46 protein-coding genes, 1 tRNA gene and 1 pseudogene (2 of these 48 running past the window's edge) are annotated in these 57,671 nt (G+C 48.1%); 23 read left to right on the top strand and 25 right to left on the bottom strand.

Annotated features, from left to right (window positions below):
* The 3 genes from AC6IB1_RS02280 to AC6IB1_RS02290 form a co-directional block, all read left to right on the top strand.
* Positions 1-111 carry the end of an efflux RND transporter periplasmic adaptor subunit gene (locus AC6IB1_RS02280; protein ID WP_497566176.1) on the top strand. It extends 981 nt beyond the left edge of the window, so the window shows 111 of its 1,092 coding nt (coding positions 982-1,092); its start codon lies beyond the left edge, outside the window; its stop codon occupies positions 109-111.
* Between the two features lie 6 nt (positions 112-117).
* Positions 118-3,204 carry an efflux RND transporter permease subunit gene (locus AC6IB1_RS02285; RefSeq protein ID WP_497566177.1) on the top strand — a complete coding sequence of 1,029 codons (3,087 nt, stop codon included), beginning with the start codon at positions 118-120 and terminating at the stop codon, positions 3,202-3,204.
* Positions 3,205-3,921: 717 nt separating this feature from the next.
* Positions 3,922-8,478: an SslE/AcfD family lipoprotein zinc metalloprotease gene (locus AC6IB1_RS02290; RefSeq protein ID WP_497566178.1), complete on the top strand. Its 4,557-nt coding sequence runs from the start codon at positions 3,922-3,924 to the stop codon at positions 8,476-8,478.
* 147 nt (positions 8,479-8,625) lie between these two features.
* Here the strand turns inward: AC6IB1_RS02290 and AC6IB1_RS02295 are convergent, their stop codons facing one another.
* Positions 8,626-9,636, bottom strand: coding sequence for a protein kinase domain-containing protein (locus AC6IB1_RS02295; protein WP_497566179.1), 1,011 nt, complete (start codon positions 9,634-9,636; stop codon positions 8,626-8,628).
* A gap of 281 nt (positions 9,637-9,917) precedes the next feature.
* Between AC6IB1_RS02295 and AC6IB1_RS02300 the strand changes: the two genes are divergently transcribed.
* Positions 9,918-11,366 carry an alpha/beta fold hydrolase gene (locus AC6IB1_RS02300; RefSeq protein ID WP_497566180.1) on the top strand — a complete coding sequence of 483 codons (1,449 nt, stop codon included), beginning with the start codon at positions 9,918-9,920 and terminating at the stop codon, positions 11,364-11,366.
* A gap of 320 nt (positions 11,367-11,686) precedes the next feature.
* Here the strand turns inward: AC6IB1_RS02300 and AC6IB1_RS02305 are convergent, their stop codons facing one another.
* Positions 11,687-12,718, bottom strand: coding sequence for an IS630 family transposase (locus tag AC6IB1_RS02305; protein ID WP_497566181.1), 1,032 nt, complete (start codon positions 12,716-12,718; stop codon positions 11,687-11,689).
* A gap of 420 nt (positions 12,719-13,138) precedes the next feature.
* On the opposite strand from AC6IB1_RS02305, the gene AC6IB1_RS02310 reads away from it, so the two are divergent.
* Positions 13,139-15,193, top strand: a complete 2,055-nt coding sequence (locus AC6IB1_RS02310; RefSeq protein WP_497566182.1) for a response regulator — start codon at positions 13,139-13,141, stop codon at positions 15,191-15,193.
* Positions 15,194-15,278: 85 nt separating this feature from the next.
* Here the strand turns inward: AC6IB1_RS02310 and cqsA are convergent, their stop codons facing one another.
* From cqsA to AC6IB1_RS02330, 4 genes are all read right to left on the bottom strand, one after another.
* Complete coding sequence (cqsA, locus tag AC6IB1_RS02315) at positions 15,279-16,472, bottom strand: alpha-hydroxyketone-type quorum-sensing autoinducer synthase (protein ID WP_497566183.1); 1,194 nt, start codon at positions 16,470-16,472, stop codon at positions 15,279-15,281.
* Positions 16,473-16,889: 417 nt separating this feature from the next.
* Positions 16,890-17,519 carry a class II aldolase/adducin family protein gene (locus tag AC6IB1_RS02320; RefSeq protein WP_497566184.1) on the bottom strand — a complete coding sequence of 210 codons (630 nt, stop codon included), beginning with the start codon at positions 17,517-17,519 and terminating at the stop codon, positions 16,890-16,892.
* Between the two features lie 466 nt (positions 17,520-17,985).
* Positions 17,986-18,615, bottom strand: a complete 630-nt coding sequence (locus AC6IB1_RS02325) for a LysE family transporter (protein ID WP_497566685.1) — start codon at positions 18,613-18,615, stop codon at positions 17,986-17,988.
* A 137-nt stretch (positions 18,616-18,752) separates the two neighbouring features.
* Entirely contained in the window at positions 18,753-19,286 is a 534-nt protein-coding gene (locus tag AC6IB1_RS02330) for an NUDIX domain-containing protein (RefSeq protein WP_497566185.1), read from the bottom strand.
* A 175-nt stretch (positions 19,287-19,461) separates the two neighbouring features.
* On the opposite strand from AC6IB1_RS02330, the gene efpL reads away from it, so the two are divergent.
* From efpL to AC6IB1_RS02350, 4 genes and pseudogenes are all read left to right on the top strand, one after another.
* Positions 19,462-20,037 carry an elongation factor P-like protein EfpL gene (efpL, locus tag AC6IB1_RS02335; RefSeq protein ID WP_497566186.1) on the top strand — a complete coding sequence of 192 codons (576 nt, stop codon included), beginning with the start codon at positions 19,462-19,464 and terminating at the stop codon, positions 20,035-20,037.
* Positions 20,038-20,185: 148 nt separating this feature from the next.
* On the top strand, positions 20,186-21,019 hold the full coding sequence (yegS, locus tag AC6IB1_RS02340; protein WP_497566187.1) for a lipid kinase YegS: 834 nt from the start codon (positions 20,186-20,188) through the stop codon (positions 21,017-21,019).
* Between the two features lie 258 nt (positions 21,020-21,277).
* Positions 21,278-21,706 (top strand): thioredoxin TrxC, encoded by a 429-nt coding sequence (gene trxC / locus AC6IB1_RS02345; RefSeq protein WP_497566188.1) that lies wholly within the window; start codon positions 21,278-21,280, stop codon positions 21,704-21,706.
* Positions 21,707-21,845: 139 nt separating this feature from the next.
* A pseudogene (locus AC6IB1_RS02350) lies at positions 21,846-22,415 on the top strand (lyase family protein); the annotation flags it as partial.
* 118 nt (positions 22,416-22,533) lie between these two features.
* On the opposite strand, the gene AC6IB1_RS02355 reads toward AC6IB1_RS02350, so the two are convergent.
* Positions 22,534-22,779 carry a hypothetical protein gene (locus tag AC6IB1_RS02355; RefSeq protein WP_497566189.1) on the bottom strand — a complete coding sequence of 82 codons (246 nt, stop codon included), beginning with the start codon at positions 22,777-22,779 and terminating at the stop codon, positions 22,534-22,536.
* Positions 22,780-22,952: 173 nt separating this feature from the next.
* Complete coding sequence (locus AC6IB1_RS02360; RefSeq protein WP_154124834.1) at positions 22,953-24,281, bottom strand: anaerobic C4-dicarboxylate transporter; 1,329 nt, start codon at positions 24,279-24,281, stop codon at positions 22,953-22,955.
* Positions 24,282-24,772: 491 nt separating this feature from the next.
* On the opposite strand from AC6IB1_RS02360, the gene AC6IB1_RS02365 reads away from it, so the two are divergent.
* Positions 24,773-25,804: an extracellular solute-binding protein gene (locus AC6IB1_RS02365; RefSeq protein WP_497566190.1), complete on the top strand. Its 1,032-nt coding sequence runs from the start codon at positions 24,773-24,775 to the stop codon at positions 25,802-25,804.
* A gap of 132 nt (positions 25,805-25,936) precedes the next feature.
* Here AC6IB1_RS02365 and pcp read toward each other — a convergent pair whose 3' ends face one another.
* From pcp to AC6IB1_RS02380, 3 genes are read right to left on the bottom strand one after another with little or no spacing between them, the layout of a single operon-like run.
* Positions 25,937-26,575, bottom strand: a complete 639-nt coding sequence (gene pcp / locus AC6IB1_RS02370) for a pyroglutamyl-peptidase I (protein WP_497566191.1) — start codon at positions 26,573-26,575, stop codon at positions 25,937-25,939.
* 8 nt (positions 26,576-26,583) lie between these two features.
* Complete coding sequence (locus tag AC6IB1_RS02375) at positions 26,584-27,489, bottom strand: DUF979 domain-containing protein (RefSeq protein ID WP_497566192.1); 906 nt, start codon at positions 27,487-27,489, stop codon at positions 26,584-26,586.
* A 5-nt stretch (positions 27,490-27,494) separates the two neighbouring features.
* The gene (locus AC6IB1_RS02380) at positions 27,495-28,205 is read right to left on the bottom strand and encodes a DUF969 domain-containing protein (protein ID WP_497566193.1); all 711 of its coding nucleotides are present in this window, start codon (positions 28,203-28,205) and stop codon (positions 27,495-27,497) included.
* Positions 28,206-28,439: 234 nt separating this feature from the next.
* Here AC6IB1_RS02380 and AC6IB1_RS02385 point away from each other — a divergent pair, with 234 nt between their 5' ends.
* Positions 28,440-28,943: a L,D-transpeptidase family protein gene (locus AC6IB1_RS02385; RefSeq protein WP_497566194.1), complete on the top strand. Its 504-nt coding sequence runs from the start codon at positions 28,440-28,442 to the stop codon at positions 28,941-28,943.
* Positions 28,944-29,052: 109 nt separating this feature from the next.
* Here AC6IB1_RS02385 and AC6IB1_RS02390 read toward each other — a convergent pair whose 3' ends face one another.
* Together AC6IB1_RS02390 and AC6IB1_RS02395 are read right to left on the bottom strand one after the other, a co-directional pair.
* Entirely contained in the window at positions 29,053-30,999 is a 1,947-nt protein-coding gene (locus AC6IB1_RS02390; RefSeq protein ID WP_497566195.1) for a monovalent cation:proton antiporter-2 (CPA2) family protein, read from the bottom strand.
* Complete coding sequence (locus AC6IB1_RS02395; RefSeq protein WP_497566196.1) at positions 30,999-31,625, bottom strand: NAD(P)H-dependent oxidoreductase; 627 nt, start codon at positions 31,623-31,625, stop codon at positions 30,999-31,001. The genes AC6IB1_RS02390 and AC6IB1_RS02395 overlap by 1 nt, the downstream gene beginning before the upstream one ends.
* 39 nt (positions 31,626-31,664) lie before the next feature.
* On the opposite strand from AC6IB1_RS02395, the gene AC6IB1_RS02400 reads away from it, so the two are divergent.
* From AC6IB1_RS02400 to rarD, 3 genes are all read left to right on the top strand, one after another.
* The gene (locus AC6IB1_RS02400) at positions 31,665-32,135 is read left to right on the top strand and encodes a DCC1-like thiol-disulfide oxidoreductase family protein (protein ID WP_497566197.1); all 471 of its coding nucleotides are present in this window, start codon (positions 31,665-31,667) and stop codon (positions 32,133-32,135) included.
* A 59-nt stretch (positions 32,136-32,194) separates the two neighbouring features.
* Positions 32,195-33,490 carry an alpha/beta fold hydrolase gene (locus AC6IB1_RS02405; protein ID WP_497566198.1) on the top strand — a complete coding sequence of 432 codons (1,296 nt, stop codon included), beginning with the start codon at positions 32,195-32,197 and terminating at the stop codon, positions 33,488-33,490.
* 355 nt (positions 33,491-33,845) lie between these two features.
* On the top strand, positions 33,846-34,745 hold the full coding sequence (rarD, locus tag AC6IB1_RS02410) for an EamA family transporter RarD (RefSeq protein WP_497566199.1): 900 nt from the start codon (positions 33,846-33,848) through the stop codon (positions 34,743-34,745).
* Between the two features lie 54 nt (positions 34,746-34,799).
* Here rarD and AC6IB1_RS02415 read toward each other — a convergent pair whose 3' ends face one another.
* The 6 genes from AC6IB1_RS02415 to zrgA all read right to left on the bottom strand — a co-directional run bounded on the left by AC6IB1_RS02415 (position 34,800) and on the right by zrgA (position 42,565).
* Positions 34,800-37,964, bottom strand: a complete 3,165-nt coding sequence (locus tag AC6IB1_RS02415) for an efflux RND transporter permease subunit (RefSeq protein WP_497566200.1) — start codon at positions 37,962-37,964, stop codon at positions 34,800-34,802.
* Between the two features lie 4 nt (positions 37,965-37,968).
* Positions 37,969-39,090, bottom strand: a complete 1,122-nt coding sequence (locus tag AC6IB1_RS02420) for an efflux RND transporter periplasmic adaptor subunit (RefSeq protein WP_497566201.1) — start codon at positions 39,088-39,090, stop codon at positions 37,969-37,971.
* Between the two features lie 302 nt (positions 39,091-39,392).
* Complete coding sequence (locus AC6IB1_RS02425) at positions 39,393-39,878, bottom strand: DUF3299 domain-containing protein (protein ID WP_497566686.1); 486 nt, start codon at positions 39,876-39,878, stop codon at positions 39,393-39,395.
* A 6-nt stretch (positions 39,879-39,884) separates the two neighbouring features.
* Complete coding sequence (locus AC6IB1_RS02430; RefSeq protein WP_497566202.1) at positions 39,885-41,141, bottom strand: ABC transporter permease; 1,257 nt, start codon at positions 41,139-41,141, stop codon at positions 39,885-39,887.
* Entirely contained in the window at positions 41,142-41,834 is a 693-nt protein-coding gene (locus AC6IB1_RS02435) for an ABC transporter ATP-binding protein (RefSeq protein WP_497566203.1), read from the bottom strand. It abuts the gene before it with no gap.
* 38 nt (positions 41,835-41,872) lie between these two features.
* Positions 41,873-42,565 carry a zinc uptake protein ZrgA gene (gene zrgA, locus AC6IB1_RS02440; RefSeq protein WP_497566204.1) on the bottom strand — a complete coding sequence of 231 codons (693 nt, stop codon included), beginning with the start codon at positions 42,563-42,565 and terminating at the stop codon, positions 41,873-41,875.
* A 119-nt stretch (positions 42,566-42,684) separates the two neighbouring features.
* Here zrgA and AC6IB1_RS02445 point away from each other — a divergent pair, with 119 nt between their 5' ends.
* A complete protein-coding gene (locus AC6IB1_RS02445) occupies positions 42,685-42,849 on the top strand; it encodes a hypothetical protein (RefSeq protein ID WP_497566205.1) in 165 nt (54 codons plus the stop codon).
* A gap of 110 nt (positions 42,850-42,959) precedes the next feature.
* On the opposite strand, the gene AC6IB1_RS02450 is transcribed toward AC6IB1_RS02445, so the two are convergent.
* From AC6IB1_RS02450 to AC6IB1_RS02460, 3 genes are read right to left on the bottom strand one after another with little or no spacing between them, the layout of a single operon-like run.
* On the bottom strand, positions 42,960-43,634 hold the full coding sequence (locus AC6IB1_RS02450; protein WP_497566206.1) for a response regulator: 675 nt from the start codon (positions 43,632-43,634) through the stop codon (positions 42,960-42,962).
* Between the two features lie 2 nt (positions 43,635-43,636).
* Positions 43,637-43,867 (bottom strand): GHKL domain-containing protein, encoded by a 231-nt coding sequence (locus tag AC6IB1_RS02455; protein ID WP_497566687.1) that lies wholly within the window; start codon positions 43,865-43,867, stop codon positions 43,637-43,639.
* A complete protein-coding gene (locus AC6IB1_RS02460; RefSeq protein ID WP_497566207.1) occupies positions 43,860-45,215 on the bottom strand; it encodes a Spo0B domain-containing protein in 1,356 nt (451 codons plus the stop codon). The genes AC6IB1_RS02455 and AC6IB1_RS02460 overlap by 8 nt, the downstream gene beginning before the upstream one ends.
* Before the next feature lie 274 nt (positions 45,216-45,489).
* On the opposite strand from AC6IB1_RS02460, the gene AC6IB1_RS02465 reads away from it, so the two are divergent.
* Positions 45,490-46,920: a DASS family sodium-coupled anion symporter gene (locus AC6IB1_RS02465; RefSeq protein WP_497566208.1), complete on the top strand. Its 1,431-nt coding sequence runs from the start codon at positions 45,490-45,492 to the stop codon at positions 46,918-46,920.
* Between the two features lie 166 nt (positions 46,921-47,086).
* Here the strand turns inward: AC6IB1_RS02465 and AC6IB1_RS02470 are convergent.
* Positions 47,087-47,162, bottom strand: a tRNA-Asn gene (locus AC6IB1_RS02470).
* A 447-nt stretch (positions 47,163-47,609) separates the two neighbouring features.
* On the opposite strand from AC6IB1_RS02470, the gene AC6IB1_RS02475 reads away from it, so the two are divergent.
* The 6 genes from AC6IB1_RS02475 to AC6IB1_RS02500 all read left to right on the top strand — a co-directional run bounded on the left by AC6IB1_RS02475 (position 47,610) and on the right by AC6IB1_RS02500 (position 54,714).
* Entirely contained in the window at positions 47,610-49,496 is a 1,887-nt protein-coding gene (locus AC6IB1_RS02475) for a metallophosphoesterase family protein (RefSeq protein ID WP_497566209.1), read from the top strand.
* Between the two features lie 80 nt (positions 49,497-49,576).
* On the top strand, positions 49,577-49,840 hold the full coding sequence (locus tag AC6IB1_RS02480; protein WP_497566210.1) for a DUF2960 family protein: 264 nt from the start codon (positions 49,577-49,579) through the stop codon (positions 49,838-49,840).
* Between the two features lie 271 nt (positions 49,841-50,111).
* On the top strand, positions 50,112-50,348 hold the full coding sequence (locus AC6IB1_RS02485) for an HP1242/YdcH family protein (RefSeq protein WP_497566211.1): 237 nt from the start codon (positions 50,112-50,114) through the stop codon (positions 50,346-50,348).
* A 222-nt stretch (positions 50,349-50,570) separates the two neighbouring features.
* Complete coding sequence (locus AC6IB1_RS02490) at positions 50,571-52,589, top strand: GGDEF domain-containing protein (RefSeq protein WP_497566212.1); 2,019 nt, start codon at positions 50,571-50,573, stop codon at positions 52,587-52,589.
* Positions 52,590-52,690: 101 nt separating this feature from the next.
* Positions 52,691-53,740 carry a PQQ-dependent sugar dehydrogenase gene (locus AC6IB1_RS02495; protein ID WP_503692956.1) on the top strand — a complete coding sequence of 350 codons (1,050 nt, stop codon included), beginning with the start codon at positions 52,691-52,693 and terminating at the stop codon, positions 53,738-53,740.
* 470 nt (positions 53,741-54,210) lie between these two features.
* Positions 54,211-54,714 (top strand): hypothetical protein, encoded by a 504-nt coding sequence (locus tag AC6IB1_RS02500; RefSeq protein WP_497566214.1) that lies wholly within the window; start codon positions 54,211-54,213, stop codon positions 54,712-54,714.
* 18 nt (positions 54,715-54,732) lie between these two features.
* Here AC6IB1_RS02500 and AC6IB1_RS02505 read toward each other — a convergent pair whose 3' ends face one another.
* Both AC6IB1_RS02505 and AC6IB1_RS02510 read right to left on the bottom strand, forming a co-directional pair.
* A complete protein-coding gene (locus AC6IB1_RS02505; protein WP_497566215.1) occupies positions 54,733-55,185 on the bottom strand; it encodes a YaiI/YqxD family protein in 453 nt (150 codons plus the stop codon).
* A gap of 61 nt (positions 55,186-55,246) precedes the next feature.
* Positions 55,247-55,537 carry a c-type cytochrome gene (locus AC6IB1_RS02510; protein ID WP_497566688.1) on the bottom strand — a complete coding sequence of 97 codons (291 nt, stop codon included), beginning with the start codon at positions 55,535-55,537 and terminating at the stop codon, positions 55,247-55,249.
* A 365-nt stretch (positions 55,538-55,902) separates the two neighbouring features.
* On the opposite strand from AC6IB1_RS02510, the gene AC6IB1_RS02515 reads away from it, so the two are divergent.
* On the top strand, positions 55,903-57,671 hold the 5' portion of the coding sequence (locus tag AC6IB1_RS02515; RefSeq protein WP_497566689.1) for an alkaline phosphatase PhoX. Its footprint extends 49 nt past the window's final position; only the first 1,769 of its 1,818 coding nucleotides appear in the window; its start codon is at positions 55,903-55,905; its stop codon lies beyond the right edge, outside the window.

Here is a 57,671-nt window from a genome sequence, read left to right on the forward strand (position 1 = left end):
GACGATAAAAAAGCCTATGTGTCAGGCGCCATTGCCGATGGGGATAACGTTATCATCGATGGTGTGCACCGCGTGGTCTCCGGCCAGCTTGTAGCCCTGTCTTCGGAGTAGCATTTCATGGAGCAGTTACTCACAAATACCCGACTTCTGGTGCTGTTTACTGTCCTGCTTCTGGTGTCGGGACTTTCCGCACTATCAACCCTACCCCGGGCCGAAGACCCAGCCCTGACAAACCGTTGGGGAACCATTACGACAGTTTACCCCGGTGCCAGCGCAGAACGTGTGGAAGCCCTGATCACTGAAAAGCTGGAAAACGCACTCCAGGCACTGGATGAGATCAAATTGATTGAATCCCAGTCCCGTCCGGGTATTTCCGTGATAACTGTCGAGCTGAATGATGAACTGACAAACACCGAGCCGGTCTGGTCGAAACTGAGAGACAAACTGGGAGACATCTCACCCCGTTTACCTTCCGGCGCCTTGCCCCCATCATTTGATAATGACCATTCGAACGCTTTTACCTACATTACCGCGCTGCAATGGCGCGGCAATACTGAGGCCGATCTCCTCATTCTGGGGCGTTACGCGGAAGAGCTCGCCAAGCGCTGGCGTAACCTTCCGGGTACGGAGTTTGTAGAAACCCACGGTGCACCCGATGAAGAAATCCTCGTCACACTGGATATCGCCTCTACCAGTGTACTCGGTCAATCTGCCCTCTCACTGTCCAATGCGATTTCCGGTGCGGATGCCAAAAGCGCCGCCGGAGAGTTACATAACGACAAAAACCGCTTCCAGTTAGAGGTTTCCGGTGACCTGGATTCAGTAGACCGTGTCAAGCGTGTGCCGGTGGCGATTGGTGACAATGGCTTTTTAGTCAGGCTGGAAGACATCGCCTCTGTCGAAAGATCACAGGCATTGCCACAAACACAGATCGCCTTGATTGACGGAAAACCTGTGGTGTTGGTGTCAGCCAGAATGCAGGACACATTCCGCGTCGATAACTGGACGGCCTCGGCAGATAGATTGCTGGATGCATTTCGCGCCGACTTACCGGAAAACATCACCGTTGTGCCAATCTTCCAACAAGCGGGCTATACCGACATCCGGCTCGCTGAGCTCGTGGACAGCCTGCTTCTTGGTTTTGGTCTGGTGTTGATTGTATTGTTTATTACGCTGGGCTTTCGATCAGCCGTTTTGGTGGCACTCTCGCTGCCTGTTGCGTCAGCCTTTACGTTGGCAATGATGAGTTTTACCGGCATACCGATAAACCAGATGTCTGTTACCGGGCTTATCGTGTCACTTGGGATCATGGTTGATAATGCTATCGTCATGGTCGACACCATCCAGCATTACCGCCAACAGGGAATAAAACGGCTGCAATCAGCGATAAACGCCATCAAACACCTTTGGCTACCTTTACTGGGCTCTACACTGACAACAATTCTGGCCTTCGCCCCTATTTTCCTGATGCCGGGTCCAGCGGGTGAGTTTGTCGGAGCCATCGCGATCACTGTCAGTTTCTCCTTGATCGGTTCATATATTGTCTCGCATTTTCTGGTGTCAGGTTTTGCGGCCAGGTGGCTACCTTCAGGAGAAGAGAACAAACACTGGTATCAGGCTGGCCTGACACTCCCCCGGGTAAGCGGCGCTTTCCGGGCATCTATCCGCTGGACAATCCGGCGATCCTGGCTTGCCATTCCCCTTATACTGGTGGTGCCCGTGTCCGGCTTCTGGGCTGCAAGTCAGTTAACCGAGCAGTTTTTCCCACCTTCTGACCGCGATATGTTTGAGGTACAGGTATATCTGGCACCACAAGCCAGCATTCAATCTACTCTGGCGACAACCCGTGACATTGAAGCGGTAATGGTTCAGCAAGAAGGTATTGAACAGGTTGGCTGGGTAATTGGGGAAAATTTCCCGTCTTTTTACTACAACATGATGGGGCGCCAGCGCGGTGCGCCAAACTTCGCTCAGGCCATGGTGAAAACCACGGATTTCCGCACCGCCAATGCCCTGATCCCAATATTGCAGGACACCCTGTCCAGACGCTTTCCCCACGCACAAATTCTGGTCAGGAAACTGGAACAGGGGCCACCGTTCAATGCACCACTGGAGGTACGTGTGTACGGGCCAAATCTCGACCGCCTTCGCGATATCAGTGAAAATATCCGGTTACTGATGGCCTCAACGCCCAATGTCATTAATACACGAGAGACCCTACAGCCCGGCACTCCGAAAATTTTGGTAGACGTGAACGAAGAAGCCAGCCAGTTAACCGGTATGTCGCTCAGTGATGTCGCCATGCTTCTGAACGCGTCCATGACGGGCATTGTCCAAGGCAGTGTGCTTGAGGAAACGGAGTCAATCCCAGTTCGCGTGCGGGTTGATGATGCATCCCGCACTAGCATCAATGAACTGAATAAACTTCGGCTGCCCCTTGCTGGCAGTGAGGAACAGGCAGATCTGCCAATTTCCGCGATTGCTGATCTGAGTATAGTGCCCAGTCGAGGCGCTATTCCGCACCGTAATGGCGAGCGTGTTAACGTGATTGAAGGCTATATCACTGCCGGCGTGTTGCCACAAACCGCGCTGGATGCGTTCACAACCAAACTCGACAAGGCTGGTTTGCAGCTGCCGCCGGGTTATCGTATCGAATTTGGTGGCGAATCTGCTGAGAGGAATGATTCGGTTAACCAGTTGCTGGCAAACCTAACTATCGTGATCACCTTGCTTATCGCCGTGGTAGTTGTGTCGTTCAATTCTTTCCGGCTGAGCGCAATTATCTTTCTGGTCGGCATGCAGGCGGCGGGATTAGGTTTGCTGTCCGTCTGGGTGTTCGGCTATCCCTTTGGGTTTACTGTGATTATCGGCCTGTTAGGTTTAGTAGGGCTGGCGATCAACGCTTCCATCGTTATCCTTGCTGAACTGAAAGCCAGCCCAGAAGCTAAAGCGGGCGATCAGGAAGCCATTATCAACGCAGTCAGCAGCTGTGGCCGCCACATTACCTCTACCACTATTACGACCATGGGCGGCTTCCTGCCGCTGATTCTGGCGGGAGGCGGATTCTGGCCACCATTTGCCATTGCGATTGCTGGCGGTACATTGCTGACAACCCTGCTTTCTTTCTACTTCGTCCCGGCAGCTTTCAAATTGGCCGTGACTATCTCGCCATTAGACAAACCAAACTCGCTGGAAACGGCATGAAAAATACAGCCACCGTTTTGCGGTGGCTGTATTTTTTCGATAACTCAAATCGTATCCGCAATAGCTAAAATGCAGAAAGAATAGGACTTGCCATTAAACCCATCAGCAGCAAGATTGGAAACATGATCTTAATAATGAACGGTATCCGCATTATCACATCCCTTTTTAATAGCTCATCCTAATCGGTAACGCATTAATGCACTCATCGCTCACCGGTTCTTCATCCAACAACAACGATTGTTAATTATAGACAAAAATCTTTAACAGAATATACAGCACCGCATTCTTTTCAAGACACTTGCTGTACTATCAATTAGTTAGATAAGAAAACCATCTACACTTTCATTCACTTCTGCATTGCTACCGTCAAAATCCCACCGTGTTAGAGAGTGATATGTGCACGTTAATTCAGCCCAAATACAATTACGACAAATTATTACCAAACATGATTAATTCTACCCACTTTTTTCTTTGGACAAAAACGGATAAATTCTTACCAAGAATCTGACTACATTTATTGGCAGACTCACTCTTGATTACAAGTCAAATAAAACCTTCGAAATTTAAACAAAGTCAATTGTTTATGATTTTTTTGAGATTAATGTCATTTTTTTCTCGCATTTATCCGCGTTTTTCTGTACAAAAAGGCCGCTTTTTACGAGTCACATTTTATTTAAAAGCTAAGTAATTAATGCCTTAAGGCTTGAGAGTACATGAATGGTTAGAAAGAAACTCCTTTCCGTTTTAATCGTTGCTGCTCTTTCTGGCTGCAACAACGAAGATGTAAATTTCGTATTTCCTGAAACAGGCACGCCCGAGATCCCTGGGGGAGGTAATGGGGGCAATCCCAATAACAAGATTCCTGGTGAATTCTCTCTTGATGGTAACCTCGTGTTTGGCCCCTCTGTAACATGTAATGGCGCACCCGCAAACCAATTCGAAGTTTTCGCTGAAGAAGCAATTACCTGTTATTACGAGAGCACTCTGCTCGCATCATTTGACAGCATACACAACGATGCATCTTTGCTCACCGGTGAAGAGACCAAACGTGAGCGTCTTACGCTGGCTAATGCTGTTGAGTTCCAAGATCAGCCAGATAAATTGCGTAACGCCACTGCGCTGCTTAAAGCAGTTGCACCCGCTCACGGCAATCAAATCGATATCCAGTTGTCGAGAACACAGGATAAACTGGCTTTCTCGGCCATGTATGAGAATGACTTGAGCCTGTCTAAGGAAGAATTCGACAAACTGCTGGAAGGCAAGCCTGCGGAAGAAAACCTGACGGATAAGCTGCCAAGTACACACGTTCCGGACATTAAGCCTGAGGTGACACCTGGCACATCAACAGATCTCAACGCCAAGTTCGTTGCCGCTAATGCGGAAGAGGCCTATCAATACAAACCGACTGAAACCATTTTGTCGAAAGCGGTCATTACTGATTCTGCCGGGATCCCTGTTAAAGGGTTGTCATATTTCAGCCGTGCCTCCCGCGGGAAAACCAATGAAAATGGTGAATTCGAATTTGTCTGGGGCGACACCATTTCTTTTGGTATCGACACTTTCGAACTCGGTAGCTTCCGGGGCAATAAAACTGCCTTTACCCTGACTGACCTTGGCGAGGAACAACGTGGCCGCAATGCAGAAGCGTTAGTCAAACGTTATGCAGAGAATGCGAACGGCCGCCTGACAATTACTGACAAAGTAGAGAATGTTTTTGCCCAGTACCCGAACGTGATCAATGAAGCCATTTCATTGTCACTGAGCGACAAAGACACCGAACTTTCTTTGGGTAACGGTACAACACAAACAGTTCCTGCTGAATTTGAAAACCAGTTTAAGAGTGGTATTGCCGCCCAAATCGATCAGGCAATTTGTGGCAACTCTTGTGGCAAAACCGATCAAACGCGTTTCTTCTCAGAACCGGTTGTACATACCGCATCGTCAGATACCTCAAACATTCAGGCTGACATCAATAAACTGTGGGGCATCAATGAGGCCGTGAGCCAAGGCTGGAAGCCGGTCGACAAATTCCACGTTTTCACTGACGCAACCAACTTCTACGGCAGTGTGGGTGAAGCACGTGGACAAGCGGCTGTGAATATCTCTAACCGCGCTTTCCCTGTGATGATGGCACGCAATGACCAGAATTACTGGATCCCATTTGGCCAGCCCAAAGCCTATGACGAACGCGGTCTGGCATATATCACAGAAGCCCCCTCTAAGGTGAAGCCGGAGCTGGCTGGGGCAAATACCGCGACCTTTGGCCTGCCTTTTGTCAGCATTGGTGAACTGGGTAAAGGAAAAGTGATGGTAATGGGCAATGCGCGTTACAACTCTATCCTTGTGTGCCCGGATAACTACTCCTGGAATGGCGGAACAACGGCATGTACTGATGGCAAAGATGGCAAAGACATGGAGAACTTTTTCCATAACGTGATTCGCTATCTGACCAATAAGGATGCAAACCAAGGCATCATTAGCCAGAAGATAAAAGTGGGTACCAACATTCCGCATGTGTACTTTTCCCGTGGTGGACAAGTACTCGGGCATCAGATGGAATATAAAATTCATGATGTCTTCAATGTTGAAACGCACCAGCTTTCTAGCTTCACGGGTGTCGATCCAAAAGAGTTCCCGCTGTTGATCCTGAACGGGTTTGAATACAACGGCTGGACGCATGACCCGTATTTGCCACCTCATACAGCAAACACATCACGTCCAAAACTGACACAAGACGATGTCAATGCCCTGATTGACTACGTCAACAAGGGTGGCAGTATTTTGGTCATGGAAACTGTTCGCAGAACCAATAACGCAGGTGAACTCGGCCGTCTGTTAGATGCCGCAGGCATTGCATTTGGCATGGGTGAATCCGTGGTGCCAAATGGAAACGGTCCAAATAACGGATATGCCGACAGAATACGTGCACAGCGCGAGTTTGGTTTCTATGTTATTGAACGCTACCCTGCCGTTGAAGGTGGTGAAGGAAAACAGCCCAAACCACCGTATAACATTGACAAAGACGGCAATGTAACGTGGGATTACATCGAACAAAATAAACCGGACGACAAGCCGAGCCTGGAAGTTGCTCAGTATACTGAGCTAAATGATAAAGGTGAGTCAGTGACTCATAAAGCGTATATCCGGGAAGAGGATTACTTCGTCCGTGACAAACACGGCAAGGTGGACTACGCCAACGGCTACCCTGTTGTTGATACGAAAGGCCTGCGTAAAGCCATTGATGATCTGCTTTCAAAATTTGAAGTTGATGGTAAACGCACTTATGAACTGTGTAAGCTGCCTGATTATCATTACGAAATTAACTGCCTTGAGTACCGTCCAGGTAATCTCATTCCATTAACAGGCGGAATGTATCGCCCTATCTACACCAAACTCGATCTGGGCAGTGAAGAAGCGAAAGCGATGATAAAAGCGGCCGACCTCGGTACCAATATCGAGCGCTTGTATCAACATGAACGCTATTTCCGCACTAAAGGTAAAGAAGGTGAGCGTCTAAGCAGCGTTGATTTAAACCGTATCTACAGCAATATGTCTGTGTGGCTGTGGAACGATCTGGATTATCGCTATGAAGAAGGCCTTGAAGACGAACTCGGCTTTAAGCGCTATACCGAGTTTATGAACTGTTACACCCAGAATAATGGTGCAGAGGGCACAACCTGCCCTGCAGAGTTGGGCACACAGCTTGTTAAGCTGAACATGGTCTACGGACCTGAGCAAGGTGACTATGCTGGGTACATGAACCCGAGCTATCCGCTCAACTATATGGAGAAGCCGCTGACCCGTCTGATGCTGGGCCGTTCATACTGGGATTACGATGTTAAAGTCGATATTCGTCAATTCCCGGGCGAGCCGATCGGCAACAAAAAAGGTGGCGCATCGATAACACTGGATATGACTAACAATACGGCCGCTTACTTTGCAGGCAACCGTCAGGCAACGGGCCAGTGGGCAGTCGCGCATCAACCTTTCACTGTGTCAGTCTCTGGAAACACCTCACCAGTAACGGTGACGGTTGGCTTGCATGACGACCTGACAGGCCGTGAAAAACATGAGCTGGCGCTAAAACGTCCTCCTCGCATGCAAAAGAGCTTTACTGTAGCTGCAAATGAACATAAAACATTCACCGTTCCATATGGTGGCCTGATTTACGTGCAGGGCGGCGGTAGCAATAACGTCAACATCACGTTCACAGGCACGGTTGATGCACCTTTGTACGACAGTAAAAAAGGGATGTGGATTAACGATGCCAGCTCTCCAGCCCCTATCGGTGATGTGGTATCCGGCGCCTTTATTTACTCGGCACCGAAAGCCAACCTGATGGCGTCAAACATCGAAGGCGGTATTCAGAAATTTGCACAGGATCTTGATACCTTCGCCAGTGATTTGAACGAGTTCTATGCGCGTGACGAAGGGAAAGAGGGGAAAGCTAACAAGGCATTTACGCACGCAGACAGACCGAATAACCGTCATGCCTTTGTTAACGATGTGGCAATCAGTATTGGTGCAGCCCACTCTGGCTATCCGGTGATGAATGGTTCATTCAACCCGAACAGTCAAAACATCCCAACCGTACCATTGAACGATTGGCTGATCTGGCACGAAGTGGGCCACAATGCTGCTGAAGCGCCATTCACTGTAGAAGGTGCAACAGAAGTCGCCAACAACCTTGTGGGACTTTACATGCAGCAAAAATACCTTGGCTACATGGCACGCGTAGAACATGATATTCGAATCGCGCCTGATTTTGTCAAAGCAGAGAACGGCCATGCCTGGGGTGCGGGCGGTGCAGGTGAACGTCTGGTGATGTTTGCACAGCTGAAAGAATGGGCAGACACAGAGTTTGATCTCTCTGACTGGTATTCAGAAAGCGAGATCCCAGCGTTCTATTCAGCATCTGATCGTCCAGATATGAACGGGTTTAACTTGTTTAAACTGATGCACCGCCTCACACGGAATGAATCTGAACAAGGTGTAAACCTGAAAGGTGATAACAAGTGTTACAACACAGGACTGGGTAAGAGCGATTCGCTGATGTTGTGTGCATCTTACGCTGCACAAACAGATTTGACAGAGTTCTTCCAAGCCTGGAACCCTGGTGTTGTTGCCAATATCTTGCCAGGTGTTGATACCCCACAATACGATGGCGGTGTTACTAAACAAGGTATTGATGCAGTGAAAGCACTGAAACTTCCGAAGCCGACACGCGATCCGCTGTCGATTGATTCAGTCACTCACCGCACAGAAACAAACTAACTTAACAGGGAGCCTATTGGCTCCCTTCACGTTGCCTGACTAACCCCGCTTCTTTATAGCGGGTTTTTCTTTTGTAAACCTTCGTATTTCGTGGCTATTTTCCTTGAGGTGCCATCAAAGCCTTTGCACCTCTTGTCTATGCCTTTATTATTGTTCGACGTTTCCAAAAGCTTGATAAATTAACTGACAGACCGCCTCTTTGGCCTCATCAAAGGCACTTACCTTGTCCGGGTTCATCATTAGCTCTCCTTTAAGTTGCATACCTATAGTGTTAAGAGAGGTTTCAATACTCACGTTAGTATTTCTACACGTTTTGATAATGCTGTGTAAAGGCTTATGTTTTTGTTTGATCGCCACAGCAGGCTGGTAGTTCATTGATGCCATAGATGGAACGAGTACATTTCGAGCAACCGTTTCTATAGGTGAGTTTCCTTTGCAACAAAATACATAATCAATATCCTTAAATCTGACTTTTTCGAATCTTTTACCTGCCTGCGCACGCCCAAAATCAATAATTTTCATTAACATAGTTTTTTGGTCTTTTTCTTGCAGGATCAGTATGTTTTCTTTGTGCAAATCATTATGCGACACTTTATTTACATAGAGTGTTTTTAAAATATCCACAAGCTGACGTGCTAATGACTGACATTGCTCCATGCTCACCCCTGATGATAAAACATCAGACAACATGCTCGTTTTTATACTGCTGTCATACACCGCAAATGTTGCATACTTACCTGACTGCATTAGACCTTCAGGGAGGCCTTCTTTTGTTTGTAGAGACACAATATTCTTCAAGTCAAGCTTATCTTCACAATAGAGTGCTAACCCTTCCTCTTTGATAAAATCCTGCTGCCCTGTTTTTGTTTTTGCACATAGTACACCGCTATCAAGGTTTTTATCTTTATTCACCCCTCCATCCATAAACCTCATGCTGTTTAAATCTTCATTGGAAAGCTGTATTTGTTTCCTGTGGTGTTCTATTTTTTGAGTTAATCTCCGGGTAGCGGTTAAGCTATAACCAGGCATGCTAACTCTTGGTTTCTCTCTGGTGTGTTTTATTTTTTTCAATTCCAATGAGGATGTCGCTACACAACTAGTTACACCCATATTTGTTGTAGTGTAACTGCCAACTGCTTTACTGTTGAATAATGGCATGTGCTCTCCGTTCACTTTTATCTTTTAATGTGATCTTAAACATAAATTAACCTAAATGTACCCAACTGACTGTTTACTTTCCTTAACTTTTCCTCCCAAAGATAAAAACTCAACACCCATTGTGCTTAACAATCCCACCTCTATCATTATTGACGGGAATTTTCACGCCTCTTCAAAAATCATAATTTATCATGGGAATTCAAATCATGTTTTTTCATGAATAAGATCCTTTAAAATCAATGTATTTTTAAGGTTCATTTAAACATCACCGAGTATAAAAAATGCCTTCATTAGCAACAGCAACGATTACAACACCAGTAGCGACAGCCGCATCTCTTTACAGTACTTTACCAATAATAACTCATAACACCCTACCAGTAACAAGTGTAAACTCAAAAAAGTCATCCAATCAAGAAACTATTAATAAGCTATTATGCTCAGAAGAAAGACAAAAAATTAAAGATGCCCTAGCCGCAGTACCTGAAAATGTTGATGCATCAAGCCCTGAATTGAAAAAATTATTGGAAGCCAGGAAGGAATATTCACAATGCTCATTCAAAGAAGCTGAGTCAACGGCAGACCCAAAGCTCAAGGCTAAGCTGTTACAAGAGGCTTTATTTAATAACAATGATGGCGGAAGGGAAAATGATTTTAAAATAAGAAATTTAATAAATCAAACATATACAAAGTATGAGAAAGAATTAACAAAAGCAGAAAAATTAGATCTAACTCTCGCCAGAAAGATAAATACCGAAGCAAGATACCAATCTAGAGTAGCTCGAGGTAAAGATGCTCAAGCACAAAAGCTATGGGATTCTGGCACTAGAGGGAAGGTTACCGTAGATGGTGTTGATACCGCCTATCACGTTGTGAAAGCAGCAAGCAGTAGGGGTGAGCATCATCCTCTTGTTGTTATCGCCCCAGGAAGAGGGGAGCCGATGGAAAATTACATGGAAATGGTTTCCGAATTGAATGCAGCCAATAGAGATGTAATCGTCGTCGGCTTTACTGGTAATGGCGATGTTGGTCATCCTGGGCATTTAGAAGATTTCTCAGACACCACAAAAGGATTAGCACAAATTATAGCACAAAGAAATGACATTACTGGTGTTCAGCATAAGTCTGTTTCTATTATTGCTCACTCAACCGGAGCAACGACGGCTACCCGGTATTGCGAGGGAGATCCAAAAGACCCTGCAGTTAAGCAAATGGTTTTGATAGCGCCTTTGTTTGAAATTAAAGCTTCATATACATCCCTCTTGGCTGCTAGAGTCGCTGATATAATTTTAGACACGGCCGAGTCTGTGACGAACACACTAATATCGCCATTTACTGATCGTCGAGTCAATTTGGACGCCATACATATTGCTAATAGAGACAGTTATTACGATGGCAATGATTACACACAATCATTACCTAGATACAATCAACTCGTAAAAGTAAGAGATAAGCATAAAACAATGCCACCTACTGTTAGCTGGGTTCATGAGGCGCAAAAGGCTACTCACCTTGCATTAAAAGATGCAGATAAATTAAAAGACGAAAATATAGACATCTTAGTCTTTATGGCAGGGAAAGATGGCGTGGTAAAAAATGAAAAAACCCGTGAATTTATAGAAAAATCTAACGCAAAAGGCATTATGATTGAAGGTGCTTTGCACTCTTTAGTGCAAGAAGCAGACTCTTATCGTGCTCCAATGATGCAAAAAATACTGAAATTCACCAGATAACATAAAGTTGTAAAAATTCTGGTGTGTTTAAGTAATAAACTTTAAATACAAATACTCAGTTCAATATAGATGCCTCATGAATTATGAGGCATCTTTCTGTGACAGAAAGCAATTGATCATTATTCAAATAACCACTATCACCACTCAACACAACCAACGGCATATTGCAATAAAAAGAGACTGAAAAGCATCATATTTTCATGCCGTCATAACCCGCAAGTACCCCTGTTTGCACGTTATTCTCCATCAGCCAGCAATCCTGTTCATGACCGATATGGGTAATAATAAGCGCTTTCGGTTGGAGGTTTTCATATACCCATTCAACTTGAAGATGCAGGATTGAGCACTTGAAAATTATCATTTATACGAGACGCTAAAGAGCCTGCGATTTGTGGAAGGATCACAGTGAAAAATCGGCCAATAGCCACTTCAAAATCCCGTTTACTTTTGAAATAGACATTGTTCCTTACCTGCTCGTTCATCACTTTCCAAAGCCGTTCTATCGGATTGAGGTTGGGACTGTAGGGCGGTAAATAGTGAAGCTCGATATTCAGCACAAAGGCGGCGTCTTTTACTAAGTCGCTTCGGTGATACCCTGCACCATCCAGAATGAGGTGGAGCTTATGCGTCAGTGGGTAGCTTTCTCTCAGCTTGCACAAAAACCTAACGATATTTTCGCTGTTGATGCTCTCGTAATTATCGATAACAGTGCGGCCAATCTCAGAGAGATTTAATGCACCCACTATGTTGAGGCGACTGCGGCTTCCCGTGGTTTCAATCGCTTTGTCCTGCCCAGTACGTATCCAGCCATGAGAGAGTTTGGTGGCCTGAGTGGGATGAACCGCATCCATGAACAGGATAGTTTCCTCTTTGCCGCAGCTGGACTTAAGTGCCTTGTAGGCTTCGACAAATTCTTGCTGTTTAGCCTCATCAAACCTGTGAGGGACACCTTTAGGCTTTTTATAGCTAAAACCGTGGTGATGCAGCCACTTGTTCATGCCAGCGACGGTATAGCAGACGCCGAATTGCGCCAGAACATAGGCAACAATCTGGTGAGTATGGTGATAGGTCACCTCTGTCAAGTGCTCGATGAGCGCCATCGTCTGTGAAGCCGATAAGCGACTGCTGGACCCACCATTTTCAGGTTTGAGTTTCTCGGACTGCGCGTAATCGTGAAGGTGACGGAGAACGGTGGTTTCATGAATACGCAAGGCTTGGGAAATCATGGCAGTACTCCAACCTTCAGAAGCAAGCAGTACCGCTTTAATGCGGTCACGCACTCGACCATCACGCGTTTTATCGTGCTGGTTTTCGAGTTCATGTTTTTGCTTGTAGGTCAGAGTCACTTTCATGGGGCGTAGCATGATCCTCATACCGATGAAAATCAAGCATCTTCAATGATCACGGGTATAAAGAGAGTATTAAGGTGTATCAATATGCTGATCTTCAGTCAGGGTTTTCAATTCTACCTCCCTGTTATCCCTCACATTTTCTCTGACGGAGAATAAAGGTCATCCTTGTACAAAGAATAAGACACCTTTGCAGCTCAGGTTTGTATAAAGTTTTCCTTCATGTTTCGGGAAGAAAACAGTGTCATCTCCCGCAACTTTACTATGAAAATAAGCGCATTTCATTTTCAACTCTTTGAATGAAATCCGCATATTCCAATTGAATCAAAAAGTAATAGACGCCAGTAACAATGCCATAGGAATAATTACATTTAATCAGGCTGGCTTTTTACGTTTGGACTAAGGCAGCAATTTATCAAAAGCATGGAAGCGGCATTTCGCAAAGTTTACCAGTACGCAAAGCCAAACCTGACTCTTATGGGTTGGATGGGGTTGATAGGCTTTCCGACGTACTATTTCATCTGGCGTGATCTCTACCCGCAGGCCTATGAAAATTTGCCATTGCGACTATTTTGTTGCCTGTTTTTCATCACAGTTCTGGTAAGAGATAAACTCAGCCCCCGCTTCCAGGAACATATGCACTGGTTTTACCAAATTGCCATCACCGTCGTCCTGCCCTTCTTCTTTTTCTATATGCTGCTGATGAACAGTTGGTCTACCGTTTGGTTGCTCTCTTTCATGGCGGCAATATTCCTGCATATTCTTCTGGTACACATTACCTGGGTGATGTTTGCCCAAACCATCATAGGTATTGCTGCAGCTACATTCTGCGCCTGGATAGCGAAGGGATACCAGCTGGAATTTTTACTCGACTGGACCTATATGCCAGTTTTCCTTTTCATTTATTTGTTCGGTAATTTGTTTTTTTTCCGAAACCAACAGGAACATGAAACCAAGGTGTCCATTGCCAAGGTATTTGGCGCGGGAATCGCCCACGAAATGCGTAACCCACTCAGCGGAGTGTATTCTTCTATCGACATTATTCGGTCAACGATCCCTGCTCCTAACAACAATGCACGGATGTACCAACTGCGCGAAGAGGATGTGATATTACTGAGGAAAATCAGTGACGATGCGATGAATATCATTCGGGCAGGCAACGAAACCATTGACTTACTGTTGACCTCAATTGATGAAAACCGTGTTTCGCGCTCCACCTTCAAAAAGCATTCAGCCCTGCATATCCTCAAACACGCTGTCGACAGCTTCGGGTACAAAAGCAAAGACGACAAATCTGCCATCACAATACAAAGCACCAAAACCTTTGAGTTTCTGGGGAGTGATACCCTGCTGAAATACGTCATCTATAACCTGTTCAAAAACGCGTTTTACCACCGCAAAAATGACAACTTCAACATTGACCTCCTCGTCGAGCCGGGAGAAAAGGAAAACTGCATTGTTGTTCGTGACAATGGTCAGGGAATTCCCAATGATATGCTTGATCAGATTTTTGAAGATTTTTACACCACGGGTAAAAACGGAAACTTTGGGTTAGGGTTGCCTTTTTGCCGCAAAGTCATGCACTCCTTCGGCGGGGAAATAAGCTGTCAGTCAAAGCTGGGGGAATGGACAGCTTTTACTCTCACTTTCCCGGCGTTGAACTCCTCTGTCGTGCAAAATATCAAGCACAACCTTATCCAACTTAAGTCGTTACTGATGATCAGCGATGACAATGATCTTATCCAATGTGCCATAAAAAACAGCAAAGTCATGGGGTTCAAACTACAGACCATCAGTGTGCTTCAAGCGTTGCAAAAGCATGAGCTTGATTTGGAATACGATGCAGTGGTGGTTGATTTAGAGAGCCTTAAGGCAAACGGTGATGTTCTGGGACACATTGAACCTCTACTCTCTTTCACAGAAGCGAAGGTGGTTTACCTGCATCATGGTCCGCCAACCCAGCACGCGTCCCACGCTGTTTATAACCCCATCTGGATAGAAGAGCTGGTGTGGCGGCTTAATACCCCTACTGTAATGGAAAAGCTGTTTTTTGACACAGTCGATCCCGTAGCACCTACCGTTCCAAAACAGAACAATACGATTGTCAAACAAACCATCATGGTTGTTGATGACAGCGAAACACTGCGCCAATTCACGTCTATTATTTTGGAAAAACAGGGATTTAACGTGGTCCAGTGCCCAGATGGAAATTGCGCCATTGAAACCTTAACCAACGGGGGGCAGAACATTGATTTGATCCTGATGGACATTGAGATGCCGGTGATGGATGGCCTTGAAACCTCCCGTCGCATCCGTCATTCCATTCAGGCTTATGCCGATATACCTATCATTGCCCATACCGGCGACAATTCAAAAACAACCCTTGAGAAGATTCTCTCATCAGGTATGACTGACTTTCTGGTTAAACCTTCCGATCAACAGCAACTGCGCGACAAAATCATCGCCTGGCTGTCGTAAAAAAGCCCTGCCAAGACAGTGCTTCATCCAGATACTCGTTCAATCGTTTATCCCTAAGTATCTTCAGGCTGTTTGGGTATATACCTTAATAGAAACGAAGATCAGGGTGGTTGTATGCTGCCTGACAAACAGTCAGTACATGATCCACCTCCCGGTAGCTCATATCTGCATTCAATGAGAAACGGATAATGGCCTTGTTCTTCGGCGTTGCCGGTGAACAAAATACCGCCCCAAACACCCCTTTGCTTTCCAGAAAGTCCCGGACATGTTCCGTATTCTGTTCATCACCACACTCCAGAGAGATGATTTGGGATTCACTGCGGATATTAAAGCCAATCTCTTTCAGCCCCGCACGCAAAACATCAGATATTTCAAAAAGTCGCCTTCGCTTGTCATCGCCTTTTTGGATCACATCAAGGGTTGCTTCAAGCCTTGCCACTTCCTGTGGCAGAACAGTGGAGCTGAAAATGGCCGGGAAAGAAACAAATGGTAACGCAGTCACCAAACTGTCCGGCCCCAACACCGCCCCCGCCCGGTAAGCAAATGCTTTGGCAAGGCTGGTAGTGACAAAATCTACCTGATCCCGTACTTCCATTTCGTTAATCAGACCCGAGCCGCCAGGACCATGAGTGCCCAAAGAGTGTGATTCATCAACCACCAGCGCACAATCCAGTGTCTTGGCCAATTCACAGATCGCAGGGAGCGGTGCAACAGTACCGATGGTGCTGTAAACCGAATCCACCAAAATGATGCCGGGACCATGTTTTTTGATTTGCCGCTTGAGATTAGAAACGTTGTTGTGCATGAAAGGGATAACTTGAGCTCCTGCTATCCGAGCGCCTTCCCATAATGACATATGGGCAAAGAAATCGATATAGACGTGGGTACCGGGCTCACAAATGGTTTGTAGCAAGCCAACATTGGCCGCCCAGCCAGACTGAGATAACACACACCCATCCATACCGATAAATTCAGCCAGGCGCTTTTCAAACTCCGGCTTATGCTCAGCATCTTGTAAGAATACCGCTGACATCACGACGTTTTCATTCGTCGTTTTAATTGCATTCAAATGTGCAGTTTGAATATCGTCATCAAAGCTAAGCGCGAGGTAATCATTACTCTGCATGATTACGGCTCCCTCTCTGGGTCGGCTGCTAACAGGCAGTGGCCGTCGGTTTTCATAAGGTTCTGTCATATCGCACAGAAACGAATTCAGGCGAGCCTCGACAAAAGAAGGGAGTTTTTTTTTAGATGTAGATGGAGTAAATGGGGTATCCATAAGCCTAGCCTCTTCTTGTTAAAGAAAAACGCCACCCGCGGCGCTGTTTTTATATGGCTAATTATGAGTGAGGCCTGCCCCAAGCTACTTTTTAAGTTTGCGAATTCATACCAATAATTTTTCAAATGGTTTGCATAAGAAAATATACAATAAAAAAATACAGTGTCATAAAAACGCTTCATTACCCCAATTATAAGGCTTCAAAATCACGCTTTTCTTGGAATAGCAACATCGGTCATCCCAGGCGTGAAGATGACAGAAATCGCAGAGGTAAACGAAGGAAAAGACTGGATTTGGCGGTTACTAGGGAAAAATAAAACAGAAGACTGTCTCGCGTGAACGAAAACACATCCCCGGGAAATTCACTATTAGCGTTGTCTGGCGTCTGTCAGCTAACACAAAAAAATGTGTGTTCACCTAATGTGCAAAAACCGCTTTTATTTCGGCGATTTCTTCATTGCTCAAGTATTGGAAGTTATCATTCGCAGCATTTAATCTCAGCGCCGCAGTTTCTTCCAGCTCTTCGACATTACGCAGAGCATCGTCCAGATCCTTTCCCATCACAACCAAACCAATATTGGCAATAAGAACGGCATGATGATTTTTCGCCTTTTCTGCCAAAAAACGCGATCCAGAAGATCTAAAAATAGGGATCTTCGGCAATATTGAGGTTCGCATGGATGCAATAGGAGCCAGTGCCGGAAGCACATTTTCTACATTCTGATGATCGTTTGTCACCAGTTTAGAGATGTTTTTTGGAGTAAGGGTAAAAATCGCTTTGTGTTTAGAATTGGCATTATATATGTCCAGATGATGCTCAAACTCCCAATCGGGTAATTCACCGGACAGTAACTCCCCTTGCAATGATACAACAGAAAAATGCTCTGGCCCCAGCTTTCCCATTCTCAGACCATTAGTAGTAATAAGCACTCTGCCATCTTCCATTTGTGCAGAGAGATTGCCGCATTCTCCGGTATCATGCCCATTTATAACGAGTTTACGACCATAATCAACGAGTTTATTTCGCAGATTGCCTTGCCCTAACATGCCACATCTCCAATAAAACTACTTTTCAATGAACACCTGCATTTTCAATTTATACCTATGAAATCAAATTATAGTAGATAAAACTATTTTATATTGATACTCACAGTATACATCCAAAAATCAGGGATCTTTATATTTCTTAATCAATAAAGGATCCTATTCACCCTCTAGAAAAGATCCCTTTCTTCTGTCAGATGGTTAAATATGACATCAGGTTTAATTATTTTTTATTTTTAACCACACTCTGATATTTTTTATCAATTTAAAGATCGCGCAACTAAAATTGTAGTATTAATGATGTTTTTTTTAGTAATGAGACATCTATCAACTTTTATCACCAATATATCGTTACAGAATGCCTAAGTATAAAACGGTAGTCTGTTCATACACGTAGAAAAAAGATCCTTCTACTCTGTCTGCGATCGCGCGCTACATGCGCAGGCTGTTTTTCTCCATTAACGCGGGGTTATCGGTTTATCGCTAAGTAAGCACCTGCACCTATCATAATGGACCCCGCCCCCCGGTTCATTCGCCGGATAGCCTTCTCAGTTTTCAGCAATTTTGCCGCCCGATCTGCACCAAGAGCAATAAGCATCGCACCGCTTATTAAAGCGACACCTGCCAATACATTCGCCAGTATCACATCACTCACGCTCAACACAGTGAGATCCATAAAGGTCGGCAAAAATGCGATATAGAAAAGGATCACCTTGGGATTAGAAGCTGATATCAGAAAACCCTGCACAAAATCAGCCATCAGACCAGCGGACTTTTTCACCGGTTTATCAGATTCTGACAATGTGGCAACCTGTGGCAAAGCCTTAAACATTTTATAGCCAAGGAAGACGAGATAAGCAGCACCGATATAACGAATCGCCGTAAAGAGGCCTGCATAATTCTCCGCTATTGTGGCAAGACCAAAGCATGCAAGCGTAAGGTAAATCAAATCACTCGCTACCATGCCGGCTGTAATAATGACACAGTCCCGCCATCCCGTTACCACGGCACGCGCAAGAATGGCAAAAACACCGGGGCCAGGCGTAATAACAAAAATAAATATAGCGATGGTAAACGTAATTGCACCTTCCAACGTCATGCTGCTTTCCCTTTCACGTAATTCATTGACACTTCCGACAGTAACAAAACGGCATTTATCTGTCATCTTAACGACAGAAATAAGTAAATTTTTCATCGTGTTATAACGCTTCCCGCGCTATTATGTGACGATGGCTATCAGAGCAGTTTTTTCAATTTTGCCAATCCGTAAGCAGCAATCGTAACATTGTCTTTAATCTCGCCATCAATGATCATGCGTTCAAACTCGGCAACCGGAAAAGCCTGGGAAATAAGATCTTCTTCTTCCGCGTCTAAATTTTTCCCGACCTCTTTCAGTCCACTGGCAAAATATACGTGACAGGTTTGGTTTAAAAAGCCGTAAGCAATGTATTGGGCGCCAACATAGACCATATTTTCAGCCGCCATGCCGGTTTCCTCCTGCAACTCCCCTTTCGCCAACGCTAAATGATCAGCATCGGGATTGGATTCCCAGGCGCCTTGCGGCAATTCCCAGCAGCGCTGCTGGACGGTATAGCGATACTGTTGCACCAAATGAATTAACTCATGATCAATGGCAATAATAATGGCGCAATCGGGTTTATCAACCACGCCATAAATACCTTCAACACCGCTGGGCCTTGCAATCTTGTCTTCACGCACGGTCATCCATTTGTTTTGGTAAACCACTTTGCTATCAAGCTGTTTGATCATGGTCTGTGCTGTTCCTTCTCAACTGGTGGGACTGTTCATCATGCCACCTTCATGCCCGCAAGCCCAAAGGTAGCATGTAATGTCTGTTATTCTGCACTAATGATACGTTCTCCTGCTTGCCAAAATCGGGATTCATGATATTTTTCTGCCCAGTTATCCAACGGGAATAGTAACGATGCCAAAGGCAAGCGAAATTAAAAAAAATGCCGTTATCGAACACAATGGTAAGGTACTGGCAGTAAAAGACATTTCCAAACTGACTCCAAGTGGTCGCGCAGGCAATAGCCTTTACCGTATGCGTCTTTATGATGTAGCGACCGGTGCCAAAGTCGATGAAAGCTTCAAAGCAGACGACATGATCACCCTGGCTGACTTCAGCCGCCATGCCGCTGACTTCTCCTATATCGATGGCAGCGAATACGTGTTTATGGATTGTGAAGATTACACACCCTACCACTTCAACAAAGATGACATTGAAGAAGAACGGCTGTTCATTACCGAAGAAACCAAAGGCATTCAGGTACTGACTGTCAGTGGAAAACCTGTTGCGCTCGAATTGCCTGCCGCAGTGGATCTGGTGATCACTGAAACGTCGCCTTCTATCAAAGGCGCATCAGCCAGTGCCCGAACCAAGCCTGCTACCCTGACTACCGGTTTGGTTGTGCAGGTACCTGAGTACGTTGCCCCAGGTGATAAAATCCGTGTGAATACCGCGGAACACAAGTTTATGAACCGTGTAGAAGCTAAATAAGAAAACGTCCTCCACATTCGTGCCCCCAACCTCTGGGGGCATTTTTATTTTCGTAAACCGAGTTAACGGTTTTTCAAGACATTAAAACACTGCGGAGCACGCCACACCGTATACTTCCAGACATGCCTTCATTATTCAGGGAAGAGCCATGACAATCCGTGTTTTGCTCAACGGTAAAAAAGCCGGGCTGGAACCTGTACGCAATGCCATCTTTGCCGCAAGAGAAAATGGCAACGTGGAAGTCCGCGTGACCTGGGAAACCGGTGATATTGAAAGATTGGTCAACGACGCTGTCCACGAAGGGTGTTCCCGGATTGTGGCGGCAGGGGGAGACGGAACAGTTAATGAATGCGCGTCCGCCTTGATGCAACACCCACCGGCATCGCGCCCGGAATTGGCCGTGGTGCCCCTCGGAACCGCCAACGATTTTGCTACAGCCTGCCAAATTCCCGTCGATTTAGAACACGCCTTAACACTCGCCCAACAAGGAACATCAGTGCCTATTGACTGTGTAAAGGCAGATGACCGGTACTTTATTAACGTTGCCAGTGGTGGCTTTGGTGCCAAAGTCACGGCTGAAACTCCCGCGCCCCTTAAGAACTTCTTAGGTGGCGGCGCCTACACCCTTTCCGGTATTGTCCAGGCGCTGGGTTTTGTCCCCTACAGCGGTACAACGCGACACCCTGGGCAGGAAACAGAAGGCGAAGTTATTATTGGTGCGGTCTGCAATGGCCGACAGGCAGGAGACGGGCAAATACTGGGGCCCAATGCCATGCTAAATAACGGTATGTTGGACTCGATTGTTTTAAGACGCTTTCCCCTTGAAGCCCTTGCACAGGTCATCGCAGAGTTAAAAGATGACACGCTGAATGGTGAGTATGTCCATCGTGTTCGCACCCCCTGGGTTGAATGGCAGTCAGAGGAAGAAATCCCCATCAATCTCGACGGCGAGCCTATTTCAACCAAGTACATCCGTTTTTAGGCCATCCCTGACGCCATTCGCCTGGTCTTGCCCCCAAGCTGTCCATTGATTGACTGATATCCAGGGCAGGTTATTCCCCGGCCCCACACAGCGAGCATCTCAGTTCATCACAATGGCTTCTATACGCTTTGTAAGGACGCTCCTTGGCAGTGGCACATAATAGAAAAAAGCAATCAAAACAATCGTTGAAACAAAATGGCATTCAGGGGTCAAAGTCATTAGTCTGAGCACAAAATAAGTTAAAGAAAAGGTTTTAAAATGAGTACATTAACCGTGCGTTGCCCACATTGTTACAAACTGAACCGTATTCCGGCAGAACGCGTGGACGACAACCCAAGCTGTGGTGTGTGCAAGTCAGCGTTGCTCCATGGCAAGCCTGTCGAGGGCACCGACGCAAACATAGATGCTCTGTTAACGTCCGGCAAACCCGTCGTGATCGACTTCTGGGCACCGTGGTGCGGGCCATGTCAGGGATTTGCGCCGGTATTTGAAACCACTGCCGCGCAAAAGGCTGACGAGGCGATTTTCGTGAAAGTAAACACCGAAGATCAACAGGCTCTGTCAGCCAAATACCGCATTCGCAGCATTCCGACCATCATGGTGTTCAAAGACGGCAAGATGGCACAACACATCAACGGGGCATTGCCGCCAAATGAATTCAACGACTGGCTGGCGCAAACACTCTAAGCCTCAATTGTCACCAAAGGGCGCGATGGCGTCCTTCTTTTTCCCTGTGTTTGTTTCCCCAAACAAACGCCCTCAATACATCAAGGGTTGCTATTAAAAAAATATTAATGATAATAATTATCATTATCTAAATACAGATGCGGGCCAGCTCAAAACCGCTGCGGTTGCTATGATGAAGATTGCCAACGACCTGCGCTGGATGAACACCGGCCCACTGGCAGGCCTGGGTGAAATTGAGCTTCAGGGGCTGCAACCCGGTTCATCCATCATGCCGGGCAAGGTGAACCCTGTTATTCCAGAAGCTGTCGCCATGGCCGCTGCACAAGTCATTGGTAACGATACTACCGTGACCGTGGCAGGCCAGTCTGGCAACTTCCAGCTGAACGTGATGCTGCCGGTGATTGCCCATAATGTGCTGGAAAGTATTGAGCTGCTCAGCAACAGTGCCCGTGCACTGGCAGACAAAGCCATCTTCACGTTCACGGTTCGCAAAGACAACCTGGATGTTGCACTGGCAAAGAACCCGATTCTGGTCACCGCCCTGAACCCGGTGATTGGTTATTTGAAAGCGGCAGAAATTGCCAAAAAAGCGTACAAAGAAGGCCGCGCAATCATTGACGTTGCCGAAGAAGCAACAGATTTAGACAGGGAAACACTCACGCGCTTGCTTGACCCCACCAAGCTGACTCAAGGTGGATTGGCCGAATAACGCCGTAAACGAAAACGTCATTTGCTGCGCTATTGAAACGGCTGTGCTATCAGAACACAAACGCCCGCAATATTGAGGGCGTTTGCTGTTGAAAAAGCAGGTATTTTCAGGTGAAAACTCAGTGCTTTCTTGGGCCGTTGCGAACCAGGTCTTTTCCGGTTTCAAACACCGCCTGGGTCACGTTGCGCGCAAGGATCAGCTGGTGCTTGTCATCCAGTACCGCCACAAACGGCTGGCCGGTTGCATTGTTGGTTGCCAGCGCCACGCCAGCCACCCCTGTCAGGCCTAACCCCCCATTTTCAACCGAGATAAGAAAGGCTTCCAGCTCTTCAAGGCTATCGATGATATCAATATCGTTATTCATCACGTCACAGTCAGTGTATTTGAAACAATGCGCGGAATTATTTCATCTGGGGTTTGGGTTGGCAATGTGGGGGGTCGCTTCCCAAGCACATTAAGCGTTTGGCAGCCCATCGAAGCGGTGGCCTAATAAAAACCGCCCATATAAGAGCGGTTTTAAACTGGAGGCTGTTTCAATTAGCCAATAATCATCTGCCCGAGCACATAACCGAGCAAACACGCCCCTATCACACCAATCAAACCAACCGACATAAATGAATGGTTGAAATACCATTTGCCGATTTTGGTGGTACCGGAAGTATCAAAGTTGACAGTAGCGATATCTGATGGGTAATTCGGGATAAAGAAGTAACCATACACCGCAGGCATAATACCGATAAGCAGCGCAGGGTCGAGGCCGAGTCCAAGACCGACAGGCAGCATCATACGCGCGGTTGCAGCCTGCGAGTTAACCACCACCGACACAATGAACAACGCCAGTGCGAACGTCCAGGGGTAGTTGGTGACCATTTCTACAATGCCAGACTTGAATTGTGGCATGGCGTATTTGAAGTAGGTATCAGACATCCAGGCGATACCGAAAATTGCAATTGCTGCCACCATGCCGGATTTAAATACCACGCCATTTGGCACGTTACGTGGGTCGGTTTTGGTTGCCAGCAAAATGACACCACCAAAACAGAGCATCATCATCTGGATAATCACGGACATGCTGATAGGTTTAGTGCCCTCCCCGATTGTCCGCACTTCCGGCACCATGGCGATAAACACAATGGTCAGAATCGAAAACAGGAAGATCAACACCGCATTGCGCGCAGAAGCCGGCAGTGTTTCATTCAGCGATGTCGCCGTTGTATTCAGGATGCGCTCGCGCCATTCTGGATCTTTCATGCGTGCCTGATATTCAGGATCGTCTTCCAGTTCCTTGCCGCGTTTCATCGAGTAAAGTGACATCAGCAGTGTACCGAACAAGGTCGCTGGCACCGTTACCATCAGGATCGACAGTAGAGTGATTTCTGCCTGAATGTTGGAAAGCTGTGCAAGGTAATAAACCACCGCCGCAGAAAGAGGGGATGCCGTGATCGCTATCTGGGAGGCAACCGAAGACGCTGCCATTGGACGCTCAGGGCGAATGCCGTTTTTCAGCGCCACGTCACCGATAATCGGCATGATGGAGTAAACTGCATGGCCTGTACCCAGCAGGAATGTCATGGTGTATGTCACGAATGGCGCAATCAGGGTCACCCGTTGCGGGCTTTTACGCAGCAGCCTTTCCGCGACTTGCAGCATGTATTTCAAACCACCGGCAGCTTCAAGAATAGAAGCACAGGTGACCACCGCCAGAATGATCAACATCACCGTGACTGGCGGTGATGTTGGCGGCATCTTAAAAATAAAGACCTCAACAACAAGACCAATACCCGATATGACACCAAGGCCAATACCTCCGTATCTCGATCCGAGATACAGCATTACAAGCAGGAACAGGAACTCCAAATACAACATGAAAATATCCTTAATTTAATGATTGTTATCGATATTTTCTGTTCATTACCCTGTTAAAACCGAAGAAAACTTCACACTCCTTTACGAATAAAATGCAAATGTTTGGTTATAAAACATAGGCCACATTTATCGCTCTTCAAGTAACACATCCTCTCCTCTTCAGTTAAAAAAATGCGCTTCAAAGGTAAACGTGCAGTTGCTTAAGCCAAACGGTTTATCGTCCCAGATCACGCCGCTGGTTGTTACTCACTTTGATACCCAAGCATTACACTCTTTGTCTTGTTCTTTCTACTGACCATGATTAACGCGCTGAATCTGTTGCCAGCACTAGGTTTCGGCGGTAATATCGCGCCAATTTTTTCGGGGATAGAGGTGCTCTCTTTACCGATGAGATTCTCTGAAGGAATTCAGATGTTAACGCAGAGCTACGCTATAGTTCTGGATTATCAATGCGCCCTGTAAAAAAGGGCCTTTGGAGGTGGAAACCAATAATGAAAAAATGGTCTGCTATTCTGGCCAGCGCTGCGTGTGCAGCAGCTATCTTTACCACACCGGCACATGCTGCTGATGATCAGCTCATCTTCGCAAACTGGGGGCCTTACATCTCAACTGAGTTGCTTGAGCAATTTACCCGCGAAACCGGCATCAAGGTGATCTACTCAACGTATGAGTCAAACGAAACCCTGTATGCAAAAATGAAAACCCACCCGGATGGGTATGATCTTGTGGTGCCTTCTACCTACTTTGTTGCGAAAATGCGCGATGAAGGTATGCTCCAGAAAATCGACCATTCTAAGCTCAACAATTTCACCGAGCTGGATAAAAACTACCTCGACAAGCCTTTTGATCCTAACAACGATTACTCAATCCCTCACGTGATTGCGATGACAGGTCTGGCTGTTAACACAGACATGTATAACCCAGATGACTTCGACAGTTGGGCAGACTTGTGGAACCCTGAGCTGAAAGGCCAAATCATGTTGATGGATGACACCCGAGAAGTGTTCCACATTGCACTGCGTAAACTGGGCTACTCCGGTAACTCTACCGACCCAAAACAGATTGATGAAGCCTATGAAGAGCTGAAAAAGCTGATGCCAAACGTGCTGGTATTTAACTCAGACAACCCGGCAAACCCGTATTTGTCTGGTGAAGTGGGATTGGGCATGTTGTGGAACGGCTCAGCGGCGGCAGCACAGCGTGAAGGCCTGCCTATCGAATTGGTATGGCCAAAAGAAGGCGGTATCTTCTGGGTAGACAGCCTGGCAATTCCGAAAAATGCGAAGAATATTGAAGCTGCCCATAAGATGATCGACTTCCTGCTGCGCCCAGAGATCGCGGCACGAATCAGTGCTGACACGGGTTACCTGACAGGGGTCGAAAAATCGAATGCCAAGTATAAAGACAACCCAACTCTGTTCCCGCCTCAGGAAGACCTCGATCGCGGTGAATGGCAAGACGCGGTTGGCGAACTCACCGAGAAGTACGAAAACTACTTCCTGCGCCTGAAAACCGGCGAATAATCCCCAAGGCCATCCGTTGTGATGGCCTTACTTTGCCCGACAGCAACAGCGGTTGCTTCTTCTCTCAGCAGCACAAAATAAAAAGAGCCGAAATGTCAGCTCTTAGCAATTAGGCGATTAACATCATTGGGATCAGCAGATTTGTCCCGCTCCCACCTTGATGTCCATTTTGTTTTCGATGGTCGCCTGCGCAGCAAGGCGTAGGCCTTCAACAATGGTATCAAGTGACATGGACGGTTGCTCAGTTCCGGCTGCCTGCTCCGGCAGTAAGGGAATATGGATAAAGCCATGCCCTATATCGGTGTCACAAAGATAGTGTTGAATACCATAAAACAGGTGATTACACACGAAAGTCCCTGCCGTGTTTGATACCTGGCAAGGAATGCCGTTTTCCTGCAACTTGCGGGTGATCGCCTTGATTGGCAAGGTGGAAAAATACGCAGCTGGGCCTTCTTCATCAATCGGTTCATCAACCGGTTGGTTGCCACCATTGTCTGGAATGCGGAAGTCGTCAACATTGATCGCGATACGCTCAGGGGTGATCGCGGTGCGGCCAGCCGCCTGTCCTACCGTGATAACATAGCTTGGTTGGTGTTTCTCAATCGCCTCACTGACTGCTTTTATCGCTTCATAACGGGTCACCGGCACTTCGCAAGTAACAATGACGCCACCTTCAAGCTCAACACCGTCCAGTTTCTTCACTGCTTCCAATGCAGGGTTGATTGAAGCGCCACCAAAGGGTTCAAACCCCGTAATCAGAACTTTTTTCATCGCTTTCCTCAGAATGCAAAGCTGTACATAACAACTATGTTAAATGTCAAGATGACCAATCCGGGGACCATCTGCATGAGAATGACGTGGTGCTTATTTTTCAGCTCAAGCAACGCAGCCGGGACAATATTGAAGTTGGCCGCCATGGGTGTCATCAACGTACCACAATAGCCGGAAAGCATTCCCAGCACGCCAATAATGGCAGCATTACCGCCATATTCCATGATCAGCAATGGAATACCAATACCAGTCGTGATAACCGCAAATGCGGCGAATGCATTCCCCATGACCATGGTAAACACCATCATACCGACACAGTAAGCAATCACGTTCACCAGCAGCATATTTTCCGGGATCATCATTTTTACGATTTGCGCAACAGTATCGCCTACGCCTGCCTGGTTAAACAGGTAGCCCAGTGCCGCTAAGAATTGTGAAAGAATCGCTGCCCAGCCAATCGAATCAATCAAACGGCGTCCTTCATTCAGACTATGCATGGGTTTGCTCTTGGTTATCAACAGCGCCACAATGATTGAAGCAACCGAAGCAATACCCAGCCCCACCAGCGCTCCCAGCGAAGTAAACTGGCTAATAGCTACTGTGAGTAAAGGAACAATAACAGCAGGAATGAAGAGTTTATTTTTCAGTACTGAGGCGGTTTTCTGGCGTTCCTCATCACTGGTGGTTTTGTAATTCCCGATCCCCATAAATCCGCCCGCCGCCAACGCAGTCAGAGCCAATACCATCAAACCGGTAACCCAGTGTGGGATCATCGCACCAAAGATAAAGGTGATACCATAAATCAGCCAGAAAAGGCCGCTACCAATACGCTTCGGGTTGTCTTTATCCAAAAAGCTTTGCAGTGAAAATGCCAGCAGGAGCAAGCCTGTCGTTTGATAAATATATTCAAGCATGGCCTTTACCCTTCACTCCCCTGTTCATCAGCTGTTGGCTTAGCATTAATACTATTTTTCAATAAGTTGGCTTCAACAACTTTGCTGAACACTGCAAACACCACGAAGGAGGCTATCGCTGTCGGTAGTGCCCACAACGCCATGGTTTCAAGTTGAACATCCAATTGGTTATCCGCCATCACACCTTTGATCAGCAAAATGCCGCCAGTACCAATAAACAACAATTGACTGAAGAAGTTGCCAACGTTTTCACTCGCGGCAGAAAGGGCCCGGATTGCCTGGCGTTTTTCTTCTGCCAGTTTCGGTGACACTTTTTCCGCCGCAGCTTCTGCCATCGGTGCGATCAGTGGACGGACCATTGAAGGGTGTCCGCCAATACTCAGTCCCATACCATTGGTCACTTTGCGCAGCAGCAGGTATGTCATCAGTATTTTGCTGACAGAGGCTTTTTTCATTGATCCGATAAGCCGTTCCGCACGCTGGCGCAATCCATAGCGTTCAAGAATGCCAATCATGGGAAGGATAAGGATGAAAAGAGACATATAGCGGTTTTGGGTGAATGACTGACCGAGAATGGAAAGTATCTCCATCACAGCAATGTCGGCGACAAGTCCGGTTGCTACACCGGCAACCAAAATAACCAGCAGGGTGTTTAGCTTCAGTGCCAACCCCACGGTAATAATAGCGATGCCAATTAGTGGCCAAAAATCAATCATGTTTACTCTCTACACGGTATGTTGTCATTTTTCTGCCGGGCTCCCAGCGTCAGCCCGAGTATACGAGAGCCCCAAAATCTCCTCCAATCAGAGATTTTTGTTCTTAAAACCAATAAATCGGTTTAAGTCAGAGCCAAGGTTATTTACAACCAGACGCCCATCAGTAGCGGTCAAACGCGACGTTTCCTGCGTTTTCACCAATAATGAAATAAATGCACCCGTTTTAGAGACACTATGACATCATGGATTAACACGCTCATTCTTACGTTGCTACTCTGCATTGGCTTTACTGCCAACGGATTAGCAACGGAACAGCACGTGGATTTGGTAAAAGTCGACAAATCTGCCCGTAAGATGTATCTGATTCAGGGTGATCGAATTGTAAGATGGTATCACATATCCCTCGGCGCAAACCCCAAAGGACACAAGCTGCGGGAAGGCGACCAACGCACACCTGAAGGCCGCTATTTACTCGATTTCATCAATGAAAAATCCCGCTTTTATCGTTCTATCCGCATCAACTACCCCAATGAAAACGACGTAAAACGCGCCCAGAAACTGGGGGTTAACCCTGGCGGCCAAATCATGATTCACGGTCAGAAAGACAACAACGATTCCCTCCCCGGCAGTGGGCGTAGCAAAGACTGGACGGACGGCTGTATCGCTATCGCCAACGAGGAGATGGATGAACTCCTCCGTCTGGTCAAACTGGGCACCCCGATTGATATTGAATGGTAATTTGCCGGTAAGCTCAAAAAAGCCAGACACCCGCAAACGCTGTCTGGCTTTTTGTTATTGATAGACACCGGTCACGCCGCATCGTCAGCAACGAAGGTAGCCTGTATTATCAAACGGGCTTGTCCTCTGTTTCAGTCCCACTCTCTTCCAGATCCTCCAGGTAATCCTTCGGTGGCGGTGTCCATTCACGGTCGGTCATACTGTGTCTGTCCATACGGTCTTTTTTCATCGCCTCACGAATGGTTTCTTCAAGCTGGATAAACAGGTGTTGGTAGTGAGTATCATACGATTGCGATTCATCGCCGCCCATCCATGTGTCATACAGTTTTTCCGAGCTTTCCTTTTCTATCCGGTTAAAGGTCGCTTTCTGCTGCTCAACTAAGAATGGATGGGTGCCAAGTGTTCTCAGCGCTTCCGCCCCCATTTCCAGCGCAGAATGGAAGGTTTCCTTAACAACAAAATCCGCCCCGGCATGGCGTAGCATGTAAGCATGGCCGCGATCGAACGCACGGGCCAGCACTTTGACATGCGGGTAGGTATGCTTCACATACTCGACAAGCTCGGTCGTGGTCTCCTGGTTATCCATCGACACCACCAGCATAGCAGCCTCTTCAATGCCCGCCGTATGGAGGTGCTCTGGGCGCGTCGCATCACCAAAGTAGCTTTTCACATTAATTTTTCGAAGGTTTTCGACCTGAGCCGCTTCATAGTCCAGCACCACGGTTTTAACACCATTGGCGGTCAATACCCGGTTCACTACTTGACCAAACCGACCTACACCGGCAATGATCACGCTACCCTGCTCATCAATTTCATCATATTCCCGGTTATTCTTGCTTTTGGCATAACGCGGCAGGATCACTTTGTCGTACAGGATAAACAGGCCCGGCGTCAGGAACATGGACAGGGCGACAACCAGAGACAGCAATTGAGCAGTGTCTATCGGCAATACGTGGTTTTGTGTGGAAAAGCTCAACAGCACAAAACCAAATTCCCCCGCCTGAGCAAGGCTTAATGCAAACAACCAGCGTGCAGTACCCTTAATGTGAAAAATCAACGACAGCACCAGGAGAATTGCTGCTTTCAGCAGCATCAATCCAACTGTAAGGCCGATGACGGCAAAGAAATTGTCGAACAGAATACCAACGTTGATACCCGCACCCACCGTGATAAAGAATAACCCCAGCAACAGCCCTTTGAACGGCTCAATATTGGACTCCAGTTCATGGCGAAATTCACTGTTGGCAAGAACGACCCCGGCGAGAAACGTACCAAGCGCGGGCGACAAGCCAATCAGGCTCATCAGTACCGCAATACCAATCACCAGCATCAGCGCCGTCGCAGTGAAAATTTCGCGCAGGCCGGAGCTGGCGACAAAACGGAACAATGGCCGGCTCAGGTAATGCCCCCCAATGACCAGCGTCGCGATGGCGGCAGTGATCACCAAGCCCAGCGCCCAGCCTGGCAAGCCAGCAACCAGACTCAGTTCCTCATGGTGTTCTGCGGCCACCGCTGCTGCGCTTTGTGCCTGTTCAACCAACTCTGGCAATGCCAGCAATGGGATAAAGGCCAGCATCGGGATCACCGCAATATCCTGAAAGAGCAACACAGAAAATGCGCTGCGCCCGCCTTCGGTTTTGGTCAGCCGCTTTTCATTGAACGTCTGGAGTACGATCGCGGTCGAAGAGAGCGCGAAAATCAGGCCTATCGCCAGCGCAACACTTCCGGGCTGGTTAAGGTGCAATGCAATCCCCATGACGGCAGCCGCTGTAAGGCCAACCTGCAACCCTCCCAGACCCAGCAATTTATTGCGCATCGCCCAGAGCATTTTCGGCTCCAGCTCAAGACCGACAAGAAACAGCATCATCACGACGCCAAATTCAGCAAAATGCTGGATTGTTGTGGTTTCATCCCCCACCAGACCGATCACCGGCCCAATCACCACCCCGGCAATCAGGTAACCCAGCACCGAGCCCAATCCAAGCCTTTTGGCGATGGGAACAGCCACAACCGCAGCAGCCAGGAAAATAAACGCCTTAAGAAATATGCCTGTCATCACGCACCTTCCTTCAGCACATGTACCATATTGCCTGCAGTGATTTTTTCACTGGCCGCCGCTTTGTTAAGATCAACAGTACCGTTAACAAAGGCATTGAGCAGCCGCTTATAGGCCGCAACGTGGCGCTCCACTTTGCCGTCTTCCGCAGCTGTGCGGGAGCCAAAGAGAGCAAAAGGCGCGAGATAACGCATTCCCGTCAGGTTTGCCATCTGTTCCAGTGGTGCCAGCAGCTCCCGGATTTTAAAGTGGTTAAACCCGTCCGCCTTGTAAGCCTCTTCCTTGCCGCCCGCCGTTATAGCGCACATAAATTTCTTTCCGCGGAGTGCAGTACCTTGCGACCCATAAGCAAACCCATATTCAAGAACCAAGTCTTGCCATTCTTTCAAAATGGACGGCGTGGAATACCAGTAAAGCGGAAACTGGAAAATCACCACGTCATGCCCAAGCAGACGCTGCTGTTCCAGATCGATATTGATGTGGTAGTCAGGGTATTCACCGTAAAGATCAACCGCCGTAACCCCTTCAACTGATTTTGCTACTTTGAATAATGGGACGTTCACTTCTGAACGCCGCTGGGAGGGATGCGCAAACAGCACCAGTACGTTGTTTTTATTATCTGCCATAGCTTTCCTTCGTGCCTTATCGAGAGGTGAACAAGGCTATTGTTACCCGATTCACTGACGCATCCAACGCGTCACATCTCGTTAATTACACCCGTTATTCTACCTGCTGAGCCTCTCTGTTTTATTCTCAATTTAGTCATTTCTCAACAGGAAGTCTTTCCCCTTCGTTTACGGCCTGACAGAAGCGCAAATGAAAACACTGGTAAACAACAGCTTTACCCCAAAGACCAGCATCACCGAGCCAAGCACTCTGAACGGTATTGTAACGATCCAGATGGAATTCAAGGCCGTATTGTCACACACAAAGCATGGTCGCTGGTTGGCAAGAAACGCTGGATTGGCTTGCTTCGTCTGCCGGTTATCCGATGGTTTACCGATCGCGCCTATCTGTGTTTTGCCAGAAACCGCTACAAAATTTCCTTCCTGTTCACTGGTCGTGCAAAATGTGAACCCTGCCAGCGTGGAGCCTGCGGTATCGCAGACAGCTCCTTAAACGGTGATAAGCATTGACGGTAAACGCTCTCACCTGACAGGCTTTTACAAATAAACGCACAACAAGGAATACCGCTATGCAAGCATCCTTTATCGACGGCAGTATCTTGTATCGTCAACATCGGTTCAAACTGCCCCTCAATTATGAAAACAGCGACAGCCCGCTGATTGATGTATTTGCCCGCGAAGTGGTTGATGTCGCCAACGCTGATGCAGATCTTCCCTGGCTGGTTTATTTTCAGGGTGGCCCCGGTTTTCCTTCACCACGGCCAGATGCAAGAAGCGGGTGGCTAAAGCGCGCCCTGCAAAACCACCGTATTTTGTTATTAGACCAGCGTGGTACAGGGCTGAGTTCGCCCCTGACACATCACACCCTGAGTCATTTAGATACCGAAAGTCAGGTGGCGATGATCAGCCAGTTCCGGGCCGATAACATTGTGCGCGATGCCGAGGCAATCCGCGAAGCATTGGGGGCAGAAAAATGGTCAATTCTCGGCCAGAGCTTTGGTGGGTTCTGTGCCTTGAGCTATCTCTCTTTCTATCCACAAAGCCTGCACCGCGTATACATCACAGGGGGTGTCCCCTCACTGACCCGGCATGCTGACGATGTTTACCGTGCAACCTATCAGCGTGTACTGGATAAGAACAAGGCGTTCTTTGCCCAGTTCCCCGCTGCACAGGCGCGTTGTGCTGAAATCGCAGACTACCTGACCAGCCACGATGTCAAATTGCCAAATGGGCAGACCTTTACCGTAGAGCAGTTCCAGCAAATCGGTATCAATCTGGGCCGAAGCGGCGCAAACTTGCCTATGTATTACCTGTTGGAAGAAGCGTTCACAGAAACCGCTCACGGGAAGGTATTGAGCGTCAGCTTCCTGCAGGCAATGCTGAATGAGCAAAGCTACCAGACCAACCCGATTTACGCCTTTCTCCATGAGCCGATTTACAACCAGGGAACGTCATCGAACTGGTCAGCACACCGGGTTCGCAATGAGGAATACCCTGAGTTTAACTACGCACCGGGAAAGCCTTTCCTCTTCACCGGTGAAATGGTGTATCCGTGGATGTTCGACCAGATGCAAAACCTGTTGCCGCTCAAGCAAGCCGCAGAGGCACTGGCAACCAAGTCAGACTGGCCAATGCTTTATGATTTGGACACGCTGGCAAAAAACACCGTGCCTGTTGCCTGCGCCGTTTACGCCGATGACATGTATGTGGAAATGGATTACTCCCGCGAAACGCTCAGGAAAATTCCAAACAGCCGCGCATGGATCACCAATGAGTATGAACACAATGGCCTGCGCGCTGACGGTGAACGGATACTGGATACCCTGATGGATATGGCTGAGCAGATCGCAAACCTGCCAGGTTAAGCAGGCAACACCAAGAGGGGGCTCACAAATGCGCCCTCTCGAAGAGACCAGAAAAGCATCATTTTAGAAACCCATGCAGAAATATTAAACAAACCTCTCATTTTCCAATAAAAAAGTGCAATACAGCGATTGAAATCACAACAAAGCCTTAATTTAAAATGTTAAGCAATTACACCCAATACGATGCTAACACTGGACCTAAACCCAACTGCCCCCCTGACATTCACCCTTTCAATACTTTCATCAAAGGACACTCTCAAACGTTTCATTCTTTCACCTTTGTCACTTTACAAATCCCTTTTCCGCTATACAATCACGCATCCCCTGATTATTTTTCACCCAAGGTATTCTCCCTATGAATCCAACACGTTTTGGTAACGTGATGGCGGCTGTGGCTTTCCTGCTATGGGGCGCAATGCCGCTCTATTACCAGTTTCTACCCAATGCGGCCATGGATGAGCTGTTGGCGCTGCGCATTCTTGCGTCACTGCCGTTTTTACTTCTGGTGCTGCAGGTTCGCAAAGCCACGTCGCCAAACTGGTCAGCGCTGGTTGCCGATAAACGTTCATTTTTCTTTGCCGGACTTGCATCCGTGATGATGTGTATTTCATGGAGTGCATTTACCTGGGCAATGACCAATGATCGCGTGTTGGACGCAAGTCTTGGTTATTTTATTAACCCTCTTCTGGTCATTGCTCTGGGTGTGGTGGCGTTTAATGAAAAGCTGACCCTTGGACAAAAAGCGGCGGTATTGTTTGGTGCCCTAGGCCTCAGTTACCAAATCTGTCAATACGGGGAACTGCCTGTTGCTGCCCTGCTAATGGCGGTGTTTTTTGCGCTCTATGGCTGGTGCAAACGCCATGTGAAGTATGATGCAATCTCAAGCCTTTTAGTCGAAACCATTGCGCTGCTGCCGGTTGCAGCGATTTACATGGCTTACAAGATAGGAACAGGCACCAGTGTTGCTGTGTCAGGTGACATGTCTACCCTGTTGTTATATCTCGGTGCTGCCCCTGTCACTTTGCTGCCACTGTTTTTTTTCTCAGAGGCGGTGAAGTATGCGCAGATGTCGATGATTGGGTTTATGCAATACATTGAGCCATCGCTACAATTTGTGCTCGCTATCGCAGTTTTCGGTGAGGCTTTTGATGAGGTGAAAACCGTCAGTTTTGGTTTGATTTGGCTGGGACTGGCTATCAGCATTATCGAAAGTCTGGTGAAGGTAAAACCCAAGCCGGACTTGCCTCAGCATTGATTAACTGTCTGAATAAAAAAGAAAAGGCACCTTCGATGAGGCGCCTTTTTGTCCTTATGGGTGTGGCAATCGGTCTTCCAAATCTACCAGCTTGGTTGAACCACCGTGATGCTTCTCTCGTAATCTCTGGATAACGGCAAAGAAGCCCGGGATCAGGAAGGTACCAGCCAGCAGCACACAGAGTAACCCCCCAGTCAGTGAAATCCCCAGTGAGTTCTGGCTGATATGACCAGCCCCAGCTGCAAAGATCAGCGGCATGATACCCAAAATGAATGACCAGGATGTCATGTTCACCGCACGGAAACGCAGCTTACCGCCCATCACTGCAGCCTTATCAATCGGCAGCTCATTCTGTTCACGCTCGTTCTTACCGAACTCCACAATCAGGATGGCGTTTTTCGCCGCCAGTGCAATCAGCAGAACCAGACCAATCTGCGCATACAGGTTGAGCGGTGTGCCTGTCATGGCTAACGCAAGGAAAGAACCCAGCGTGGCCACAGGTACTACCAGAATGATCGCCAGTGGAATACTCCAGCTTTCATACTGCGCCACCATAAACAGGTAGATAAAGATCAGCGCCAGGGCAAACGCGTAGATAGCAAGGTTGCCCGCTTGCTTTTCCTGATATGCCATACCTGTCCACTCATACTGATAACCTTGTGGCAATACTTCCGCCGCGACACGTTCCATCGCGGCAATCGCGTCACCAGATGAATAACCCGGTGCAGGTGAACCCTGGATAACCGCAGCGCGGTACATGTTGTAACGCCATGCCACGTCCGGTTCAAACACCTGTTCAATATCAATCAGGGTGCTCAGCGGGATCATCTGACCAGTGTTCGAACGCACGTGGAAACGGCCCATCGAGCCCAGATCATTTCGGTAATCACCATCTGCCTGAATGGTCACACGGTAGTTCTTACCAAACAGGCTGAAGTCATTCACGTACATGCCGGCAAGGTTACCCTGTAAGGTGGTGAAGATTTCAGACAGTGGGATACCCAGCTGTTTGGCTTTTTCACGATCAATGTCGATATAGAAATGCGGTACGTTCGCACGGAATGTACTGAAGGTGCGTGCGATTTCCGGCTGCTCATTGGCTTTTTGCATCAGCTGTTGCATCACCATCGCCAACTCGCCACGGCTGCGGCCAAGGGTATCTTCCAGTACAAATTCAAAACCGGATGAAGGCCCCATCCCCGGAACAGCTGGCGGTCCCATCGCAAACACAACCGCTTCAGGCAATTCTACGGCTGCTTTTGCATTAATACGGTTGATGATGTCAAACGAAGAGTGGTCCCCATCCAGTGCCTGTCGGGTTTCCCAATCCTTCAATTTCACAAACATAGACGCACCGTTTGATGCCGCAGCACCAGTCAGGAAGGCGTAACCATTCGCCACTGTCGCACCATCAACACCTGGCTCAGCAGTGACCATTTCACCGAGCTTGCGCGTCACTTCTTCGGTACGGGACAGGGAAGCAGCATCAGGAAGCTGGATGTTAATCAGCATCACGCCTTTATCTTCCTGAGGCACGAAACCGGTTGAGGTGGTTTTGGCAAAGTAACCCGCCGCACCCACTGCCACGATAAACAACACACCCAGTACGGCGGTTTTGCGCACCAGGAAGCCTGCTACGGCACCGTATTTAGTAGTAATTTTTTCAAGGCCGTTGTTAAACGCCTTAAACCAGCGGGCATGGTTGTCGCCGCCCTGACGAAGCACCAGTGAACACATCGCCGGTGACAGGGTCAGTGCGTTAATCGACGAGATCAGTACCGAGATACAGATAGTCAGTGCGAACTGACGGTACATGATGCCAGTAATACCCGGCAGCATAGCAACCGGCAAGAATACCGCCAACAGTACCAGTGTTGAGGTAATAATTGGACCTGTCACCTCTTTCATCGCCAGCAAGGTTGCCTGACGCGGTGTGAGGGACGGGTCTTTTGCCATATTGGTATCAACGTTTTCGATAACCAGAATGGCGTCATCCACCACGATACCGATAGCGAGGATCAAACCGAACAGGGTCACAGTGTTGATGGTAAAGCCCGACGCCAACATCACGGCGAACGTACCAATCAGGGAAACCGGGATCGCCACTACCGGGATCAACGTGGCACGGAAGCTGCCAAGGAACAGGTACGTCACCGCGATAACCAGCAGCACCGCTTCAACCAGTGTTTTCACTACGCCTTTGATCGACTCGGAGACGAACAGGGTGGTGTCATAGCTGGCTTCATAGCTCATGCCTTCCGGGAAGTTCTGCGCAAGCTGTTCCAGACGCTCCATCACCAGACCGCCACTTTCCAGCGCATTGGCGTCAGATTGCAGGTTCAGGATCACGATAGAGGCTGGCCGGTCACGGAACTTACCGTTACCGGTATAGAATTTCTTGCCCAAAGAGACGTCAGCAATGTCTTTCAGGTACACCATTGAGCCGTCTGGGTTGGCGCGGACAACCACATTTTCAAACTCTTCCACCGAGCTCAGGCGGCCTTTGGTGACAAGCTTGAAGGTCATCTCCTGCGCATTGTTAAACGGTGGTGCACCAATATCACCGGCAGCAACCTGTACGTTCTGCTCTGCAAGCACAGAGCGCACATCTGAGGTAGTGATGCCAAGGTTAGCCATCTTCTCAGGGTTCAGCCAAACACGCATGGCATATTCGCCACCGCCAATCACGTTAACTTCACTGATCCCCTTGACCCGTGCAATCTGGTCTTTGATGTTCAGGTTGATGTAGTTAACCAGAAACTGGTCGTCGTACTTGCCTTCCGGTGAATAAAAGTTCAGCACCATCAAAAGGTCAGGCGAGCGTTTTTTCACCGTCACCCCCACCTGACGCACTTCCGGCGGCAGTTTGGATTCAATCTGTGCTACGCGGTTTTGCACGTTAACCTGCGCCATGTCAGGGTCGGTGCCGATATCAAACGTCACGTTCAGGTTGTAGGAACCATCGTTGGCACTTTTGGAAGACATGTAGATCATGTTTTCCACACCATTGACCGAGGTTTCTATCGGGTCGGCGACAGCCTGTTCCACCACCTCTGCACTGGCACCGGAATAAACCGCTGTCACACTCACTGATGGTGGGCTGATACGCGGATATTCAGCCACTGGCAGGTTCAGCAGCGCAATCGCACCCGCCAGTGTCAAGATGATGGAGATAACCAGCGCAAACTTGGGGCGCTGTATAAAAAAGCGACTAAGCATCCGGTTACGCCCCTTGGCCTTCCAGGCGAACAGTCATGCCATTACGCACGCGTTGCAAGCCTTTGGTCAGCACTTTCTCACCTTCGTTTAACCCTGTCAGCACAATCACGCCCTGATCGACTTGCGGACCCAGTTCGATGTTGCGACGTTCAACGACATTGCCGTCTTTCAGCACCATCACAAAATCCCCTTCCAGATCGGTTTGCACCGACAAACGCGGGATCACCAGTGTCGGTTTGGCGTTTTTGTCTTTCACAATCACTTCCACGTACTGGCCGGGCAACAAACGGTGTTCCGGGTTAGGGAATTGTGCACGCAGGGCAATGGTGCCGGTTTGGGTGTCGATACGGTTACCGAGGTAATCAAGCTGACCTTTGTATTCGTAGTCAAAGCCTTTTCCAAGTTTCAACCACACTTCCACATTGTCACTGCGGCCTTTGCCCTGCCCAGACATACGATCGGCACCGGATTGCAATCGCTGTTTCTCACTCATGGAGAACGAAGCCTGCATTGGGTCCAGACTGACGATGGTCGTCAGCACACCAGTTGATGGTGAAACCAGATCACCGATACTCGCGCGACTTTCACTGATCCGGCCAGAAAATGGCGCCCGGATAATGGTGTGGGAAAGATCGGTTTCTGCTGCCTGTAACTGCGCTTCGGCAGATTTGAGTGCCGCTTCTGCCTGCAATTTCACTGCTGTCAGGCGGTCGAATTCAGATTGGCTGATACCGCCACGGGGAAGCAGGTCTTCGCCACGCTTGTAGTCGAGGTTTGCATTGGTAACACCGGCTTTCGCCTGAGCAACTGACGCTTTCGCACTGGCGACTTTGGCTTCATAAAGGGAGGGATCGATTTGATACAGAAGCTGACCGGTATTGACCATCTCCCCCTCTTTAAAATAGCGTGATTGAAGATAACCGGATACCTGTGGAACAATGCCGACATCTTCTATCGCTTCTGTTCGCCCCACAAAGCTCTGTTGAGGCTGGTAATCAATCAACTCTGCAGTTTCAACTGCAACAATGGGGGCAAACGCTTGCTTCTGTTGAGTTTCCTGGCCTCCACATCCGGCCAGAAGCGCAGCACCTATCAGCGCTGGAAGCCATAACTTCCGTTTGATCATGTATTTCTCCTTCCCTCAACCACATCGTGTCGGGCAAAAGTGATAAGTAAATGCAAAATAGACATAGCCTGACGGTATTTATTGTAGAGCGAGGATCAAAAACCGCTGTTTAAAAGACTGGAAAATCACCTCTTTCTTATTGCCGCTTTCCGGCCATGCCGCATCAAGTATGCCAGTGATTCCTGACTGAAAGCTGTACCGGGCGACAGAACGTCGACCAAAAACAGCAAAGGATAGGGATATATCCCCAAACAACTTGAGGATTCAGGTCGCTTGGGGATAAAACATCGCCGTATTCTCAGTTACTGGTCGTCGTAAGGCTCAATGATTGATCCTTCAAGCAAATACCCCGCTTGGGCAATGTCTCGGGAAACCGTTTCGGTTTTCAGCCTGCCCACCACATACACCACGTCCCACAACTCTTGCACCGGCGCACCTTTTTCAAATTTCACATACACAATTTGGTTTGGCGGCGGTGGCGGCACATGGATACATGCCCCAAAGAAAGGCACCAGTAAAAACTCAGTGACAGTGTCGGCATCACCTTCAAGGGGGATCACAAAGCCGGGGATTTTCACCAGGCTGTTATTGAGTTCAGGCCGGATTTTTCCTACCAAACTTTGCTGGGCGGCAATGTCGCCGCTATGGTCCACCAGCGGCATACCACGATCATTGAACTGATTGCGTTCAGATTCCGGGATCAAATCCAGCCAGTCCAGCGTCAATGCCTCCTGAGCAGACGCAAACAACGGCAGGCACGCGGTCAATATCAGTAACCATTTTTTCATCATTATTTATATCCGTATTGTCATGCCATCCGACAGGGATTGGCGATACGCTCGAAGCGCTGGCAACACACCAACCAGAAATCCGGCTATCAGGACAATGCCTAACAGTCTCCATTCATGTTGACTTAAAAGCGCAGCGGAAAGCTGCAAGCCATACTGACTCTGGACAAAAGGGGCTGCCACTTGAATCAGAATTAGAAGTGCTGCAACCCCTGCAATGATACCCAGCAAGGTCAGAAACAGCGCCTCACTGATCAGCAAAATGAAGATATGGGCAGGCCTTGCCCCCATACCCCGCAAAATTGCCATTTCCCGCCTGCGCTCATTCAGTCCTGTCAGCAAGCTGGAGAGCATACCCATTAACCCGGCAACCACCACAAACCCTGACACCACCAGCAACGCCTGTTCTGCCACTGACATCATTCCCCACAGTTCATGCAGTGCAATACCCGGCATAATTGCCGTCAGCGGTTCCTGTTTATACTCATTAATGGTGCGTTGCAGGGCGAATGTCTGGATGCGGCTTTTCAGTCCGACCAATAATGCCGTAATTTGTCCGGGATGAAGCGTATCAGGATCGATATCTTCTGCTCTCACCCCTTCTCCCATTCTGGCACCGCTCTCCCACCCAATATGGATAGCTTCTATCGCTGGCAGCGAAACATGGACGCTGCGGTCAACCGGTGTCCCGGTCGGTGCCAGGATCCCAGTCACCTTGAAGGGCAGATTGTCGTGTCGGGCAAAGCTTTTGTCGGCAAGCCCGTGGGCAATCACGATTTCGTCGCCCAGTCTGTAATTCAGCTTTTTAGCAACCTCAGAGCCAATGACAGTATCAAACAGCCCATCAAAAAGTACGCCTTGCGAAAACGCCAATGCCTGCTTTTGACCATACCGGTAATATTTAAAATAATCTGTTGTGGTCCCCACCACACGAAACCCCCGGTGAGAATCACCAAGGGAAAGGGGAATTGACCAGGCGACCGATGAATGTTTTTTTACATCCTCGACACTTTTCCAGTCAATATTATTGGTCGCATTGCCTATCCGGAATACAGAGTAGAGCAGCAGGTTTACCTGACCAGAGCGCGCACCCACAATCAGGTCCGTCCCGGAGATGGTGTTGGCAAAACTTTCCTTGGCCTGTGTGCGGACCCGTTCAACACCTAGCAGCAAAGCAACGGACACCGCGACGGTAAACATGGTGAGTAGCGCTGTGGTTTTCCGGTTTTTCAGGCTTTGCAGTGCTAATCGGAGAATGGCCATCTATTCTCCCTCCGTTTGGGATGCTGCACGGTTCAGGGCCGGCAACAGTACCGAGCGATCGAAATGGGATTCCAATGCACTGTCATGGCTGACAAAAAGCAAGCTGGAGCCAGCATTGTCACACTCATTCATCAGCAGGGAGATAAAGGTATTTCGTGTATCGGCATCCAGCGCAGACGTGGGTTCGTCGGCAAGCAGTAATGCTGGCTTGCCAATCAGAGCTCTGGCAGCGGCAACGCGCTGCTGTTGCCCAATGCTGAGTTCTGTCACCGGTTTGGAAAGGCAGGTTTTAGGCAGTGCCAGCGCATCCAGCAACCGTTCCGCTTCTTGTTGAAGATTCGCGCCTGCGCGGGCTTTTCTTCGTTTGGAAAAGCGGCACGGCAAGGTAATGTTATCGAGAACAGACAGGTAAGGAAGCAGGTTGAACTGCTGGAAAATGTAACCAAGGTTATCGGCACGGAAGGTATCCCGCACCGCCCCTTTTAACACGGTCAAATCCGTATCCAGAATACGTAATGTGCCTTCATCCGCCGTATTAATTCCCGCAACCAACCCAAGCAGGGTAGATTTACCACAGCCACTTGCCCCTTTCAGGAAAACGCGCTCTTTGGCTGCCAGCGTAAACTGCGGAATATCAATCTGCCACGATGCCTGACCCGGCCACCGGAAACGAAGGTTTTCAATGTGCAACATAGTTAAACAACCAAAAGGCCCCTTTCGGAGCCTGTGAATCAGAAACGGAACGTGTTAGAAGCCGGTACAAGTTTGCCAGCCGCAACACCTTTGTCGGTGATTGCCTGCACGCCGATTTTTTCGGTGTTACCGAATACCTCAAACCAGTTTGTTGAGACAGTTTTGAGGCTGCCAGGAGATTGGCAGTGGAAGGTGTATTGCGCTGAAAACTCGCCGTGAACCATGTTCTTATCGTGATCATCATGGTCGTGGTCATGATGATCACTGTGCGATTTGTGGTCGTTATGATCATCATAGCTATCGTGATGGGCATGCTCGTCATGGTGTTCATGATCATCATGATCGTGATGCTCCTCCTCATGCTCATGATGATCATGGTCGTGGTGATCACCATTCCCTTTGCCAAGCGTGTTGCTGACGGTATGTGATTCCAGCTTGCACTCTGCCTCTGCATTAATCGCGAACAACGCACCTGGCTTGGCAAGCGTCGCCATCGCTTTCTCAATGGCTGATTTCTGCGCTGCATTTTCCGGCGCGTGTTCAAATCCCACCACATCACTGCCGGGCGCGGTGATTTCAGCCAACAGCTCATCACCATCCTGTGCAATGTGCCATTCAACCACACCGTGTTGATGGGCATCGTGCTGGCGATGTTCATCATGATCGGCTGACGCTGTCGATGCCATACCCAAAGCAATTGCACTCAGTGCAAAGATGTTTTTATTTATCATACATTCTCCAAAATCTAATTTGTTATAAGGTCGCCAATGGTGAAGCGTTCATTGGGTGGAGAGCGTGCTTTTTGGGGGACAACAATGGCCGAAAGGAAAGGAAGAATAGTGTGGATAGGATGGGTAAACCCGATAGGCTGCGGGACAACACTCAAGGCTCGGGTTTCGACACCAGTGACACCCAACGCACACTGCATGCATTGGTGGTCAATGTTAACCGAATGGTGATGCTCGCCCTTGTGATGCGCAAACGCAACCCCCTGCCAGCCCAGCAAAACGACTAACAACAACGATAATAACGTGCGGTATGGCAGGAGCATAACCCATCAAATGTCTAAGCAATAATGTTATAATATAACATTACAGAGTTGGAAATTTGAATGATTTGCAAAGATTATTTTCCCACAAATCCGGGGCGGCGATATACCCGGGTAGGTCGCCCCACTTTGCCGTGTTCGAGGAAAGCTATCAGGTCACCTTCTTCAACAGCCCTGTCCAAATAGCGTCTGGCGGTGCTTTTACTGATACTGAATGCCTCGGCAATCGCACTGGCGGTTAATTCAATATGGGCATGGGGAAACTGATCGACGATTTGTTTTAACGTGTAAGGGTCAATATTATCCCGCTTTTTAATGATGGTGCCACCGCTGAACAAGACATCCAGCGTGCGCTGGTCAAAGGCTTTCTCATTCACCAATTGCTGCTTAATGGCACAGAATTTATCCAAACTCTCCGTCAGCCTTTTGTAATCCAATGGCTTGATTAAATAGTCAAACGCACCATACCGCAGCGCTTTCTGGACAGTGTCTGAGTCATTGGCGGCAGTTATCAGCACACATTCAGGCCGCCCAAGCGATGGCTGGAGATCAGGCAATAAATCGACCCCCACGCCATCGGGTAAGTAGTTGTCTATGATAAGCAAATCAAAATTGGCGACTGAAAGGAGTTCTCTGGCACTCGCCAAGTCATGGACAACACTGACCGCACTGAAACGGCCATCTTTGCGGACAAAATGTTCATGCAACGCAGCAATGTCCTGGTCATCTTCAATGATAAGCACTTTTAACACGGTTATTCCTTTGGAAAATAAAGAGTGAAAGCGGTTTCATTGTCATCGCTATCCATTTCGATATGTCCTGAGGCCGACTCAACAATCGACTGGACAAGATGCAACCCGATCCCATGATCTTTATAGTCAGGTTTGCTGGTGTACCCCATCTGGCAGAGAACATCCAAACTGACCTGAATCCTGGGACCATTGTTATAAAACGCGAGGACGTGTTCATGGCGGGTTTCATACATTGCCACCCGGATCATCCCCCCCTTTAAGGCCTTCAAGAGCTTCTATACTGTTGGAAAACAGGTTTCCAACCAACGCACTGAGCTGCTCTTCATCCATATTGGCGGGAAGCGCATGCCATCCATCCAGCTCAGTGAGATCAACACTGATACCTTTCTCCGAGGCTTTACCCATATTCGCTAACAGCAAGCCTGAGATCATGGGGAGCGACTGAAGTTGCCTCACGCTGTCCATCTGCCCCTGGTTGGTCTGGGACTGGGCAAGCACCAGATCAAGTGCCTGCTGATAATGTCCTAATTGTAGTAACCCTCCCAGCGTAGAGAGCTTGTTTTGGTATTCATGGCGCGTCACGCGCAACGACTCCAGATAATGGCTGACCTGGCTGATTTTGTTCGACAGGATCTGTATTTCATCCTGTGCGCGTAAACTGAATACCGCGCCACCTAGCATGTCGTTTGCGGAAGGCAAAGTAACACGTGTCATCACCAGATTACGGCCATTGATTCTGACCAGTTTGTCGATGAAATCCTCACCTTTCAGTGAAAAAATGCCGGGATCATCTGTTAACTGTGAAACAGCAAAAGGCGTAGGCATTCCCATCTGGTCGCCCAAAAGCGTACGGGCGGAGTCATTGATCAAATAAAGCTGCCCATGATGGTTAACGGCCATAAGCCCTTCATGTGCGGCTTCTAGCACGCCTTGGCTCGTGCTCAATGTTTGGGTAAGCTGCCAGGGCTCCAGGTGCTGCATTTTCTGGCCAATGTATTCGGAAAAGCGCCAGGCAATAAGCCCTGATAACACTGCCGCACTCAACGCAAAAGCGAGCAAAGGTGAAATGTTTTCTTCGTTCAGGACAGCAATGGTGTTGATGAGGTACCCCACTTTTATCATCCCCACAATCTCGCCGTTGTCGATGATTGGGGAAATAAAACGCACTGACGGCCCGAGCGATCCCACACCATAAGAAAGATAAGCATCGCCTTCAGTCAGGGCCCTTTCAATATCCCCACCCACAACCGGCAGGCCGATACGCTCAGGGACAGGGTGCGCCAGTCGCAAGCCTTTTTCGTTGCTGACCGTAATAAAGTCAGCATCTGTCACCTTTTGTAAACCTGCGACTATAGCCATTACATCGTCAGCGCTTTCCCTGCGAACTGCGTCAACAAGGCTTGGCAGTTGCGCCAGTTGACGGGCCTGCACTTCCGCCCGGAGTGAAATCTGTTCGTCAAGTAAATGGTTGATACGGTGTGAGCAGATGGCCCACCAGCCTGCTGCCGAAAACAGAAAGACACCGCAAAGCAAAATAGTCAGGTGTTTCGTAAAGGAACGGGGGAAAAAGCGCGCGGCCATTGCCGGAACTCCTTGGTTTCAAACCAGTTATAGCATACGGGATTTACTGTCTTTTTGTCAGCGCGTCTCCTGCTGATATTGAGCACGATCCCCTTTTTGATATTTATGAATTTAATGGTTTCTACGCGCCTTATTTCACCCCTCTTTCATCCCCAGCGTGTCGGCGCTTTCAACTTTGTAACAGCATGAAACATGGTTCTTTTCAGATTGATTTAGGACAGTTTTTTTGGGTGGGTTCCCACTTACGTTGAAGGCAAATCAAAAGGAGGTTTGTATGATGTCTTCAACCAATATGAGATTGCTGATACTTGCCATCATAGGCAGTGTATTGTGGTTCTTCCCTGTGCCCGACGGATTAACGGTTCAGGCCTGGCAAATGATGACCATCTTTGTCGTTACCGTGATTAGCCTGATCATTGCACCACTGCCGTTAGGTGCCATGGCGCTGATGGGGCTCACAGCTGCTACCTTGCTCGGCGTGCTCCCCATCCGCACCGCATTGACAGGCTTTTCCCACCCCACGATTTGGATGATTGCCGCCGCTTTCTTCATTTCAAGGGGGTTTATCAGCACCGGGTTTGGTCGCCGGGTTGGTTACTGGTTTATCACCAAACTAGGTAACAGCTCTTTGGGGCTGGCCTATGGTCTGGTTTTAACCGATCTGTTGTTTGCCCCTGCGACGCCAAGTACTACCGCGCGATGTGGCGGTATCATTTCTCCTCTATTCCGTTCTGTTGCCAATGCTTACGACTCTGATCCTGAAAAAGGAACCGAGAACAAAATCGGCGCGTTCCTCGTGCAATGTATCTTCCAGTGCAATGCCATTACCTGTGCTATGTTCCTGACCTCAATGGCTGGTAACCCACTGGCGGCGAACTTTGCAAAAGAACAGGGCGTAGAAATCACCTGGGCTGGCTGGGCAGCGGCAGCGGCAGCGGCAGCGGCAGCGGCAGCGATTGTCCCAGGCATTATCTGTCTGGTACTCATCCCGCTGGTCATGTATCTGGTATTCCCACCAGAGCTGAAAAAGACGCCGGAAATACGTGCGATTGCCCGTCAAAAACTGGCTGATATGGGTGCAATGACACGTGATGAATGGATGGTCTGTGTCACCTTTGTCGGCATGATCAGCCTGTGGGTATTAGGGCCAACATTAGGTATCCATTCCACCGTTACTGCGCTGCTCGGGCTGGTCTTCCTGCTGCTTACCCGCACTATCACGTGGGATGCAGTATTGAACGAAAAAGAAGCCTGGCACACCATCACTTGGTTCGCAGTATTGGTGATGATGGCAGCCCAGCTTAACAAACTTGGATTCATCGGCTGGTTTGGCGATGCCATCGGTTCTTCACTGTCGGGCTTTGGTTGGGTAACCACCCTTGCGATTCTGCTGCTGGTTTATTACTACAGCCATTACCTGATGGCGAGCGCCATGGCGCATATCAGTGCCATGTACTCCGCGTTCCTTGCCATCGCCATTGCAGCAGGTGCACCACCAATGCTGGCAGCCATCGTTCTGGGTATTTTCAGTAACTTGTATATGTCTACGACCCATTACTCATCTGGCCCCGCGCCTATCCTGTTTGGTGCCGGCTTCCACTCCCTGCAAAACTGGTGGAAAATTGGTTTCGTATTCTCACTGGTCGTTCTCCCAGTCTTCTTCTTTATCGGAGGAGCATGGTGGAAACTGCTCGGCCTTTGGTAACAACGTCATAGATATAGTGTTACGTTTGTCCGCAGTCCGCGGGCATTTTTCGTTGAGTACATGGAAACGAGCCTGCAAGGCATTGAGGAAGAAAGAGGAAACAGGTTTTTGTCTTATCTTAGATGTAGAAACGAAAAAGCCCCGTCATTCGACAGGGCTTTAAATTTGGCTCCCCCTGCTGGACTTGAACCAGCGACATACGGATTAACAGTCCGCCGTTCTACCGACTGAACTAAGGGGGAATAGACAGTGTTCCTGATAACGAGAGTGATATTAGGCAAACCGCCTAAGGCATGCAAGTACTATTTTGCGTGAAACACTAAAATTGATGTCAAGTGGCTAATTGGCAACCTATTCGCTGTTTACCCCACCTATTTACTCCGTTTCCACTCCATTTACTGTTAAAGATATGTTTTCCATCCAGTCCATTTCGTCCCATTCTACTCTGGTCTAGCACTACTCTGGCCTAGCAGCCTGTATACGCGTTACGGCCCAAAACGATGACGATACAGACAATCGCACTCTCCGATATGAGCCGTAAGTTGCGGAGGAGGGGATCAAACAAACGTGAATCCTTTGCAAGACTTTACGTTTGCCCTGCTACAAAAACAGGCTAAGACCACGTACAGTTAGGGAAATAGGATGAAATTGAGTTGCCCGTGGCGTTACCCGTTTTTCTAGCAGGACCAATGCTCAGACGCACTACCCAAGATGAAATCTGTTTGTGGGCGGTAACATCTGCCCCTTTGCAGGCAGAGTTTCAACTCTACCGTAGTGATCATAGCCCCCCCATTTTTGTTGACAGGTTCCAACAACACAAGCAGGTAAGGCTTGGGGAACATTGCTATGTCATAATGGCCCAGTTTCGCAGCGATAGCGCGTTTGAGACAGATGTGCCGCTACGCTACGACATTGCCGACAATGGCACTTCACTGCTCGATGAGCTGGAAGGTTTTCTGTACCCAGGCGAAACCCGCGTCAGTTTCATCATTCCTTCAACAGCGGGACACATTGCTCATGGCTCATGCCGTCACCCTCATCACCACGGTGAAGATGCATTAGCTGCGCTCGATAAACACTATAGTCAGATACCCGTCGAAGGGCGTGCCAACTTGCTGATCATGAGTGGCGACCAGATCTATGCTGATGATGTCTGCGGCCCTATGATGTATGCCATCCGTCAGGCCATCACCTTACTGGGAATGGACGACCAGACCTTCGAAGCTGCCAGTATTTCGCAGTGCAGTGAACTCGAACCAGGGACAACCCCGATTTACGGCCGCACTGACCTGTTGCCCCACAGCACCATCAACCACGGATGGATAAAGCGTCTTTGCAAGGCCAGACCGGAGCCGGTTTTCAGCTCACGCACCACGGACAATCACCTCGTCAGCTTCAATGAGTTTATTGCCATGTATCTGTTGGTGTGGTCGCCCACACTCTGGCAACAGGTGTCGCTGCCGGAAACCCTGCCGACACTTTCTGCGCCCCAACAGCAGCGATGGCAACAAGAGCGGGCCGAACTTGTCCGTTTTTGTGCAGGGCTTACCAATATCCGCAGGCTGTTTGCCCATATCCCGGTTTACATGATCTTCGACGACCATGACGTGACAGACGACTTCAACCTGACCGTTGGCTGGGAACGGGCGGTGAATAATGAACCGTTTGCACAGGGCATTATTACTAACGCCATGATGGGGTACTTCTTTTGTCAAGGCTGGGGGAACGATCCCGATGCCTTTACCGATGATTTCTGGACACCCTTAGAACAATTCCTGAGTATCCGTGATCCGGCATCGCTGGACAAAATGACCCAGGTTATCCATCACTTTGAGCACTGGCATTACACCATTCCAACTACCCCAAAAGTGGTGGTGATTGACACCCGCACGCGACGTTGGCGCTCAGAGTCCAGCTATAATAAACCCTCAGGGCTGATGGACTGGGAATCGCTGATGGACTTTCAGCATGATGTGTTCAACAGTGATGCGGTGGTCGTGGTTTCTCCCGCGCCTATGTTTGGGGTGAAGTTTATCGAGACCATCCAACGTATCGTCACGTTTCTCGGCTATCCACTCTCTACAGACTCAGAAAACTGGATGGCACACCCAGGTTCTGCCAACGCACTGCTCAATATCTTTAGGCACCCCAAAACACCAAAAAACTTCGTGATCCTCTCAGGCGATGTACACTACTCCTTTGCGTATGATATCCGTATGCGCTTTCGTAAAAGCAGCCCACGGATCTGGCAAATCACGTGCAGCGGTTTTCGCAACCAGTTCCCCGAACCTTTTCTCTCTATATTTGAATGGCTGGATCGAAAACTGTTCTGGCCTGAATCACCACTGAACTTTTTTACCCGACGCAAACGCATGCGTATTGAAAGAAGAAGACCTGATAATGGCGCGAAAAGCCTGTTGGTGAATCAATGTGCTATCGGAGAAGTCAAGTTAAACAGTGATGGTTCTCCGGATTACATTGGCCTGCTCACTGGCAATGGAAAACGTATCGCTTTTCATCCTTGCGAAGACGTCGAAAACAACGAGGAATTTGCCAACGTTGATGTATCCCGATAACAGGCAATACACTCTGGTGATTGACTTACGACAGGCGGTAATAAATACTCCGCCCCCTTTTCTTTCGAATGAGTACTGATATGTCACGCCAACTTCAATACATCTACAAAGGCGAAACCAAGGTGGTGACGTTTTCTTACCAAAAACATCGTTCACCTCATGAAGCCGCCGCAGAAGCAGAAGGTATTGACCTGACTGACTTTCTGAACATGGAGCGCCAGCTGGAAAGGGTGGCAGATGGCAAAGCCGTGAAAAACCATCGAGACAGTTATTTCAACAAATTAGGGTTTGGAAAGATCACTCTACTGAAGAAAGAAGCGGCATCCATCAAAAACAAGCGCTAAATCTTTTACTCATCCGCTCAGGCGCGCGAAAGCGCCTTGGGCGCTTTCAGCATAATGTGAAAGAATCTTTACCTGCCCTGTACCATTCCTAAGACTCAGAAATAACTGTTGTTCTGAAACTAGAATCCCTCTTCTTCAATTTCTATTCTCAACGTGTGGTGTGACATTGTTGTCACCTGTCCCCACGCGCACTGACGATAAGTCCAGCTAGGGCTTTTACGGAGAATTGACGGCGATTCTGTGACTCGCAGGTCCCACTACAGGAGGTTATATGCACGGTGAAAACCACGCACTCATGTTCGAGTTCCCTGAATACAAAGACAAAATCCACGAAATGAAAATGGCGGATAAAGCCTTCTGCCAACTCGTCGACGAATACCACCACCTTGACCACAAAATCCGCGGTCTGGAGATGGCAAAAATCCCCACTGATGATGACAACTTCCGAAACTTAAAACTGCGTCGTGTGCAGCTCAAGGATGAAATCTACCAGCAGATCAGCACCTAAGCCGCATCCCCAAAAACGCCTGAGCCATTAGTCGTCATCATGATTTGCACTGTTGGTAACATCAGTGCACGTTTTGGGTTACTCTTTCAGCATCAAAATATCCCATCATTGTCTACACTTAATCATAAACTCATACACTCTGCTTAGAAATGGAGCAGTTTTCCTATACGCCTGATTATTAGATAAATACGTTATCTAACGTTGGACATGGAAGCATCATCAATGCAAAAAACGCTTAAAAACCTTCTGTTCTTTTTAATAATTTTTGCGGGTACTGCGCAGGCAAATATAGAGAAAACAGAGTCGTTTGAAAAAACTTTATATGGTGTCCAATCCGTGCTGTACTCCGTGCCTACCAAAGCCCGTGCATTACTCAGTGAGCTTGAAAAAGTCGAGCTAAAACAAAACCAACCTCTGCCTCTGCTGATAAAGTATTACCTCCAAAAATCAACGGTTGACCTTATTTTGAACGATCCTGACAGCGCCATCTTGGCAGCCAATACTGGGATCACACTGGCCAAAAACGATCCTCTTCTCAAAGCGGATCTTTATCTGATGCAGTTAAGACTCAGTCAGGCACGAATACTGAAGGGCGAAGAAACACTTGTTCTCGAGCAACTTGATAACTTGCTATCAGAATCTCATGCCCTGAATGACCCCTCAATTACCGCAGAAATTCTGTTGGTCAAAAGTGAAGCTTACAAAGCGAAAAACGAATACGATATATCTATGGCTGCACTGATGAGCTCACTGGAAGCGGCCAAAACCACTGACAATAAACTGCTAATAGAACGGATTACCTCAAGTCTTGGAGGGATCTTAGTTAAGCTAAACGGGTTTGATAAAGCTTCTCTTTTACTGGAACAGTCTTACCATTTTTTCCATGAAAGAAAAATGTCGTTCAACCAACTGCTAGTTAAACTCGACATGGCAGAACTTGAAAAAAAACAAGGCAATAACAAGCAGGCTTTGCTGGAATATAAACAAGCCTTGCAGATAGCCCAAGTGCTGGGAGACGGTTTATACCGCTTTCGTATCAATCTGCAAATCGCCGATCTGCTACTCCAAGCAGGTGACACTAATAGCATGGTCCGTTACTTGAAGGCCACAGACAATCTTCGTGAACGGGAAACCGTCCGCTATTACATCAGTAAATATAACTACCTTAAAGCAAAAGAGAAAATTCTGACTGGAAACTATCAAGAAGCACTCGATTTTGTTATCCCACTGCTCACCAAACAGGCGGAGTGGCCCCGTCTCTTCCGAACTGAAATTGCGCTGTACCAAGTTGTTTCCAACGCTTATTTCGGTCTCGGGAATTATAAAGATGCGTATCTGACCCTGCTGGATTACCAAACGCGTTTGAATATTTTCAGCAGTGATGAACAAGTCGATAACCTTGAACGCCAACAATTGCTCTTTAACCTTGAAAAGCTCAAAGCAGATAATCAAAACCTCAGTTGGGACAATGTGTTGCAGACATTGGAACTAAAAAGTAATCAACAAAAAATGGCGTACCTGAATGGGCTAGTTGTCGCAGGGATCCTTGCTACTGCCCTAGCCATATTGGCGGCATACTGGATTAACCGCCGCCGGGTGCGCTGGGGGCAAATTGCCAACACGGACAGTTTGACCGGTCTATATAATCGTCGTTACCTAGGTACCCAGTTTGAGAAACTGCAACGCGATATGGTCAGCCACCATGCCCCTCTCAGCTGCCTATTAATTGATATTGATCATTTTAAAAAAGTGAATGATACCTATGGCCATCCAGTTGGAGATAAAGTATTGGCTGGTGTGGCACAGTTATTCACAAATAATCTGCGCCGAAATGACATCTGTTCACGAGTTGGTGGTGAAGAATTCATGATACTGCTCCCTCACACTCAACTCGATCAAGCCAGAATGATCGCAGAAGATTTACGAACACGAATAAGTGCACTGCCATTTTATACGGAGCAAGATAGCCAGCTTCATATCACCGCGAGCTTTGGCGTCATGGCCGTGACGGCTAACCTGTCATTGTCGGATATTTACAGTGAAATCGATAAATTACTCTATCTTGCCAAACTAAATGGCCGGAACAGAGTCGAAAGCCGAGGAAAAACTGACACAGACACAGACGACGGCATCACACAAGAAACCGTGCAAGCAGCTTCCCTATCAGCTAGATTCCAGCAGTTCACACGTGGTATGAGACATCTCAAGTTCAGGATCATACAACATTTCTCTTTACCCTGAATTAGGAACCGGACGCAACAATGAAGATGAAAACAACGTTAGCAGCACTTACTGCAAGTTTTCTTATTGTATTATGGTTCCCGGCCATCGCCAGGGAGGCAATGACCTCAGAAAAACACACCTTCACGGTTGAAACCGTGACTTCCGGCTTGAATCATCCGTGGTCACTCGTGTTTTTGCCGGATGGCGATATATTGGTCTCCGAGCGAAATGGCGCTTTGAAGCGCATTGGTACCAATGGAGACAAAACGGCGGTACAAGGGTTACCGGAAGGACTGGTCTACCGGGGACAAGGTGGCTTGCTGGGACTCGCACTTTCACCGGACTTTGTACAGTCCAAGCGGATTTATCTCGCATTTGCCGAAGAAGGGCCATTCGGAAAGTCTGGCACCGCCGTGGCCTCCGCCACCCTCTCTGGGAACCAACTATCCGATATCACGACGATTTTCTCTCAAACTCCTAAGCTGGCCGGTGGCCGGCACTATGGCGGAAGACTGCTCACGACAGATAAACACCTTTACATTGCATTAGGTGATCGGGGAAACCGCGATAAAGCCCAACAAAACGACGTCCATGTGGGCACATTGGTGAGGCTGAACCTTGATGGCTCTGTCCCCAACGAGAATCCCTTTACCAACGACAAAAAGGCGTTGCCGGAAATCTACACTTACGGACACCGCAATATTCAGGGCATGACACTGGATAACGATGGCCAAACCCTCTGGACCCATGAACATGGCCCCCAAGGTGGGGATGAACTCAATATAGTGACAGCAGGTGCCAACTACGGCTGGCCGACCATCACATACGGTGTGAATTATGGTATCGGCAGCCAGATAGGCATCGGAACCGAGCTGGCTGGCATGGAACAGCCTGTCCACTACTGGGTGCCTTCTATCGCACCATCTGGTATGGAAATGATTTCCGGACAACCGTTCCGCCATTGGCAGGGAGACATTTTGTTGGGGTCACTGAAATTTGGCCTGCTTGTCCGGCTTGATATGGAAAACGGGAAAGTCATCGCGGAAGAACGCCTGCTGGACAGCCAATATGGCCGTATCAGAGACGTGGCCGAGTCACCCGATGGTGAAATCTTTCTGCTTACCGATTCTTCCAACGGCGAGTTACTAAAACTGACTATTGAAAAGTAACCATATTTTTATCTAATTCAGGAAAGAGAACACAAACTGTAACGAAATCCTCACAAGCATGAATTTACGTTTTCGATGAAAATTAAGTGTAAATTTAGAAATGGTTCGCCAAGAAATTTATGCAATAAAATTCATTACAACGGTTAGGTGATACGTAGCCCAAGCTACAATAAAGCTGTTTTATCTCATAGACAGTCAGAATCGGCGACGCTATATTCACTGGATACAAACAAAAACAAAGTCATCTTTGCTTGCTGAAAAAAACCAACCCCGCTCTGCGGGGTTTTGGTTTTCTCCCTACAGCGAAAACGCTTATGATCTTTCCCATTTCTGCTGACACGGTATCCAACTCATCTCAGAGCACGACTTCGGCCTAAATTGATTCCGTTTTAGGTATTGAGGGAGTATGCTTCGATGTAAATCAAGCCGTTGCCAGCACCTGCCGCTGAGACAGATACAAGGAAACCACTTTGAGCAATCAACTCATCAGTATCGATTTGTTTTTTGTTATTGAAAGACTTTTACCGGGTAAACGCAGCATCGAGCTTTTCCGAAGCAACAAAAAGCACCTTCCTATCACAACCTTGCTACTTGAGCATTGTGACTCTGCATCAGCGCTGCAATTGGCACTGTATAAATACTGTAAAAACTATGCGGCCTTCTCACAGGGGCAGCCGTTGTCGGACGAGTACGCTATTGATGGAAAGGATGAACACATTGAGCCGGCTACTACTGTCATTGCCGCGTTTATCCGTGGCGCTTACTGGTGGGTTGAGCACTATCATGAAATCTATCGCAACGACTGGAGCGAAGACCAAAAATCACGCTGGCTCCGGGACTTTAAACTTCTGGTTCAGGCGATTATCGGCATCGGCAATGTCAACAAGGCGGAGTGGCTGCTAAACAATCACGGTGCCATCAAAGCACTGACCTACAATAGCCACATTACGCCTTTCCTTCAGCACTACGATTAAACCAAATCCGTCGCTTAATCAGCGTTTGGCACGTTGTAAGAACTTGTCCAGTTCATTGGCAAATTTTTGTCTGTCCTGTTGATTGAGCGCTGCTGGTCCACCAGTTTGAACACCACTCGAACGCAAGGTATCCATAAAATCCCGCATATTCAGGCGCTGCCGGATATTCTCTGGCGTATATAACTCGCCACGGGGATTGAGGGCAACTGCCGCTTTCTCAATCACTTCTGAGGCCAGGGGAATATCAGCGGTGACGACCAAATCGCCTTTTCCAACGCGTTTAACGATTTCGTTGTCCGCAACGTCAAACCCTTTCTCGACCTGCAAGCTTCGAATAAAACGGGATGGCGGCGTTCGAAGAGGCTGGTTTGCCACCAGGACACATTCGGTTTGGGTACGATCAGCAGCACGATACAGCACTTCTTTGATTACGGTTGGGCAAGCATCGGCATCTACCCAGATAGTTGGCATATTTCTTTCCTGATTTTCATTTTCCTGAACAATATCAACGAGGTCAGTCCACCGCAAATACTTACTCTGGCTTGCCCGGTTTTTGGCTGGCATAAAAAGCCGCAATGTCTTTCATATCCTGATCACTCAAAACACTCATTTGTTGCCGCATCATCTTGCCCATCGCCCCGGCACGTTCACCGAGCTGGTATGCTTGCATTGCGTTGTAAAGATAACCCGCATTTTGCCCGTTGATATGGGGATAATCCGTTTTTGGCGTATAACCTGTTTCACCATGACAGAATTGGCACGTGTATGCTTTCTGCTGTCCCAAAACCGGATCGCCTTCCACCGCCAAAGACGCCGCAGACATTAAACTTAAACTCGCTATGACCAGATGTTTCCGCATCAATATATTCCTAAACAATATGTTGCATTCAACATGCATATTTCCCTGCCAAATGGCATTGCGCCGGATCAAACCTGATCGTACTCTGCCGATAAAATGCATAAAAGCTCGTATAAAACCAGCGATTACATACTCTATGCCTCGTTGTCATGACATTGACTCTTCATTAATGCTTCATAAATAAGTAACAAACCAACACCAAAATCCGTCCCAACACTAAACGGCACTAAATTTGATAACCATCAGGAAAGGGAGTCATTGTGAGCAAACATATTGACCAACGCCAACTGGACAACGAACCAGAGTTTAACCGTTTTATCGATGCGGCGATGAATCGTCGTCATTTCCTTCGTGCTGCCGGCACCGCAGGTTCGGTGGCCTTCTTTGCAGCCAGCCCTGTGGTCAAAGCCGTTGCTGACACGATGGACAAGAGCGCGCTGATAGGATTTAAAGCCATTCCTGCTTCTACAAGCGACACCGTGGTTGTTCCGGAAGGGTATGTGGCGGAAAAGCTCATTTCCTGGGGTGATGCTTTGTTCCCTGACTCTCCAGGGTTCAGCCAATCCAACGATTCCTACGCGCAGGAAATGCAGTACGGTGACAACACTGATGGCATGACCTTCTTCCCATTGTCTGATGAAAGGGCAGTACTGGTTGCTAACAACGAGTACACCAACATTGAATACCTCTACCCACATCAAGGTAAAAATATCTCTGCGGACGATGTGCGTAAAGGCCAGGCTGCACACGGTGTTTCTATCATTGAATTGATGAAAAAAGACGGTAAGTGGCAAGTCAATACCCAAGGTCGCCTGAACCGTAAAATTACGGCTTATACCCCTATGGAGATGACAGGCCCTGCACGCGGCAGTAACCTGCTGAAAACCCACGCAGATCCAACCGGTACCAAGATTCTGGGCACTTTCAACAACTGTGCAAACGGCCAGACTCCTTGGGGCACTTACTTAACCTGTGAAGAAAACTTCAATGGTTACTTCGCAACCTCTGAAGACGTCGACCTGGGACCGACCTACAAACGTTATGGTATTCAAGATAAAGACTGGGGCTATGACTGGTGGAAACACGATAAACGTTTTGATGTCGCGAAAAACCCTAACGAGCCACACCGCTTTGGTTGGGTTGTCGAAATCGATCCGATGGATCCCACCTCTACACCGAAAAAGCGTTCTGCACTCGGTCGCTTCAAACACGAAAACGCAGCGCTTACCATCAACAAAGACGGTCATGTAGTCGTGTATTTAGGCGATGACGAGCGGGGTGAACATCTATACAAGTTTGTATCCAAGAACAAATACAAACCAGGTGTCCACGCTTCAAACCGCGATCTCCTGGAAGAAGGGACACTTTATGTGGCCAAATTTGAAGGCAAAGACGGTGAGCTAAAAGGCAAAGGCGAATGGCTTGAGTTGACTTTTGGTAAAAACGGCCTCACTCCGGATAATGGCTTCAACAATCAGGCAGAAGTATTGATCTTTGCCCGTGAAGCGGCAACTCAGGTTGGCGCAACCACAATGGACCGCCCTGAATGGGTCGCCATTCACCCGGATAACAAACACGTTTTCTGTACGCTGACTAACAATAAATACCGGGGAGTGAGAGAAAACCAGCCAATTAACGCGGCCAATCCCCGAAAAGAAAACCCGTATGGCCATATTATTCGCTGGGAACCCCAGGGGGGTGACCATGCGGCATCAACATTCAAATGGGATCTCTTTGTGATGGCCGGTAACCCTGACGTTCAGGAAGGATTGATGGCAGGTACACCAAACATCAACAAAGACAATATGTTCAACAGCCCAGATGGCCTCGGTTTTGATGGTGCCGGCCGCCTGTGGATTCTTACTGACGGTAACTACTCAAACGAAGGTAATTTCGAAGGAATGGGTAACAACCAGATGCTCTGCGCCGACCCGAAAACCGGCGAAATCCGTCGTTTCCTGACCGGCCCAATCGCCTGTGAAATTACCGGCCTGACATTCTCGCCTGATTACAAGACTATGTTTGTAGGTATTCAGCATCCAGGTGAAGATCTGGCACCTTCTCACTTCCCAGACGGCGGTGATTCAATCCCACGCTC

The organism is Grimontia sp. THUN1695 (genome assembly GCF_059704325.2).

What these genes read in the sequence shown, in the direction of transcription:
- AC6IB1_RS02285 (WP_497566177.1), top strand. Translation starts at nt 118, where the DNA reads ATGGAGCAGTTACTCACAAATACCCGACTTCTGGTGCTGTTTACTGTC.
- AC6IB1_RS02290 (WP_497566178.1), top strand. Translation starts at nt 3,922, where the DNA reads ATGGTTAGAAAGAAACTCCTTTCCGTTTTAATCGTTGCTGCTCTTTCT.
- AC6IB1_RS02295 (WP_497566179.1), bottom strand. Translation starts at nt 9,636, where the DNA reads ATGCCATTATTCAACAGTAAAGCAGTTGGCAGTTACACTACAACAAAT.
- AC6IB1_RS02300 (WP_497566180.1), top strand. Translation starts at nt 9,918, where the DNA reads ATGCCTTCATTAGCAACAGCAACGATTACAACACCAGTAGCGACAGCC.
- AC6IB1_RS02305 (WP_497566181.1), bottom strand. Translation starts at nt 12,718, where the DNA reads ATGAAAGTGACTCTGACCTACAAGCAAAAACATGAACTCGAAAACCAG.
- AC6IB1_RS02310 (WP_497566182.1), top strand. Translation starts at nt 13,139, where the DNA reads ATGGAAGCGGCATTTCGCAAAGTTTACCAGTACGCAAAGCCAAACCTG.
- cqsA (WP_497566183.1), bottom strand. Translation starts at nt 16,472, where the DNA reads ATGGATACCCCATTTACTCCATCTACATCTAAAAAAAAACTCCCTTCT.
- AC6IB1_RS02320 (WP_497566184.1), bottom strand. Translation starts at nt 17,519, where the DNA reads ATGTTAGGGCAAGGCAATCTGCGAAATAAACTCGTTGATTATGGTCGT.
- AC6IB1_RS02325 (WP_497566685.1), bottom strand. Translation starts at nt 18,615, where the DNA reads ATGACGTTGGAAGGTGCAATTACGTTTACCATCGCTATATTTATTTTT.
- AC6IB1_RS02330 (WP_497566185.1), bottom strand. Translation starts at nt 19,286, where the DNA reads ATGATCAAACAGCTTGATAGCAAAGTGGTTTACCAAAACAAATGGATG.
- efpL (WP_497566186.1), top strand. Translation starts at nt 19,462, where the DNA reads ATGCCAAAGGCAAGCGAAATTAAAAAAAATGCCGTTATCGAACACAAT.
- yegS (WP_497566187.1), top strand. Translation starts at nt 20,186, where the DNA reads ATGACAATCCGTGTTTTGCTCAACGGTAAAAAAGCCGGGCTGGAACCT.
- trxC (WP_497566188.1), top strand. Translation starts at nt 21,278, where the DNA reads ATGAGTACATTAACCGTGCGTTGCCCACATTGTTACAAACTGAACCGT.
- AC6IB1_RS02355 (WP_497566189.1), bottom strand. Translation starts at nt 22,779, where the DNA reads ATGAATAACGATATTGATATCATCGATAGCCTTGAAGAGCTGGAAGCC.
- AC6IB1_RS02360 (WP_154124834.1), bottom strand. Translation starts at nt 24,281, where the DNA reads ATGTTGTATTTGGAGTTCCTGTTCCTGCTTGTAATGCTGTATCTCGGA.
- AC6IB1_RS02365 (WP_497566190.1), top strand. Translation starts at nt 24,773, where the DNA reads ATGAAAAAATGGTCTGCTATTCTGGCCAGCGCTGCGTGTGCAGCAGCT.
- pcp (WP_497566191.1), bottom strand. Translation starts at nt 26,575, where the DNA reads ATGAAAAAAGTTCTGATTACGGGGTTTGAACCCTTTGGTGGCGCTTCA.
- AC6IB1_RS02375 (WP_497566192.1), bottom strand. Translation starts at nt 27,489, where the DNA reads ATGCTTGAATATATTTATCAAACGACAGGCTTGCTCCTGCTGGCATTT.
- AC6IB1_RS02380 (WP_497566193.1), bottom strand. Translation starts at nt 28,205, where the DNA reads ATGATTGATTTTTGGCCACTAATTGGCATCGCTATTATTACCGTGGGG.
- AC6IB1_RS02385 (WP_497566194.1), top strand. Translation starts at nt 28,440, where the DNA reads ATGACATCATGGATTAACACGCTCATTCTTACGTTGCTACTCTGCATT.
- AC6IB1_RS02390 (WP_497566195.1), bottom strand. Translation starts at nt 30,999, where the DNA reads ATGACAGGCATATTTCTTAAGGCGTTTATTTTCCTGGCTGCTGCGGTT.
- AC6IB1_RS02395 (WP_497566196.1), bottom strand. Translation starts at nt 31,625, where the DNA reads ATGGCAGATAATAAAAACAACGTACTGGTGCTGTTTGCGCATCCCTCC.
- AC6IB1_RS02405 (WP_497566198.1), top strand. Translation starts at nt 32,195, where the DNA reads ATGCAAGCATCCTTTATCGACGGCAGTATCTTGTATCGTCAACATCGG.
- rarD (WP_497566199.1), top strand. Translation starts at nt 33,846, where the DNA reads ATGAATCCAACACGTTTTGGTAACGTGATGGCGGCTGTGGCTTTCCTG.
- AC6IB1_RS02415 (WP_497566200.1), bottom strand. Translation starts at nt 37,964, where the DNA reads ATGCTTAGTCGCTTTTTTATACAGCGCCCCAAGTTTGCGCTGGTTATC.
- AC6IB1_RS02420 (WP_497566201.1), bottom strand. Translation starts at nt 39,090, where the DNA reads ATGATCAAACGGAAGTTATGGCTTCCAGCGCTGATAGGTGCTGCGCTT.
- AC6IB1_RS02425 (WP_497566686.1), bottom strand. Translation starts at nt 39,878, where the DNA reads ATGAAAAAATGGTTACTGATATTGACCGCGTGCCTGCCGTTGTTTGCG.
- AC6IB1_RS02430 (WP_497566202.1), bottom strand. Translation starts at nt 41,141, where the DNA reads ATGGCCATTCTCCGATTAGCACTGCAAAGCCTGAAAAACCGGAAAACC.
- AC6IB1_RS02435 (WP_497566203.1), bottom strand. Translation starts at nt 41,834, where the DNA reads ATGTTGCACATTGAAAACCTTCGTTTCCGGTGGCCGGGTCAGGCATCG.
- zrgA (WP_497566204.1), bottom strand. Translation starts at nt 42,565, where the DNA reads ATGATAAATAAAAACATCTTTGCACTGAGTGCAATTGCTTTGGGTATG.
- AC6IB1_RS02445 (WP_497566205.1), top strand. Translation starts at nt 42,685, where the DNA reads ATGGGTAAACCCGATAGGCTGCGGGACAACACTCAAGGCTCGGGTTTC.
- AC6IB1_RS02455 (WP_497566687.1), bottom strand. Translation starts at nt 43,867, where the DNA reads ATGTATGAAACCCGCCATGAACACGTCCTCGCGTTTTATAACAATGGT.
- AC6IB1_RS02460 (WP_497566207.1), bottom strand. Translation starts at nt 45,215, where the DNA reads ATGGCCGCGCGCTTTTTCCCCCGTTCCTTTACGAAACACCTGACTATT.
- AC6IB1_RS02465 (WP_497566208.1), top strand. Translation starts at nt 45,490, where the DNA reads ATGATGTCTTCAACCAATATGAGATTGCTGATACTTGCCATCATAGGC.
- AC6IB1_RS02475 (WP_497566209.1), top strand. Translation starts at nt 47,610, where the DNA reads ATGCTCAGACGCACTACCCAAGATGAAATCTGTTTGTGGGCGGTAACA.
- AC6IB1_RS02480 (WP_497566210.1), top strand. Translation starts at nt 49,577, where the DNA reads ATGTCACGCCAACTTCAATACATCTACAAAGGCGAAACCAAGGTGGTG.
- AC6IB1_RS02485 (WP_497566211.1), top strand. Translation starts at nt 50,112, where the DNA reads ATGCACGGTGAAAACCACGCACTCATGTTCGAGTTCCCTGAATACAAA.
- AC6IB1_RS02490 (WP_497566212.1), top strand. Translation starts at nt 50,571, where the DNA reads ATGCAAAAAACGCTTAAAAACCTTCTGTTCTTTTTAATAATTTTTGCG.
- AC6IB1_RS02495 (WP_503692956.1), top strand. Translation starts at nt 52,691, where the DNA reads ATGACCTCAGAAAAACACACCTTCACGGTTGAAACCGTGACTTCCGGC.
- AC6IB1_RS02505 (WP_497566215.1), bottom strand. Translation starts at nt 55,185, where the DNA reads ATGCCAACTATCTGGGTAGATGCCGATGCTTGCCCAACCGTAATCAAA.
- AC6IB1_RS02510 (WP_497566688.1), bottom strand. Translation starts at nt 55,537, where the DNA reads ATGTCTGCGGCGTCTTTGGCGGTGGAAGGCGATCCGGTTTTGGGACAG.